73 protein-coding genes, 1 tRNA gene and 1 pseudogene (1 of these 75 cut by a window edge) are annotated in these 51868 nt (G+C 67.5%); 42 read left to right on the top strand and 33 right to left on the bottom strand.

The window, feature by feature from the left end; translation table 11 throughout:
• From M9978_RS08005 to M9978_RS08015, 3 genes and pseudogenes are all read left to right on the top strand, one after another.
• A pseudogene (locus M9978_RS08005) lies at positions 1–128 on the top strand (IS481 family transposase); the annotation flags it as partial.
• Positions 129–187: 59 nt separating this feature from the next.
• Positions 188–607 (top strand): hypothetical protein, encoded by a 420-nt coding sequence (locus M9978_RS08010; protein WP_254292504.1) that lies wholly within the window; start codon positions 188–190, stop codon positions 605–607.
• 65 nt (positions 608–672) lie between these two features.
• Complete coding sequence (locus tag M9978_RS08015) at positions 673–981, top strand: hypothetical protein (protein ID WP_254292505.1); 309 nt, start codon at positions 673–675, stop codon at positions 979–981.
• A gap of 30 nt (positions 982–1011) precedes the next feature.
• On the opposite strand, the gene M9978_RS08020 is transcribed toward M9978_RS08015, so the two are convergent.
• Positions 1012–2226 (bottom strand): phospholipase D-like domain-containing protein, encoded by a 1215-nt coding sequence (locus M9978_RS08020; protein ID WP_254292506.1) that lies wholly within the window; start codon positions 2224–2226, stop codon positions 1012–1014.
• A 250-nt stretch (positions 2227–2476) separates the two neighbouring features.
• On the opposite strand from M9978_RS08020, the gene rpoZ reads away from it, so the two are divergent.
• The 3 genes from rpoZ (at position 2477) to M9978_RS08035 (ending at position 5331) form a co-directional block, all read left to right on the top strand.
• Positions 2477–2821 carry a DNA-directed RNA polymerase subunit omega gene (rpoZ, locus tag M9978_RS08025; RefSeq protein ID WP_254292507.1) on the top strand — a complete coding sequence of 115 codons (345 nt, stop codon included), beginning with the start codon at positions 2477–2479 and terminating at the stop codon, positions 2819–2821.
• Positions 2822–2923: 102 nt separating this feature from the next.
• Positions 2924–4327 (top strand): glycosyl transferase family protein, encoded by a 1404-nt coding sequence (locus M9978_RS08030; protein WP_367305058.1) that lies wholly within the window; start codon positions 2924–2926, stop codon positions 4325–4327.
• A complete protein-coding gene (locus M9978_RS08035; RefSeq protein ID WP_254292508.1) occupies positions 4324–5331 on the top strand; it encodes a hypothetical protein in 1008 nt (335 codons plus the stop codon). Before M9978_RS08030 ends, M9978_RS08035 begins: the two co-directional genes overlap by 4 nt.
• Here the strand turns inward: M9978_RS08035 and M9978_RS08040 are convergent.
• Genes M9978_RS08040 through M9978_RS08050 form a run of 3 tightly spaced genes read right to left on the bottom strand, consistent with a single transcriptional unit; the run spans position 5328 to position 6695 of the window.
• Entirely contained in the window at positions 5328–5726 is a 399-nt protein-coding gene (locus tag M9978_RS08040; RefSeq protein WP_254292509.1) for a GFA family protein, read from the bottom strand. The two genes, M9978_RS08035 and M9978_RS08040, sit on opposite strands and share 4 nt — an antisense overlap.
• On the bottom strand, positions 5723–6487 hold the full coding sequence (gene map, locus M9978_RS08045) for a type I methionyl aminopeptidase (RefSeq protein ID WP_254292510.1): 765 nt from the start codon (positions 6485–6487) through the stop codon (positions 5723–5725). The genes M9978_RS08040 and map overlap by 4 nt, the downstream gene beginning before the upstream one ends.
• Before the next feature lies 1 nt (position 6488).
• Positions 6489–6695: a ParD-like family protein gene (locus tag M9978_RS08050; protein ID WP_254292511.1), complete on the bottom strand. Its 207-nt coding sequence runs from the start codon at positions 6693–6695 to the stop codon at positions 6489–6491.
• Between the two features lie 107 nt (positions 6696–6802).
• Here M9978_RS08050 and M9978_RS08055 point away from each other — a divergent pair, with 107 nt between their 5' ends.
• The 3 genes from M9978_RS08055 (at position 6803) to M9978_RS08065 (ending at position 10403) form a co-directional block, all read left to right on the top strand.
• Positions 6803–7717, top strand: coding sequence for a sulfite exporter TauE/SafE family protein (locus M9978_RS08055; RefSeq protein ID WP_254292512.1), 915 nt, complete (start codon positions 6803–6805; stop codon positions 7715–7717).
• A gap of 137 nt (positions 7718–7854) precedes the next feature.
• The gene (locus tag M9978_RS08060) at positions 7855–8643 is read left to right on the top strand and encodes a TIGR02186 family protein (RefSeq protein ID WP_436977173.1); all 789 of its coding nucleotides are present in this window, start codon (positions 7855–7857) and stop codon (positions 8641–8643) included.
• An 89-nt stretch (positions 8644–8732) separates the two neighbouring features.
• A complete protein-coding gene (locus M9978_RS08065) occupies positions 8733–10403 on the top strand; it encodes an ATP-binding protein (RefSeq protein WP_254292513.1) in 1671 nt (556 codons plus the stop codon).
• Here M9978_RS08065 and M9978_RS08070 read toward each other — a convergent pair.
• Positions 10400–11098 carry a LamG-like jellyroll fold domain-containing protein gene (locus tag M9978_RS08070; RefSeq protein ID WP_254292514.1) on the bottom strand — a complete coding sequence of 233 codons (699 nt, stop codon included), beginning with the start codon at positions 11096–11098 and terminating at the stop codon, positions 10400–10402. The two genes, M9978_RS08065 and M9978_RS08070, sit on opposite strands and share 4 nt — an antisense overlap.
• A 1-nt stretch (position 11099) precedes the next feature.
• Positions 11100–12599, bottom strand: a complete 1500-nt coding sequence (locus M9978_RS08075) for a M23 family metallopeptidase (protein WP_254292515.1) — start codon at positions 12597–12599, stop codon at positions 11100–11102.
• A gap of 232 nt (positions 12600–12831) precedes the next feature.
• Here M9978_RS08075 and M9978_RS08080 point away from each other — a divergent pair, with 232 nt between their 5' ends.
• The 6 genes from M9978_RS08080 to M9978_RS08105 all read left to right on the top strand — a co-directional run bounded on the left by M9978_RS08080 (position 12832) and on the right by M9978_RS08105 (position 18562).
• Complete coding sequence (locus tag M9978_RS08080) at positions 12832–15306, top strand: helicase-related protein (RefSeq protein ID WP_254292516.1); 2475 nt, start codon at positions 12832–12834, stop codon at positions 15304–15306.
• Entirely contained in the window at positions 15299–15595 is a 297-nt protein-coding gene (locus M9978_RS08085; protein ID WP_254292517.1) for an RNA-binding S4 domain-containing protein, read from the top strand. Before M9978_RS08080 ends, M9978_RS08085 begins: the two co-directional genes overlap by 8 nt.
• 102 nt (positions 15596–15697) lie before the next feature.
• Positions 15698–16039 (top strand): ferredoxin FdxA, encoded by a 342-nt coding sequence (gene fdxA / locus M9978_RS08090; protein ID WP_254292518.1) that lies wholly within the window; start codon positions 15698–15700, stop codon positions 16037–16039.
• A 402-nt stretch (positions 16040–16441) separates the two neighbouring features.
• Complete coding sequence (locus M9978_RS08095) at positions 16442–16975, top strand: CarD family transcriptional regulator (protein ID WP_254292746.1); 534 nt, start codon at positions 16442–16444, stop codon at positions 16973–16975.
• A gap of 111 nt (positions 16976–17086) precedes the next feature.
• Positions 17087–17809: a head GIN domain-containing protein gene (locus M9978_RS08100; protein WP_254292519.1), complete on the top strand. Its 723-nt coding sequence runs from the start codon at positions 17087–17089 to the stop codon at positions 17807–17809.
• A 42-nt stretch (positions 17810–17851) separates the two neighbouring features.
• Complete coding sequence (locus tag M9978_RS08105; protein WP_254292520.1) at positions 17852–18562, top strand: GIN domain-containing protein; 711 nt, start codon at positions 17852–17854, stop codon at positions 18560–18562.
• 167 nt (positions 18563–18729) lie between these two features.
• Here M9978_RS08105 and M9978_RS08110 read toward each other — a convergent pair whose 3' ends face one another.
• Positions 18730–19167, bottom strand: a complete 438-nt coding sequence (locus M9978_RS08110; protein ID WP_254292521.1) for an MAPEG family protein — start codon at positions 19165–19167, stop codon at positions 18730–18732.
• Positions 19168–19374: 207 nt separating this feature from the next.
• Between M9978_RS08110 and rpmF the strand changes: the two genes are divergently transcribed.
• From rpmF to M9978_RS08135, 5 genes are all read left to right on the top strand, one after another.
• Complete coding sequence (gene rpmF, locus M9978_RS08115; protein ID WP_254292522.1) at positions 19375–19554, top strand: 50S ribosomal protein L32; 180 nt, start codon at positions 19375–19377, stop codon at positions 19552–19554.
• Between the two features lie 25 nt (positions 19555–19579).
• Positions 19580–20611 carry a phosphate acyltransferase PlsX gene (gene plsX / locus M9978_RS08120; protein ID WP_254292523.1) on the top strand — a complete coding sequence of 344 codons (1032 nt, stop codon included), beginning with the start codon at positions 19580–19582 and terminating at the stop codon, positions 20609–20611.
• A gap of 11 nt (positions 20612–20622) precedes the next feature.
• Positions 20623–21600: a beta-ketoacyl-ACP synthase III gene (locus tag M9978_RS08125; protein ID WP_254292524.1), complete on the top strand. Its 978-nt coding sequence runs from the start codon at positions 20623–20625 to the stop codon at positions 21598–21600.
• Between the two features lie 115 nt (positions 21601–21715).
• Complete coding sequence (locus tag M9978_RS08130) at positions 21716–22015, top strand: integration host factor subunit alpha (protein ID WP_254292525.1); 300 nt, start codon at positions 21716–21718, stop codon at positions 22013–22015.
• 1 nt (position 22016) lies between these two features.
• Complete coding sequence (locus M9978_RS08135; protein ID WP_254292526.1) at positions 22017–22364, top strand: MerR family transcriptional regulator; 348 nt, start codon at positions 22017–22019, stop codon at positions 22362–22364.
• A 25-nt stretch (positions 22365–22389) separates the two neighbouring features.
• Here the strand turns inward: M9978_RS08135 and M9978_RS08140 are convergent, their stop codons facing one another.
• From M9978_RS08140 to M9978_RS08220, 17 genes are all read right to left on the bottom strand, one after another.
• A complete protein-coding gene (locus M9978_RS08140; RefSeq protein ID WP_254292527.1) occupies positions 22390–23541 on the bottom strand; it encodes a glycosyltransferase family 39 protein in 1152 nt (383 codons plus the stop codon).
• A gap of 73 nt (positions 23542–23614) precedes the next feature.
• Positions 23615–23688 (bottom strand) — tRNA-Gln (locus M9978_RS08145).
• A gap of 120 nt (positions 23689–23808) precedes the next feature.
• Positions 23809–24186 carry a hypothetical protein gene (locus M9978_RS08150; protein ID WP_254292528.1) on the bottom strand — a complete coding sequence of 126 codons (378 nt, stop codon included), beginning with the start codon at positions 24184–24186 and terminating at the stop codon, positions 23809–23811.
• A gap of 33 nt (positions 24187–24219) precedes the next feature.
• The gene (locus tag M9978_RS08155) at positions 24220–24477 is read right to left on the bottom strand and encodes a hypothetical protein (protein WP_254292529.1); all 258 of its coding nucleotides are present in this window, start codon (positions 24475–24477) and stop codon (positions 24220–24222) included.
• Between the two features lie 2 nt (positions 24478–24479).
• Complete coding sequence (locus M9978_RS08160) at positions 24480–24665, bottom strand: hypothetical protein (RefSeq protein ID WP_254292530.1); 186 nt, start codon at positions 24663–24665, stop codon at positions 24480–24482.
• A complete protein-coding gene (locus tag M9978_RS08165; RefSeq protein ID WP_254292531.1) occupies positions 24662–25933 on the bottom strand; it encodes a site-specific integrase in 1272 nt (423 codons plus the stop codon). Before M9978_RS08165 ends, M9978_RS08160 begins: the two co-directional genes overlap by 4 nt.
• On the bottom strand, positions 25926–26189 hold the full coding sequence (locus tag M9978_RS08170; protein WP_254292532.1) for a hypothetical protein: 264 nt from the start codon (positions 26187–26189) through the stop codon (positions 25926–25928). The genes M9978_RS08165 and M9978_RS08170 overlap by 8 nt, the downstream gene beginning before the upstream one ends.
• Positions 26190–26243: 54 nt before the next feature.
• Positions 26244–27035, bottom strand: a complete 792-nt coding sequence (locus tag M9978_RS08175) for a hypothetical protein (RefSeq protein ID WP_254292533.1) — start codon at positions 27033–27035, stop codon at positions 26244–26246.
• Complete coding sequence (locus M9978_RS23065; protein ID WP_302053881.1) at positions 27028–27309, bottom strand: phosphopantetheine-binding protein; 282 nt, start codon at positions 27307–27309, stop codon at positions 27028–27030. The genes M9978_RS08175 and M9978_RS23065 overlap by 8 nt, the downstream gene beginning before the upstream one ends.
• A gap of 15 nt (positions 27310–27324) precedes the next feature.
• A complete protein-coding gene (locus M9978_RS08185) occupies positions 27325–27597 on the bottom strand; it encodes a hypothetical protein (protein WP_254292534.1) in 273 nt (90 codons plus the stop codon).
• Positions 27594–27752 carry a hypothetical protein gene (locus tag M9978_RS08190; RefSeq protein ID WP_254292535.1) on the bottom strand — a complete coding sequence of 53 codons (159 nt, stop codon included), beginning with the start codon at positions 27750–27752 and terminating at the stop codon, positions 27594–27596. The genes M9978_RS08185 and M9978_RS08190 overlap by 4 nt, the downstream gene beginning before the upstream one ends.
• Positions 27752–27955, bottom strand: a complete 204-nt coding sequence (locus tag M9978_RS08195; RefSeq protein WP_254292536.1) for a hypothetical protein — start codon at positions 27953–27955, stop codon at positions 27752–27754. Before M9978_RS08195 ends, M9978_RS08190 begins: the two co-directional genes overlap by 1 nt.
• On the bottom strand, positions 27952–28332 hold the full coding sequence (locus M9978_RS08200; protein ID WP_254292537.1) for a hypothetical protein: 381 nt from the start codon (positions 28330–28332) through the stop codon (positions 27952–27954). Before M9978_RS08200 ends, M9978_RS08195 begins: the two co-directional genes overlap by 4 nt.
• Positions 28325–28492, bottom strand: a complete 168-nt coding sequence (locus tag M9978_RS08205) for a hypothetical protein (protein ID WP_254292538.1) — start codon at positions 28490–28492, stop codon at positions 28325–28327. Before M9978_RS08205 ends, M9978_RS08200 begins: the two co-directional genes overlap by 8 nt.
• Complete coding sequence (locus tag M9978_RS08210) at positions 28489–28671, bottom strand: hypothetical protein (RefSeq protein WP_254292539.1); 183 nt, start codon at positions 28669–28671, stop codon at positions 28489–28491. Before M9978_RS08210 ends, M9978_RS08205 begins: the two co-directional genes overlap by 4 nt.
• Complete coding sequence (locus M9978_RS08215) at positions 28668–29078, bottom strand: hypothetical protein (RefSeq protein ID WP_254292540.1); 411 nt, start codon at positions 29076–29078, stop codon at positions 28668–28670. The genes M9978_RS08210 and M9978_RS08215 overlap by 4 nt, the downstream gene beginning before the upstream one ends.
• 128 nt (positions 29079–29206) lie before the next feature.
• A complete protein-coding gene (locus tag M9978_RS08220; RefSeq protein ID WP_254292541.1) occupies positions 29207–29581 on the bottom strand; it encodes a helix-turn-helix domain-containing protein in 375 nt (124 codons plus the stop codon).
• Positions 29582–29737: 156 nt separating this feature from the next.
• Between M9978_RS08220 and M9978_RS08225 the strand changes: the two genes are divergently transcribed.
• The 7 genes from M9978_RS08225 to M9978_RS08255 are packed head-to-tail and all read left to right on the top strand — an operon-like array spanning position 29738 to position 34605.
• The gene (locus tag M9978_RS08225) at positions 29738–30037 is read left to right on the top strand and encodes a helix-turn-helix transcriptional regulator (RefSeq protein ID WP_254292542.1); all 300 of its coding nucleotides are present in this window, start codon (positions 29738–29740) and stop codon (positions 30035–30037) included.
• Entirely contained in the window at positions 30034–30315 is a 282-nt protein-coding gene (locus M9978_RS08230; RefSeq protein WP_254292543.1) for a DUF4326 domain-containing protein, read from the top strand. Before M9978_RS08225 ends, M9978_RS08230 begins: the two co-directional genes overlap by 4 nt.
• A 4-nt stretch (positions 30316–30319) precedes the next feature.
• Positions 30320–31498 (top strand): DUF7146 domain-containing protein, encoded by a 1179-nt coding sequence (locus M9978_RS08235; RefSeq protein WP_254292544.1) that lies wholly within the window; start codon positions 30320–30322, stop codon positions 31496–31498.
• 50 nt (positions 31499–31548) lie between these two features.
• Complete coding sequence (locus M9978_RS08240; protein WP_254292545.1) at positions 31549–31845, top strand: hypothetical protein; 297 nt, start codon at positions 31549–31551, stop codon at positions 31843–31845.
• Positions 31845–33734 (top strand): hypothetical protein, encoded by a 1890-nt coding sequence (locus tag M9978_RS08245; protein WP_254292546.1) that lies wholly within the window; start codon positions 31845–31847, stop codon positions 33732–33734. The genes M9978_RS08240 and M9978_RS08245 overlap by 1 nt, the downstream gene beginning before the upstream one ends.
• Positions 33731–34303 (top strand): MT-A70 family methyltransferase, encoded by a 573-nt coding sequence (locus M9978_RS08250; protein ID WP_254292547.1) that lies wholly within the window; start codon positions 33731–33733, stop codon positions 34301–34303. Before M9978_RS08245 ends, M9978_RS08250 begins: the two co-directional genes overlap by 4 nt.
• A gap of 20 nt (positions 34304–34323) precedes the next feature.
• Positions 34324–34605 (top strand): hypothetical protein, encoded by a 282-nt coding sequence (locus M9978_RS08255; RefSeq protein WP_254292548.1) that lies wholly within the window; start codon positions 34324–34326, stop codon positions 34603–34605.
• Between the two features lie 6 nt (positions 34606–34611).
• On the opposite strand, the gene M9978_RS08260 is transcribed toward M9978_RS08255, so the two are convergent.
• From M9978_RS08260 to M9978_RS08300, 9 genes are all read right to left on the bottom strand, one after another.
• A complete protein-coding gene (locus M9978_RS08260; protein ID WP_254292549.1) occupies positions 34612–35190 on the bottom strand; it encodes a sigma-70 family RNA polymerase sigma factor in 579 nt (192 codons plus the stop codon).
• 35 nt (positions 35191–35225) lie between these two features.
• A complete protein-coding gene (locus M9978_RS08265; protein ID WP_254292550.1) occupies positions 35226–35477 on the bottom strand; it encodes a hypothetical protein in 252 nt (83 codons plus the stop codon).
• A gap of 125 nt (positions 35478–35602) precedes the next feature.
• Positions 35603–36268, bottom strand: a complete 666-nt coding sequence (locus M9978_RS08270; RefSeq protein ID WP_254292551.1) for a hypothetical protein — start codon at positions 36266–36268, stop codon at positions 35603–35605.
• Entirely contained in the window at positions 36265–36492 is a 228-nt protein-coding gene (locus M9978_RS08275; protein WP_254292552.1) for a hypothetical protein, read from the bottom strand. The genes M9978_RS08270 and M9978_RS08275 overlap by 4 nt, the downstream gene beginning before the upstream one ends.
• Positions 36489–36845: a hypothetical protein gene (locus tag M9978_RS08280; RefSeq protein WP_254292553.1), complete on the bottom strand. Its 357-nt coding sequence runs from the start codon at positions 36843–36845 to the stop codon at positions 36489–36491. The genes M9978_RS08275 and M9978_RS08280 overlap by 4 nt, the downstream gene beginning before the upstream one ends.
• A 55-nt stretch (positions 36846–36900) precedes the next feature.
• The gene (locus M9978_RS08285) at positions 36901–37731 is read right to left on the bottom strand and encodes a DUF932 domain-containing protein (protein ID WP_254292554.1); all 831 of its coding nucleotides are present in this window, start codon (positions 37729–37731) and stop codon (positions 36901–36903) included.
• Positions 37732–37816: 85 nt separating this feature from the next.
• Positions 37817–38002: a hypothetical protein gene (locus tag M9978_RS08290; RefSeq protein WP_254292555.1), complete on the bottom strand. Its 186-nt coding sequence runs from the start codon at positions 38000–38002 to the stop codon at positions 37817–37819.
• Positions 38003–38005: 3 nt separating this feature from the next.
• A complete protein-coding gene (locus M9978_RS08295; RefSeq protein ID WP_254292556.1) occupies positions 38006–38185 on the bottom strand; it encodes a hypothetical protein in 180 nt (59 codons plus the stop codon).
• A gap of 580 nt (positions 38186–38765) precedes the next feature.
• Positions 38766–39044, bottom strand: a complete 279-nt coding sequence (locus M9978_RS08300; protein WP_254292557.1) for a hypothetical protein — start codon at positions 39042–39044, stop codon at positions 38766–38768.
• Positions 39045–39444: 400 nt separating this feature from the next.
• Here M9978_RS08300 and M9978_RS08305 point away from each other — a divergent pair, with 400 nt between their 5' ends.
• The 15 genes from M9978_RS08305 to M9978_RS08375 form a co-directional block, all read left to right on the top strand.
• Positions 39445–40182 (top strand): hypothetical protein, encoded by a 738-nt coding sequence (locus M9978_RS08305; RefSeq protein ID WP_254292558.1) that lies wholly within the window; start codon positions 39445–39447, stop codon positions 40180–40182.
• Positions 40179–40445: a hypothetical protein gene (locus M9978_RS08310; RefSeq protein ID WP_254292559.1), complete on the top strand. Its 267-nt coding sequence runs from the start codon at positions 40179–40181 to the stop codon at positions 40443–40445. Before M9978_RS08305 ends, M9978_RS08310 begins: the two co-directional genes overlap by 4 nt.
• Positions 40442–41980 carry a terminase large subunit domain-containing protein gene (locus M9978_RS08315; RefSeq protein WP_254292560.1) on the top strand — a complete coding sequence of 513 codons (1539 nt, stop codon included), beginning with the start codon at positions 40442–40444 and terminating at the stop codon, positions 41978–41980. Before M9978_RS08310 ends, M9978_RS08315 begins: the two co-directional genes overlap by 4 nt.
• The gene (locus tag M9978_RS08320; protein ID WP_254292561.1) at positions 41977–42210 is read left to right on the top strand and encodes a hypothetical protein; all 234 of its coding nucleotides are present in this window, start codon (positions 41977–41979) and stop codon (positions 42208–42210) included. The genes M9978_RS08315 and M9978_RS08320 overlap by 4 nt, the downstream gene beginning before the upstream one ends.
• A 36-nt stretch (positions 42211–42246) precedes the next feature.
• On the top strand, positions 42247–43209 hold the full coding sequence (locus M9978_RS08325; protein WP_254292562.1) for a hypothetical protein: 963 nt from the start codon (positions 42247–42249) through the stop codon (positions 43207–43209).
• 123 nt (positions 43210–43332) lie between these two features.
• Positions 43333–43737 (top strand): Acb2/Tad1 domain-containing protein, encoded by a 405-nt coding sequence (locus M9978_RS08330; protein WP_254292563.1) that lies wholly within the window; start codon positions 43333–43335, stop codon positions 43735–43737.
• Positions 43738–43756: 19 nt separating this feature from the next.
• On the top strand, positions 43757–45427 hold the full coding sequence (locus tag M9978_RS08335; RefSeq protein ID WP_254292564.1) for a portal protein: 1671 nt from the start codon (positions 43757–43759) through the stop codon (positions 45425–45427).
• Positions 45417–45749, top strand: a complete 333-nt coding sequence (locus tag M9978_RS08340) for a hypothetical protein (RefSeq protein ID WP_254292565.1) — start codon at positions 45417–45419, stop codon at positions 45747–45749. Before M9978_RS08335 ends, M9978_RS08340 begins: the two co-directional genes overlap by 11 nt.
• Position 45750: 1 nt before the next feature.
• On the top strand, positions 45751–46632 hold the full coding sequence (locus M9978_RS08345) for a hypothetical protein (protein WP_254292566.1): 882 nt from the start codon (positions 45751–45753) through the stop codon (positions 46630–46632).
• A 230-nt stretch (positions 46633–46862) separates the two neighbouring features.
• Entirely contained in the window at positions 46863–47831 is a 969-nt protein-coding gene (locus M9978_RS08350; RefSeq protein ID WP_254292567.1) for a phage capsid protein, read from the top strand.
• Positions 47832–47881: 50 nt separating this feature from the next.
• Positions 47882–48331: a hypothetical protein gene (locus tag M9978_RS08355; protein ID WP_254292568.1), complete on the top strand. Its 450-nt coding sequence runs from the start codon at positions 47882–47884 to the stop codon at positions 48329–48331.
• Between the two features lie 113 nt (positions 48332–48444).
• Positions 48445–49077 (top strand): phage connector family protein, encoded by a 633-nt coding sequence (locus tag M9978_RS08360; RefSeq protein ID WP_254292569.1) that lies wholly within the window; start codon positions 48445–48447, stop codon positions 49075–49077.
• Positions 49077–51260 carry a phage tail protein gene (locus M9978_RS08365; RefSeq protein ID WP_254292570.1) on the top strand — a complete coding sequence of 728 codons (2184 nt, stop codon included), beginning with the start codon at positions 49077–49079 and terminating at the stop codon, positions 51258–51260. Before M9978_RS08360 ends, M9978_RS08365 begins: the two co-directional genes overlap by 1 nt.
• Positions 51257–51679 carry a hypothetical protein gene (locus tag M9978_RS08370; RefSeq protein WP_254292571.1) on the top strand — a complete coding sequence of 141 codons (423 nt, stop codon included), beginning with the start codon at positions 51257–51259 and terminating at the stop codon, positions 51677–51679. Before M9978_RS08365 ends, M9978_RS08370 begins: the two co-directional genes overlap by 4 nt.
• Positions 51679–51868, top strand: partial view of a hypothetical protein gene (locus M9978_RS08375; RefSeq protein ID WP_254292572.1) — the start only. Its footprint extends 398 nt past the window's final position; the window shows 190 of its 588 coding nt (coding positions 1–190); the start codon lies at positions 51679–51681; its stop codon lies beyond the right edge, outside the window. Before M9978_RS08370 ends, M9978_RS08375 begins: the two co-directional genes overlap by 1 nt.

The following is a 51868-nucleotide window of genomic DNA, read 5'->3' on the forward strand; positions in this document are numbered from 1 at the left end:
ACTTCGCCCGCCGCCTGAAGGCGCTCGGCGGCCTCACACCCTATGAGTACATCTGCAAAATCTGGACTTCAGAGCCAGATCGCTTCATCGTCAACCCGATCCACCAGATGCCGGGACTGAACAGCTAGGCAATCACGACCATTGGCGCGACGCCGCGGCGTTCCGCCGCGAGCTGCCGCGCGCGGGCGTGCGCGTGCTGGCGAACGAGGCTTTGCGAGCCGGGCCGGTGGTGATCGCCGGGGCCGACGATCCCTATACGCGCCGCGCCGATATCGCGGCCCTGGTGCGGTCGGCGGCACGCCACGACGCGCCGGTGGTCACGCTGAGCCACAGCCCGGACATCGTGCCGCAACTGCCCCCGCGTTTCGGGCTGGTGCTGGCCGGACATACGCATTGCGGGCAGATCGCGCTGCCGCTGATCGGGCGGGTCGCGACGATGTCGGATCATGGCGACCGTTATGCATGCGGCGTGATCCGCGAGGGCGGGCGGACGGTGATCGTCGGCGCGGGGCTCGGCACCAGCCTGCTGCCGTTGCGCTATGGCGCCCCGCCCGACTTCTGGGTGATCACGATCGGCCCTCTCGCGCCGGCGCACGGCTTACGCTAACGTCAACCTCGCCCCGTCGGGCCGGCCGCGATTCGCGTGTGCCGTTGGGAGGGATGCTTGTACCGATGAAGACCGTTGTTCTGGCCGCGCTCGCGGCCGTCGCGCTGACGCCTGCCGCCATTGCGCAGACCGCGCCCGCTGCCGCGGCGCCTGCCGCCACTGCCAAGTTCAACCTCGAGACGCCGATTCAGGATATCGTCGCCGACGCAAAGGCCAAGGCCGCGCTCGACACCGCGATTCCGGGCGTGAGCAATCATGAATCCTACGAGATGTTCAAGGGCATGAGTCTCAAGCAGCTGTCGGCCTATGCCGCCGACAAGCTGACCCCCGAAGTGCTGGCCAAGGCCGAGACGGCGCTGGCCGAAGTGAAGTGATGCAGAGCCCCGGGCGGCAGCGTTCGGGACTCACTTCTCCGCGTCGATGTTGAGGCTGCGCGTGATGCGATAGTCGAGCACGCCCACGACGAAATAGACCGCCGCCTGCTTGATGCGGGTCCACAGGCCGGTGCGCTGGCGGTGCAATTCGCGCGTCACCTCGCGCGAGCGTGCGATCTCGCCATCGATATAGGTGCGGACATGCACGGCGAAGGCGCGGTCGTCGATGCGCAGCATGACCTCGAGGTTGAGGAACAGGCTGCGCATGTCGAAATTGGCCGAGCCGATCTGCACGGCGTCGTCGATCACGAACAGCTTGGTGTGCAGCTTGGTCGGCAGATATTCGAAGATGCGAACGCCGCGCCGCAGCAGTCCGCGATAAGTGAAACGCGCCGCCCAGATCGTCAGGTGATTGTCGGTGATCGAGGGCAGCACCACGCGCACCTCGCCACCGCGCCGCGCCGCGCGGCCGAGGCGGCGGAGCATCGCCGGGTTGGGGAAGAAATAGGCGGCGAGGATGTCGATCCGCTTCGCGCGCTTGAGGTCGCGGCGGACGGCGCGCGCCCAGGGTGACAGCCGCCGGGTCGGGCCGCCGAGCAGCCAGCGTAGTTTGCCCTCGGGTTCGCTCCAGTCCGACAGCGCCTTGCGCAGCACGCGGAGCGGCGCGCGCGGGCGTTTCGCCCAGCGCCACAGCGCGTCGAAATAGCCGCCGAGCCGCGCCGCCGCCGGACCTTCCACGAGCAGGCCGAGGTCGCGCCAGGCATCGCTGCCCGGCGCGCCGAAATAATCGTCCTGGATGTTGAACCCGCCGATGATGACGCGGGCGTCGGGCGTTCCGGCATCGGCGAGCGCGAACTTCTGGTGGTTGCGCAACAGATAGCGGCGGCCGAGCCGGGGCACGAAGAAGCAGACATTGCCGCCCGCGCCTTTCAGGCTCGCGAAGAAGTCGTTGTCATAGGCGGGATCGCTGCCCAGACCATCGACGATCAGCGTCACCTGCACGCCGCGTCCCACGGCGGCGGTGAGCGCGTCGCGCACCTGCGCGCCGACCGCATCGTCGGTGTAGATGTAATAGAGCAGCCGCAACGAGCTGCGCGCGCCGCCGATCAGGCCGATCAGCGCGTCGAGGCGGCGCGGGCCGGTATCGAGCAGGGTCAGCCGGTTGCCGTCGATTCCGAACACCGGTTGCGGTGGCGGCTCGGGCGGCAGGCCGCGGGGAATCGAGGTCGGCGCGACTGGCTCCATCGCGTTTCTCGTGGCACGATGCTGTGCATCGAGCCAGGAGTTTCAGCGAAGCTGAAACGCGGCACCGGCCCGCTCCCCCACCCGGCCACCCATTCCAGAATATCCTGCCGATGGGTGCTCGGGTGGGGGAGCGGGCTGGTGCCGCATCCGGCAACGCCGGATCAGCTCGACCAACCCGATTTTCTTGACTCTGCGGGACGTGCGCCCTAATTGCCCCGCTTTCCCGTATCTCTGCTCCAAGGAAGCGTTCATGGCGCGCGTCACCGTTGAAGATTGCGTCGACAAGGTCTCGAACCGGTTCGACCTCGTGCTGCTGGCGGCCCAGCGCGCGCGGCAGATCTCGGGCGGCGCCGAGCTGACGCTCGACCGCGACCGCGACAAGAACCCGGTCGTCGCGTTGCGCGAGATCGCCGAGGAGACGGTGCGTCCCGACAATCTTCAGGAAGCGCTGGTCGGCAGCCTGCAGCGCGTGCAGATCGACGACGAGGAAGCGCCGGATGAAGTCGGCAGCCTGGCCGCATCGGCCGAGGCGCTGCGCCTCACCGCCGCCGCGCCGCCGCGCAACCAGAATCTGGGCGCCGACTACGACGGCTGACTCGGCGTAACCCGCGATATCGCAAGACGCCGGCGCTTCTCATTGAAGTGCCGGCGTTTTTCGTTGCGTTCGCTACGAATGGCTTGATCGCCATGGTCCATTGTGGACTATGTCCCTTCCGGATTGGGGGATGGCGTGCCGGGCAGCGAGTCGATCATGATCGTCATCGACGCGGTTGCGCGCGAGACGATGTTGTTCGCGGCGATCGGGTTCCTGATCGGCGGGATCGACGATGTTCTTGCAGATCTCGCCTATTTCGCCGTGCGGGTGCGCGGCTGGCTCGTGCGGAGACCCAAACCGGCGCTAGATGACGGCGCGGGCGCGATGGCGATCTTCGTGCCCGCCTGGGACGAGGCCGCGGTGATCGCGCCGATGCTGCGTACCGCGCTCGCGCGCTACGACTATCCCGATTTCCGCATCTATGTCGGCGCCTATCCCAATGACCGTGCGACCATCGCCGAGGTGGCCGGGGTCGCGGATGGGGATGCGCGCGTGCGGCTGGTGATCGGCGAGGCGGCCGGACCGACGACCAAGGCCGATTGCCTCAATTCGCTGTGGCGCGCGCTGCTTGCCGACGAGGCCGAAGGCTGGCCGGTGCGCGCGGTGGTGCTGCACGACGCCGAGGATGTCGTGCATCCCGCCGAGTTGCGCGTGTTCGCGGCGTATCTCGACGCGTATGACGCGGTGCAGATTCCGGTGCTGCCGCTCGCCGATTCGCGCTCGCCGCTGGTCGAGGGGCACTATCTCGACGAGTTTGCCGAGGCGCATGGCAAGGCGCTGGTGGTGCGGCAGGCGCTCGGCGCGGCGCTGCCGTTCGCCGGGGTGGGCTGTGCGATCGGGCGCGGCATGCTCGGGCGGATCGCCGGGCTGCGCGGGGGCATGCCGTTCGACGCGACCAGCCTGACCGAGGATTACGAGCTGGGGCTGACGGTCGCGGCGATGGGCGGGCGCAGCTGCTTCGTGCGGCGGCGCGACGCACGCGGCGGGCTGATCGCGGTGCGCGCCTTCTTCCCGGCGACGCTGGGCGCGGCGGTGCGGCAAAAGGCGCGATGGATGATGGGGATTGCGCTTGCCGGGTGGGACCGCACCGGCTGGGCGCATCGGGGCGGGATCGGCGAGCATTGGATGCGGATGCGCGACCGCCGCGCGACGCTGGCAATTCCCGTGCTGGCCATCGCCTATCTCGCGCTGGTCGCCTGGGGGGCGTCGCTGGCAGGGCATGTCGTGACGGGCACGCCGCTGCCGCGGCCCGAAGGCGCGATGCGCTGGGTGCTGGGCGTCAATGCCGGACTGCTCGGCTGGCGGCTGGCGCTGCGCATGGCGTTTACCGGGCGCAGCTACGGCCTTCCGCAGGCGCTGCTGTCGGTGCCGCGCGTCGTGGTGGCCAATCTGGTGGCGCTGCTCGCGGCGCGGCGTGCGCTGGCGCTCTATTGGCGCACGCTGCGCGGCGAGCGGGCGCAATGGGACAAGACGGCGCACCGCTTCCCCGAAGGGCTGGTGCAGTGAACGGCAAGGGCCGCCCGCTGCGCTTCGTCGCGCTGGTGGCGGCCGGCTGGGCCGGCGCGCGCGTGGCGATCCTGTGGCCCGAGGGCGCGACCTTGCCCGAGGCGATCGAGGCGGCGTTCCCGATCCAGCGCGCGGTGGCGGCGGTGTCGCCCCGTGCCGCACCGGTCGAGGTTCCGGGCCGGAGGCAAGTCGCGCGCGCGACGCCAGCGCCGATCGCCGTTCATGTGCAGCTGCCGGACCAGCCGTCCGCCGAGCCGGGGCGAGTCCAACTGGCGATGCTCGGGCTGGTGTCGTTCGGGCAGGAACAGCCGCTGGGTGCGCCGTCGGGTGCGATTCCCTATCTGTTGCCGCGGCCAGTGGCGCTGCCCGAGGCGGCGCAGCCGCCGTCGCGCTGGTCGGCGAGCGGCTGGTTCGTGACGCGGCGCGGCGCGCCCGCCAGCGGCGCGATGCTCGGCGGCGATCAGCTCGGCGTGCGCGTCGTCTATGCCTTGGGTCAGCAGCGGCGGATGCGGCTCTATCTGCGTGCGAGCGCGCCGCTGGCGGTGGCCGGGCGCGAGCTGGCGCTGGGCATCGAATGGCAACCGACGCGGCATCCGGTGCGGGTCGCCGCGGAGCATCGCGTCGGGCTCGACGGCAACCGGGGCGGCCCGGCGGTGGCGGTGGTCGGCGGGGTCGATGCGGTCGAGCTGCCGTTCGACTTCAGGCTTGAAGCCTATGGCCAGGCGGGTGCGGTGTGGCGCGGGCGGCTCGACCCGTTCGCCGATGGCGCGCTGCGCGTGACGCATGAGGTGGCGCGCGCGGGCAAGGCGCGGCTGGATGTCGGCGCGGGCGCATGGGGCGCGGCGCAGCGTGAGGCGGCGCGGCTCGATGTCGGGCCGAGCGCGGTGGCGACGGTGCCGCTGGGCGACAAGGCGGTGAAGCTCGCGGTCGACTGGCGCGAGCGCGTGGCGGGCGATGCGCGGCCGGGATCTGGACCGGCGGTGACGCTGGGGGCGGATTTCTAGTCCAAATGCTCGATGCCGTCGCCCGTTATGGCGACCCAGCCGTGCTTGCGCTCTTCATAGACCGAATAATGCGGCGACGGGAATGATGGGTCGGCGAAGGCACCGACCGCGACGGCGGTGAGGCCCGGCATGGCTTCGCTGGCATAGGCGACGGTCGCGCCGCAGGTCGGGCAGAAGCGGAAGGTCGCGCTTTTGCCGCTGTCGCCGGTGCGCGACCACGTGCTGAACGTGCCCGCCGTTTCGACCTGTGCGTCGGGCCAGCGCGCCTGAAACGCGAACGCGCTGCCGCTGCGCTTCTGGCATTCGAGGCAATGGCACACTGAAACGCGCACGGGCTCGCCGGTGCAGGTGACACGCAGCTGACCGCAGCGGCAGGTGGCGACGCGGTCGGTCATGCGGCGCGTTCGCCGTGGCGCAGGGTGAGGACTTCGACGCCGTCGCCAGTGACCGCGACGGTATGCTCGAATTGCGCGGAGAGCTTACCGTCCTGAGTCACCACGGTCCAGCCATCGGGCTGCGTCGCGACCTTGCGGCTGCCCTGGTTGATCATCGGCTCGATCGTGAAGACCATGCCCTCGCGCAGCTTCATGCCGGTGCCGGGGCGGCCGAAATTGAGCACCGAAGGCTCCTCGTGCATCTCGCGGCCGATGCCATGGCCGCAATAGTCGCGGACGACCGAATAGCCATTCTTCTTCGCGTGCCGCTCGATCGCCGCGCCGATATCGCCGAGATGTGCGCCGGGGCGGACCTGACCGATGCCCTTCCACATCGCCTCCTGCGCGACGCGGACCAGCCGCTTCGCAGCAGGGGCGACCGCGCCGACCAGATAGGTCTTGCTCGAATCCGCGATGAAGCCGTTCTTCTCGAGCGTGATGTCGAGGTTGATGATGTCGCCATCGCGAATCACGTCGAGCGGATCGGGCACGCCATGACAGACGACATGGTTGATCGAACAGTTCAGCACATATTTGAAGCCGTACTGCCCCTTGCTCGCCGGGCGCGCGGCGAGGTCGTCGGTGATGAAGCGGTCGACCAGATCGTTGACCTGCATCGTCGACATGCCGGCGAGATCGAGGCGATCGAGCATCTCGAACACCGATGCCAGCAGCTTGCCCGACACGCGCATCAGCGCGAGTTCGTCCGCGGTCTTGACCATGTCAGGCGGCCGCGGCGTCCGCGACTGGCGGCGGCACTGCGGCGAGTTCGCGCCGCACGATCTCGCTGAACGACAGCGCCGGATTGGCTTCGGCGAGCATGCCGATCTTCATCCAGAATTCGGCCTGCGCGTTGATCGAGCGGCACATGACGGTGCTGGCGCGGCGCGCCTCCTCGTGCAGGTCGTCGTCGATCTTCACGATGCCCATGATCGTCCTCAAGCCGGTTAATATACGATTCGTATATGGATCATATGCTCGTTCGTCAAACGCTGCGCCTTCCGAATGCGCTTCCGACGCGCTAGGCAGAGGAACGCATGGACCTTTACCTTCCCATCGCCAGCCTTTCGGTCAACGCGGTCGTGATCGTGCTGCTGGGACTCGGTGTCGGGTTGCTGTCGGGCATGTTCGGGGTCGGTGGCGGATTCCTGACCACGCCGTTGCTGATCGTCTATGGCATCCCGCCGACCGTCGCCGCCGCCTCCGCCGCGAGCCAGGTGACCGGGGCGAGCGTGTCGGGGGTGTTCGCGCATCTGCGCCGTGACGGGGTCGACCTGCATATGGGCGCGGTGCTGATCGCGGGCGGCGTGCTGGGATCGGGCATGGGCGCGATCCTGTTCAAGCTGCTGCAATCGACCGGGCAGATCGATACGGTGATCGCGGTGCTCTATGTCGTGATGCTCGGCGCGATCGGCTGGCTGATGCTGTCCGAATCCTGGGGCGCGATCCGTGCGGCGCGCGAAGGCACCACGCCGCGCGCCAAGCGGCGGCGGCATCATCCGATGGTCGCGGCACTGCCGCTGCGCTGGCGCTTCTACCGCTCGGGGTTGTACATTTCGCCCTTCGCGCCGCTGCTGCTCGGCTTCGCGACTGGCATATTGACCGTGCTGCTCGGCGTCGGCGGCGGGTTCATCCTGATCCCGGCGATGCTCTATCTGATCGGCATGCCGACTCAGGTGGTGGTCGGCACTTCGCTGTTCCAGATCCTGTTCGTCAGCGCCGCGGCGACGATGGTGCATTCGCTGACGACCAAGGCCGTCGATATCGTGCTGGCCGCGCTGCTGCTGCTGGGGTCGGTGGTCGGCGCGCAGATCGGGGTGCGCTTCGCCCAGCGCGCGCGGCCCGAATATCTGCGGCTGGCGCTGGGCGTGATCGTGCTGCTGGTGGCGATCCGCATCCTGTTGGGGTTGGCGTGGCGGCCGGACGAGATCTTCACGGTGGAACTGGCGTGATGTTTGATTGGGTTTCAGCTGCGCCGAAACGCGGCACCGCCCTCCGCAGCATCCATCGATCTTCGATCGCTGGAGCCTGGCTGCTCCGCCCGTTCCCCCACCCGGCCACCCATAAGATACTACCGTGGGGTGGCCGGGTGGGGGAGCGGGCAGGTGCCGCAACGCGATCGAAGATCGCCCTCATACTCGCCGCCCCGCTGTTGCTCGGGCAGACCAAGCCGGTGCTGGTTCCCGACGTGTCGCAGCGTGAGATCGAGATCGCCTATTCCTTCACCGGCGCCGACCTGCTGCTGTTCGGCGCGATCCTGCATGCCGGGGGCAGCGGGCCGCGCGCCGGCGAGCCGCCCGCCGACATCGTGGTGGTGGTGAAGGGGCCCACCGAATCGGTGCTGGTGCGCGAGAAGCAGAAGATCGCAGGCATCTGGGTCAATGCCGAACGGACGCGCTACCGCTCGGCGCCGAGCTTCTACGCGATCGCCTCGTCGCGGCCGATCCGCCAGATCGTCGATGCCCGCACGCGGGCGATCTACGAGCTGGGACTGGATAGCCTGCAGCTCTCGCCGGCTTCGGGCGCGGTGCCGGCAGTGCAGGCGCGGTTCGATGCCGGGCTGGTCGAATTGAAGAAGCGCGGCGGGCTTTATTACGAGGCGCCGAAGACGGTGGAGATCACCGATGACGTGCTCTACCGGGCGCGCGTCAACATCCCCGCGCGCGTGCCGGTCGGGCGCTTCACCGCCGAGACCTTCCTGATCCGCGACGGGCGCGTGCTGGCGGCGGCGGTGCGCGACATCGACATCCGCAAGTCCGGCTTCGAGCGATGGATCGCGCGCGCGGCGGAACGCTCGTCGTTCCTGTACGGTCTGGCGGCGGTGTTCCTGTCGGTCTTCTTCGGCTGGGCGGCGGGAGCGATCTGGCGGCGGTTCTGAGTCCATAAAAGCCCCTGATCCCAACCTCATCTTAACTTGTCGGAGCGCATAATACGGCCTGTTTTGATGCCGGGGAGCCGTGTGCCCAAATGACCGATGACGTGAGCGGCCAGCGTTTCGACCGTATCCGCCCGCCGTCCGAAGCGGTGGTGCCGGTCGCCACGACTTTCGTGCCCGCGGTGATCGGTACGCTTTCTGCTATCGGCGGCGCGTCGAGCGAGGTGATCTTTGATCCCGCCGCGGTGGAAGCGCTGACGCACAGCGCCGATCCCGCCGTCGCCAGCTCGGGCACGGTCGGCAGCCAGATCAAGATGCGATCGGGCGCGGCCTGGCTGATCGCCAATGTCCGCGCGCTGCGGCTCGACGAGGGCAAGGTCGTCGCGCAAGTCGATTTCCTCGGCGAAGGCGATGAGGAGCGGCTGACCGGCAAGCTCTACAGCTTCCGCCGCGGCGTGACGCGTTATCCCTCGCCGGGCGCGGCGGTGTTCCCGGTCTCGACCGCGGATCTCAGGCAGATCTACGCCGCCGACGATCGCGCGTATATCGAGGTCGGCAACGTCTATCCGACCAAGGACATTCGCGCCGCGCTCTATATCGACGCGATGCTCGGCAAGCATTTCGCACTGCTCGGCTCGACCGGCACCGGCAAGTCGACCAGCGCAGCGCTGATCCTCCACCGCATCTGCGAGCTCGCGCCGCAGGGTCATATCGTGATGATCGACCCGCATGGCGAATATTCCGCGGCGTTCAAGACCAACGGCATGTTGTTCGACGTCAGCAATCTGGCGATGCCGTACTGGCTGATGAATTTCGAGGAGCATTGCGAGGTCTTCCTGACCACCGAAGGCTCGGACCGGCAGGTCGATGCCGACATCCTCGCCAAATGCATCCTGATGGCCAAGCAGAAGAACCGGCTGGCGGCCGAGTTCGGCAAGCTGACCGTCGATGCGCCGATCCCCTATCTGCTGTCCGACCTCACCACGATCATCCAGAACGAGATGGGCAAGATGGACAAGGCGACCGACACGGCGCCTTATCTGCGGCTCAAGTCCAAGGTCGAGGAGATCAAGGGCGATCCGCGCTACGCCTTCATGTTTTCGGGCATGTTGGTGTCGGACACGATGGCGAGCTTCATCAGCCGCATCTTCCGTCTGCCGAGCGAGGGCAAGCCGATCTCGATCATCGACGTGTCGGGCGTGCCGAGCGAGATCACCAGCGTGGTGGTCGCGGTGCTTAGCCGGATGGTGTTCGACTATGCGATCTGGTCGCGCGGCGAGGCGCAGCGGCCGGTGCTGCTGGTGTGCGAGGAAGCGCACCGCTACGTCCCCAACGAGCGCAACGCTGATGGCTCGTCGGTCGGACGCATCCTCAGTCGCATCGCCAAGGAAGGCCGCAAATATGGCGTGTCGCTCGGGCTGATCACGCAGCGGCCGTCGGATCTGGCGGAAGGCGTGCTGTCGCAATGCGGCACGATCATCGCGATGCGCCTCAACAACGACCGCGACCAGGCCTTCGTCCGCGCGGCGATGCCCGAGGGCGCGCGCGGCTTCCTAGATTCGATCCCCGCGCTGCGCAACCGCGAGTGCATCATGGTCGGCGAGGGCGTGGCGACGCCGGTGCGCGTGACGTTCGATTCGCTCGCCGAGGCGAAGCGTCCGGCGTCGAGCGATCCGATGTTCTCCGAACTGTGGCGGCATACCGGCGGCGAGGATGCGATCCTCGAGCGCACGATCAGGAAGTGGCGCTCACAGGGGCGTTAGACGCTCCGCCGGAGCCTTTTCTTCAAGACGAACGTGTTGGCATCGAGCGCTTCGCCGCGGGTGAAGGCGGCTTGCCTGACCGCGCCGCGGAACGGGTTGACGCGGTTCATACGGATGCCGACCGACGCCTTGCCCGGGTGTTGCGGCTTGAACGCCAGCGGCATTTCGGCCTGAAGCGCGCCGTCGACGAACGAGCGATAGGTCGTTCCGTCATAGCTTTGCGCGACATGATACCAGCGGCCGACAGGAAAGGTCTTGTCGGGCACGATCAGCGGCTGGTTATAGCCCTCGCCGCGCATGAAGGCGTCGAGATACCAGCGGTCCTTCACGACGCGGATCTCGAACAACATGCGCGTGCGGCCGGTGCCGGGGGCGACCGGCGGCGTCTCGTCGCTTTCAAGGTGAAACCAGCGCTGCTCGAACGCGCCGCCATCGGGGCGGAACAGCGCCTCGAAGGTAAAGCGCGGGGTGTTGGCGAGCGGGTGATGGTCGAGAAACAGTGCGTCGCCGACGCCGTCGAATTCGACGGCGCGGCCGAGCGGGGTGCGGATCAGCTGCGGCGCGCCTTCGGTCCGGACGCGGTGGCCGCCGATGCGAGTCAGCGAATCGAAGGTCCAGATTTCGGGACGGGCGCGGGCCGCAGCACCCGACGACACAGCCAGTGCGCCGATCAGCAGCGTGCGGCGATCGAGCAAATTACTCGGCTTCGGCGGTGGGCTTGTTGCGCGTGCCGCCGATCGGCACCGCGAGCAATTGCGCGAGCTTGCTCTTGAACGCGCGCAGGTCGCCGCCGCCGAGCTGATCCACGACCGAGAAGCTGACCGAGCGCGGGTTGATCGCGATGCCGTTGCGGTAGAGCTCGTAATGGAGGTGCGGGCCGGTCGAGATGCCGGTCGAGCCGACATAGCCGATCACCTGGCCGCGCGCGACGCGCTGGCCGTTGCTCACCGCGATGCGGCTCATATGGCCATAGCCCGAGCCCATGCCGCCGCTGTGATTGAGCCGCACGAAATTGCCGTAACCGCCATTGCGCCCGGCAAAGGCGACGGTGCCGTCATTGGCGGCGCGGATCGGCGAGCCGTAGCCGGCGGCGATGTCGAGCCCCTTGTGCATGCGCGCGAAGCCCAGCACCGGGTGGCGGCGCAGGCCGAAGGTCGAGCTGATGCGGCCGGCGGCGGGCATCGCCATCTGCCCCTTGCGCTCGCCCATGCCGCGCCCGTCATACCAGGTGGTGCGGCCCTCCTCTTCCCAGCGCACGAGCTGGAGCTTGCCCGCGCCGCCGTTGAGGCCGGCGAACAGGAGATTGCCGAGCTGGACCTCGCCGGTCGCGGCCTTGGCCTGCTCGACGATGATGTCGAATTCGCTGTCGGCGCCGACGCGGCCGATCGGCATGCGCGTCGCGATCGAGCGGATATAGGCTTCGACCGCCTTGGACGGCGCGCCGGCGGCGCGCGCCGAGCGGTAGAGCGAGTCGCCGACGCGGCCACGGATGCGCAGCGGCGTGTGGTCGATGGCGATCGGAATTTCGTTGAGCGCGAGGCTCGCGCCGCTGCGCACGAGTTCGAGGCTCAGGTCGAAACGCGCGCGGAAGGCGAGCTTTTCGAGCGGGCGCGGCTGCGACTTGTCGCTGCGGCGGCCGAGCGTCAGGTCGAGCTGGGTGCCGGAATTGAGATCGGCGAGCGAGACCGCACCGGCGACCAGGTCGGCGGCCTGTGCGGCTTCGGCGCGGCCGACGCCCGAGCGCTGGAGCGCTGCGGCGAGCGCGGTGCCAGAGCCGAGCGTCACGCTGTGCTGCAGGATCGGGCGTTCGGGCGTGTCGGTGAGCGGGGTGACAAGCGCGGTGGCGGCGAGCCTGGTGCCGGTCTTGCTGCCTTGTCCCAGCGGGGCGATCGCCTGTGCCTGCGCGATCGCGGCGTCGTTGCCGGTCAGTGCGGGCGGGACGGCGCCATAGATCGGGCGCTCGAAGCCGGGCGAGAGCAGCACGACGGCTGCGAGCAATGTCGCGCAGGTCGCGGTGCCGCGCCACCAGTCGCCGGTGCCGATGCGCGAGCCGAGATCGGGCGCCAGTTCGAAATCAGGATAACGTTCGTGGAAACGGGCGAGCAGGCCGGATGCGGGCGCGGGCAGGGCGCGGCCGAACGACAGCGCTGCCGCGCCGCCGGCCTGCTCAATTCCCTGATCGCTGCGCAGAAACAAGGTGCGCCGCCCCCCATCATCGATCTACCGATGCCGACCCCCGGCACAGGTCCAAGCGTTGTGGACCATACTCCCTAAAGTCAAATTAAGCAGCCAAAATGAGGGCCTCGGCTGCGGTGAGCCGTGCGCAGGGGAAGGCGAGGCGTTTGCCGGGGGCAAGCGCGCCTTTTCAATGCGCTATCGCTGCAATGGCTTGCGCGGAGCATCAGTCGCGACGATCTTGGCAGGCACGATGAGCCTGTTTTCGAACAGTCCGGTCACCGCGGTGCTCGGCCCTACCAATACCGGCAAGACGCACCTCGCGATCGAGCGGTTGTGCGGTCATTCGAGCGGGATGATCGGTTTCCCGCTGCGGCTGCTGGCGCGCGAGGTCTATGACCGGGTGGTCGCGATCAAGGGGCCGAAGGAAGTGGCGCTGGTCACCGGCGAGGAGCGGATCGTGCCGCCGGGCGCGCGCTGGTTCCTGTGTACGGTGGAATCGATGCCGACCGATCGAGAGCTGGGATTCGTCGCGATCGACGAGGCGCAGTTGGGTGCCGATCCCGAGCGCGGGCATGTCTTCACCGACCGCATTCTGCGCGCACGCGGGCGCGACGAGACGATGATCCTGGGATCGGATTCGCTCCGGCCGGTGCTGCGCAAACTGGTGCCCGAGGCGGAGATCATCACGCGGCCGCGTTTCTCGACGCTGAGTTATGCCGGCGCCAAGAAGCTGTCGCGGCTGCCCAAAAGATCGGCGATCGTCGCGTTCAGCGCCGAGGAAGTCTATGCCGTGGCCGAAGCGCTGCGGCGGCTGCGCGGCGGGGCGGCGGTGGTGATGGGCGCGTTGTCCCCGCGCACGCGCAACGCGCAGGTGGCGATGTTCCAGGCTGGCGAGGTCGATTATCTGGTCGCGACCGATGCGATCGGCATGGGACTCAATCTGGATGTCAGTCATGTCGCCTTCGCCTCGCTCAACAAGTTCGACGGCAAGCGTCAGCGGCGGCTGACCGTCGCGGAGATGGCGCAAATCGCCGGACGCGCGGGAAGGCACCAGCGCGACGGGACGTTCGGCGCGCTGAGCGAGGAAGGGCCGGGCGCGTTCACGCCCGAGGAGATCGCGGCGGTCGAGGGGCATTCGGTGCCGCGGCTCGAATATCTCTACTGGCGCGAAGGCGAGCCGGATTTTGCCAGCATCGAGGCGCTGATCGCGAGCCTGGAGCGCAAGCCCGACTCGCCGGGGCTGCGCGCCGCGCCCGAGGCGGTGGACCTCGCTGTGCTCAAGCGGCTGGCGGGTGAGGACTGGGTGCGCGAACGGGTGCGCTCGCCGCGTGCGGTGGCGCGGCTATGGGCGGCGTGCGGCCTGCCCGATTTCCGCAAGCTCGGCAGCGATCCGCATGCGCGCTTCGTGGCGCGGGTGTTCCGGCATCTGAGCGAGGGGACCGGGCATATTCCGCATGTCTGGTTCGCCGACGAATTGGCGCGGCTCGACCGGGTGGATGGCGATGTCGAGACGATCGCCGGGCGGATCGCGGCGGCACGCAGCTGGGCCTATATCGCGCAGCGCAGCGACTGGCTGGCCGAGCCGGCGCATTGGGCCGACCGCACGCGCGCGCTCGAGGAGAAATTGTCCGATGCGCTGCATGCCAGTCTGACGCAACGTTTCGTCGACAAGCGCACTACGGTGCTGTTGCGCCAGATCGGCGCGGACGCCTCGAACCTGCCTGTGGTGATCGGGCCGGAGGGCGAAGTCAGCGTCGAGGAGCATGTGCTGGGTCACCTGCGCGGCTTCCATTTCGCGGTCGATGCCGATGCGCGGGTGGCGGACAAGCGCATGCTGCTGGCGGCGGCGGAGAAGGGACTGGCGCGCGAGTTGCGCCAGCGCGGCGAGGCGCTGATCGCGGCGGAGGATGACGCGTTTTCGCTGGCAGAAGGTGCGGTGACGTGGCGCGGCGCAGTGGTGGCGCGGCTCGATCCGACCGGCAATCCGGTGCGGCCGCGGGTTCGCACCGACCGCTCGCTCGACGTGCTCGACGTGAAGACGCGCGCCGCGGTGCAGGCGCGGATCGAGCGTTGGTTCGCCGAGCGTATCGCCGCCGACCTGCCCGCGCTGACCGCGCTCGACGCGCTGAGCAAGGAAGCAAGCGCAGGCGCGCGGGTGCGGGCGCTGGCCGGGGCGCTGGTCGAGGCCGGCGGGCTGCTGCCGCGCCGCGCGGCGGGCGCGCTGGTCGAGAAGCTCGAGCCTGACGAGCGCAAGACGCTGCGCAAGGCGGGGCTGGTGATCGGCACGCTCGACCTGTTCGCGCCGGCGCTGCTCAAGCCGCGCGCGGCGGCGGCGCGGCGGGGCTTGCTGGGGCTGACGGAGGCACCGGCCGAGGGGGCGACGGTGCTGCCGCGCGGCGCGCCTGGCGCTGCGCTGGAACATGGCTTCCGCCCGCTCGGGCAACAGGCGGTACGCGTCGATCTGGCCGAGCGCATCGCGCAGGCGGCGCATGACCAGCGCAAGGGGCGCATGCCGTTCAGCCCCGATCCGGCGCTCGCGACGTCGATGGGACTGACCGCCGACACGATCGCGCGGCTGATGGCGCAACTCGGCTTTCAGAGCGTTCGCGCGCCGAAAGGCGAGCCGCCGCGCTGGGTGTGGAAGGGGCTGACCCCGCTCGCCAAGCCCAGGGCCGCGCCAAGAGACAACGCTTTCGCCAAGCTCGCGGAGCTGGTCGATGAGTGAGGCGATGCGGCTCGACCGGTTTCTGTGGTTCGCGCGGCTGGTGAAGACGCGCAACGCCGCGCAGGATCTGGCCGAGGCGGGCATGCTGCGGCTCGACGGACGGCGGATCGAGCGCTCGTCGGCGCAGGTGCGCGTGGGGTCGGTGATCGCCTTTCCGCTGCGCGGCAAGGTGCGCGTGCTGCGGGTGGAGGCGCTGCCGCGGCGGCGCGGTCCGGCGCCCGAGGCGGCGGAGATGTATCAGGAGCTTACGCCCGGCGTAGCGCAACCCGCGCAACCCGGCGAAGACTAAGAACGTCTCGCAGAAAGCGCGTCTTGATTGACGCGCTCAAATGCCGGGCATAGCAGGAGCGGTGATACTGCCCGCATGGGCGCTTGAGGGGCCTGAACTGCCATGACCTATGTCGTCACCGATGCCTGCATCCGCTGCAAGTATATGGACTGCGTCGAGGTCTGTCCGGTCGACTGCTTCTACGAGGGCGAGAACATGCTAGTCATCAACCCCAACGAGTGCATCGACTGCGGCGTGTGCGAGCCCGAATGCCCGGCCGAGGCGATCCTGCCCGATACCGAGAGCGGGCTGGAGCAGTGGCTCGAACTCAACACCAACTTCTCCGCGCAATGGCCGAACGTCACGCGCAAGGCCGACCAGACCCCCGCCGATGCCGACGAGCACAAGGGCGAAGAGGGCAAGTTCGAGAAGTATTTCTCGCCCGAGGGCGGCGCGGGGGATTGATGGGAAGGGCGAACTTCGCTCCGCACTTGTGACTGTCACCCGGCCTCGTGCCGGGGTCCACGTCGAAGCGCGTGCTGACTTCAGGCATCGTGCGCACCGCTTGCCGCGCGGTGGACCCCGGCACGAGGCCGGGGTGACGGAAAGCGGCAGAACGGGCGTTCGGCGACAAAACCGAATCACGCCAATCGCTTCCCGCAATGCACCATTCTCCACCGCCGGGATTCCGGGGTGGTAATTTTATTGCATCTGTGTTAAATACGCCGCCGGACGCGAGGAATCGCGTTTCGGTACTGGAGACCGTTGTTGATTTGCCCCGCGCGACGTCCATTGCCCCGGTAACCGCACCGGGCGGGCGGCGCAATATGCAAGGGGCGTGAATTCTTGAAGAAAGGCTTCCCGCACATGGCTGCCAAGGCGCTGTCCTTCGATGTCGGCGATTATGTCGTTTACCCCAAGCACGGCGTAGGCCGTGTGATCGAGCTCCAGAAATCTGAAATCGCGGGCATGCAGCTCGAGCTGTACGTGCTCCGCTTCGAAAAAGAGAAAATGACCCTGCGCGTTCCGACCAACAAGGCGGAAAGCGTGGGCATGCGCAAGCTGTCGAGCGACAAGACGCTCAGGGAAGCGCTCGACACGCTCAAGGGCAAGCCCAAGGTCAAGCGCACCATGTGGTCGCGCCGCGCGCAGGAATATGAGGCGAAGATCAACTCGGGCGACCTGGTGTCGATCGCCGAGGTGGTGCGCGACCTGTTCCGCGCCGACGACCAGCCCGAGCAGAGCTATTCCGAGCGGCAGATCTTCGAAGCGGCGGCCTCGCGCCTCGCGCGCGAACTCGCCGCGATGGAGCAGATCGACGAGAAGGCGGCGCTCGAGAAACTGCTGGAAATCCTGCGGGCGTCCGCAGCGATCTACAACAAGGACAAGGCGCCGGCCTGAACGCCGGACGCCGTGGACGAATGAAGGGCGGTCCCGCAGGGCCGCCCTTTTTCGTTTGCGCGGCGTGAATGCCAAGTGTATTAGTCAATCAACACACGTGGGAGAGTCGCCATGAAGACCGTATTTGCCGCCCTCTTCGCCGCGCCGCTCGCTGCCTGCGGCATGGCCAATGGCATGAGCGGCGAGGTGGTTCAGCCGAGCGGTAGCGGCGGCACGCGGACGTTCGACGTGGCCGGGTTCACCGGGGTCGCGCTGCTCGGCGCGGACGATGTCGAGGTGCGGCACGGCGCGAGCTTTGCGGTCAGTGCGCAGGGCGACAGCGCGCTGCTCGACAAGCTCGAGATCCGCAAGGACGGCGACACGCTCAAGATCGGCCGCAAGGACGGCGACTGGAATTGGGGCGGCGACACGGGCGCGAAGATCACGGTCACCTTGCCCCGGCTCACCGCCGCGAGTCTCGCCGGGTCGGGTGACATGACCGTCGACCGCGCCGAGGGTGATTTCCGCGGCGCGGTGGCGGGGTCGGGCGACCTCAAGATCGCGCAACTGGGCGGCGGCAAGGCCGGACTGTCGATCGCCGGGTCGGGCGATATCGGCGTGGCGGCGGGACAGGCGGCGGAGATCAGCGCCAGGATCGCCGGATCGGGCAATATCGACGCGGCTGGCGTCAAGGCCGAGCGCGGCAACGTCTCGATCGCGGGCTCGGGCAGCGTGCGCGCGCAGTTCACCGGCGAGGCCAAGGTCTCGATCGTCGGATCGGGCGATGTCGAGGTGACCGGCGGCGCCAAGTGCCAGGTCAGCCAGATGGGATCGGGAACCGCGCGCTGTAGCTGACGGCGCTTGTATGCCGCACCGGATCGGTGCGATGCGTGCGGCATGCAGTTTCGCCTTATCCTCATCCCGCTCGCGCTGATCGCGGCCGGCGCGGCCCCGGCACCCGCCGAACGCCGCTTCATGCTGACCGATTTCGATCGCGTGCGGCTGAGCGGACCGTTCATCGTGGAGGTCAAGACCGGCGGGCCGCCCGGGGCGACCGTCAGCGGCGACGGGCGCGCGGCGGAGCGGGTCAATCTGCGCGTCGATGGCGGCATGCTGGTCATCGCGGCGAGCACGCAGGGGTGGGACGGCTGGCGCGACGACCGCGAGAGCCAGCTGGTCATTCGAGTCTCGGGCCGCCAGCTACGCGGCGCGCGCGTCAATGGCGGCGGCAAGCTCACCATCGACCGGGTGAGCGGGCAGCGCGTCGAGCTGGGGCTCGCCGGGTCGGGCCAGCTCGACATCGGATCGGTCACCGCCGATCAGATGATCGCGTCGCTGACCGGTACTGGGGTGATCAACCTCAAGGGCGGCAAGGTGCGCACCGCGCGCTTCATCTCGCAGGGCGCGGGCGCGATCGACGCGGCGGGCACGAGCATCGCCGACCTCAACGTCCAGTCGCAAAGCGCCGGTGACAGCCGCTTCACCGCCAGCCTGACCGCGGCGGTGGCCGCGCTCGGCACCGGCGCGGTGCGGGTCGAGGGCAACGCGGTGTGCCGCCTGTCGGGGCCGGGACCGATGAGCTGCGCCGGAAAGACCGCCGAGCGTTAGTTTGATTCAGCTGCGCTGAATGGCCGCACCACCCTCCGCTGCCTGTCCACCGATGCTTCGCATCGTCGGAGCCTTTGGCTGCTCCGCCCGCTCCCCCACCCGGCCACCCATTCCAGAATATCCTGTCGATGGGTGGCCGGGTGGGGGAGCGGGCTGGCGCGGCAACCTCAATTGGAAACGTCGACCACCTCGATCGTCTCGACCGCGCCATAGCTGAAATAGGGAATCGTCGCGGCGACGCCGGCAAGGCCGATCAGGATCAGGAAGGTCAGCGCGATGCCGATCGAGCGGCCGGGCTTCCACACGCCGTCCATGCCGAACGGATGGAGGATGCGGGCGACCACGAACAGCCCGGCCGTCGCCCACAGCCACCATTGCGTGCCCACCGCCAGCTCGATCAGGCCGATCAGGATCAGTACGAACGGCGCATATTCGGCGAAATTGAGCTGCGCGCGCATCCGCGCGGTGAGCCGCTCGTTGCCGCCGTCGCCGATCGATATCTTTTCGGACATGCGCACCTTGCCGACGCGAATCGCCAGCCAGAAGTTGATCAGCGCGCAGGCGGCGGCAGTGGCAAGCGCCACGGGCAGGATGATCGCGTCCATCGGTCTAGGCTCCCCCGGGAAAGCGCCATGTTAGGCACGACGGTCCTCGCCTTGCAACTTGGCCGAAAATCGGTATAGGCGCTCGCTCGCTTCGCGGCAGCCTGTCTGGCGTCCGGCGAGTGCCGGAACCCCGGCGCTTGCCCGTTCGTCATAGCGGGCGTATCGCGAATCCGTATTTGATGACAAGAATCCAGAAGGTTTGCCGAAATGGCCGTCCCCAAGAGAAAAGTATCGCCCAGCCGCCGTGGCATGCGCCGGTCGCACGACGCCCTCACGGTCGCCGCGTTCCAGGAATGCCCGAACTGCGGCGAGCTGAAGCGCCCGCACGTGCTGTGCGGTGGCTGCGGCCATTATAACGGCCGCGAGATCGTCTCGGTCGAGGGCTGAGCCCCAAACGCAGGAATTTGACCGCATGACCTCCAGCGCGCGAATCGCCGTCGATGCGATGGGCGGCGACGAGGGGTTGGCGGTCATGCTGGCCGGGGTCGCGCGCGCGCGGCGCCGGTTTGACGGGATGCGATTCCTGCTGGTGGGCGACGAGGCCGCGATTCGCGAAGGCCTCAAGAACCACCCGAATCTGACCGCGGCGTCGGAAATCGTCCACGCGCCCGATGTGATCTCCGCCAGCGACAAGCCGAGCCAGGCGATCCGCCGCGCCAAGACCACCTCGATGGGCATCGCGATCGACCTGGTGAAGAAGGGCGAGGCCGCCGCCGCAGTATCGTCGGGCAATACCGGCGCGCTGATGGCGATGTCGAAGCTCGCGCTGCGCACCATGCCCGGGATCGACCGCCCTGCGCTCGCCGCGCGCATGCCCACGCTGGGCGACAATGACGTGGTCATGCTCGATCTCGGCGCGAACACGGAAGTCGATAGCCGCAACCTCATCCAGTTCGCCGTGATGGGCGCCGCCTATGCGCGCACTGTGCTCGACCTGCCGTCGCCGCGCGTCGCGCTGCTCAACATCGGCACCGAGGAGATGAAGGGCACCGAGAGCATTCGCGACGCCGCCGCCAAGCTGCGCGCCGCCAAGCATCTGCCGCTGACCTTCACCGGTTTTATCGAGGGCAACAGCCTGTCGCGCGGCGATGTCGACGTGATCGTGTGCGACGGCTTTTCGGGCAATATCGCGCTCAAGACGATCGAGGGCACCGCGCGCTTCGTCGCCGACCTGCTCAAACGCGCTTTCTCCAGCTCGACTCGCTCGAAGATCGGTTTCCTGATCTCGCGCCCGGCGACCGAGCTGCTCAAGCACCATCTCGATCCTAACATCCACAATGGCGCGGTGTTTCTCGGCCTCAACGGCATCGTCGTGAAGAGCCATGGCAGCGCCACCGAGATCGGCGTCGAGACCGCGATCGGCGTCGCGGCGAAGATGGTGCGCGACGACCTGACGCGCCGCATTTCCGAAGATCTGGGTAATTTCGAGGCCCAAGCCGCATGAACGGAGCCGGCATGACTTTGGTTCGGCGTGCGGTGATCACCGGGACCGGATCGGCGCTGCCGCCGAACCGCGTGTCGAACGCACAACTCGCCGAACGAGTCGACACGTCCGACGAATGGATTGTCGAGCGCACCGGCATCCGCTTCCGCCATATCGCCGGGCCCGACGAGACCACCGCGACGCTCGCCACCGATGCGGCAAGGGCGGCGCTGGCCGCGGCCGGGACCGCGGCGGCGGACATCGACCTGATCGTGCTCGCCACCGCGACGCCAGACCAGACCTTCCCCGCCAGCGCGACCAAGGTGCAGGCGGCGCTGGGCATCGACGATTGCGTCGCGTTCGACGTCGCGGCGGTGTGTTCGGGCTTCCTCTATGCCGTGCAAGTGGCGGAGAGCATGATCCGCGCCGGCAGCGCCAACCGCGCGCTGGTGATCGGCGCGGAGACGTTCAGCCGCATCCTCGACTGGGAGGACCGCGCGACCTGCGTGCTGTTCGGCGACGGCGCGGGCGCGATCGTGCTCGAGGCGCAGGACACCGCGGCGGACGGCGGGCGCGGCGTGCTCGCGACCAAGCTGCACGCCGATGGGCGGCACAACCAGTTGCTCTATGTCGATGGCGGGCCGTCGACCACCGGCACGGTCGGCAAGCTGCGCATGAAGGGCAAGGAAGTGTTCCGCCACGCGGTGACCAATCTTGCCGCGGTAATGAACGAGAGCCTCGCCGCGGTGGGACTGCAGTCCGGCGACGTCGACTGGGTGGTGCCGCACCAGGCCAATGCCCGCATCCTCGACGCCACTGCGAAGAAGCTCGGCCTCGCGCCGGAGAAGGTCATCGTCACGGTCGACCAGCACGCCAACACGTCTGCGGCGTCGGTCCCGCTGGCGCTCGATACGGCAGTCCGCGACGGGCGGATCAAACAGGGCGACCTGCTCGTTCTGGAGGCGATGGGCGGCGGTTTTACGTGGGGGGCGGCGGTCGTCCGGTTCTGAGAATCGTTCGATAAAGTCGCTTTGACCCGTTCGATATCGTCACACGCGCGTAACGAGAGTTGCGTGGCGTTTCCAGTCTGTTAGGGTGCGTTACGGCCAAAGGGAGAGTTTTCGCATGGCGACCGCGGCGACGTTGACCAGAGCTGATCTTGCCGATGCCCTGCATCGCGAGGTGGGTTTGTCACGCGCGGACGCGTCACGGCTCGTCGAGCAGATCCTGCACCATATGTGCGAGTCGCTGGCCAAGGGCGAAAACGTCAAGATTTCGGGGTTCGGCAGCTTCATCCTGCGCGACAAGGGTGAGCGGATCGGCCGCAATCCCAAGACCGGTGTCGAAGTGCCGATCGCGCCGCGCCGTGTGCTGACGTTCCGCGCCAGCCAGATGCTGCGCGACCGGATCGTCAACGGGGGATGATATGGCAGCCGGTCCGGACAAGGGGGCTTTGGAGAAGAAACCAGGCGCCTTCCGGACGATCGGCGAACTTGCGCAGGAAATAGGCCGCCCGCAGCATATCCTGCGCTATTGGGAAACGCGTTTTCCCCAGCTCAAGCCACTCCAGCGCGCCGGCGGCCGGCGCTATTATCGCCCCGACGACGTTGCCCTGGTGCGGCGGATCGACGCGCTGCTGGCGAAGGACGGCTATACGATCCGCGGCGTGCAGCGGCTGCTGGCGGCCGAAGCGCCCGCGAGCGGCAGCGAGAAGGCGTCGCTCAAGCAGGTGCGCGATGCACTGGCGAAGGCGCTGAAGGACGATCAGGGCTGACCAGCCGCGCTGGTCGCAGCCCCGTTCAATCACGTTCGCGCGTGGGCGGTCGCGCGAGAACCTGAACCAGCGCCAGGATCGCCGCCAGCGACAGCGGCGTCGCCAGCACCGGAAGCAGCTTGAGGTCGCTCATCGCGCCGAGGATCGCCAGCGCCGATGCCGTCTGGACCATCACGGTGACGGCGATCCAGCGCCGTGTCGGCCGCGCGACCGCGAGTATGATTGAGAGCAGGTCGGCGAGCAGCAGGAAGCGCTCGTGCATCTTGGGCAGCAGGAACGGCAGCAGCAGCGCCGACAGCAGCGCCGCCGCGAGCATCGTCTCGAAATCGATCTGCCGCCGCCGCGCGACCGCCCGGATGATCGCCGCCGCCGCCAGCGCCGCGGCGAGATAGCCGAAGGCGAATGCCGCGATCGGCCGGGGCGAAACGACCAGCGCGACGATCGCCCACGGCCCCGGGGCCGTGCTGATCGTGTTGAAATAGTCGGCCTGGCGCAGATAGATGGTCGACAGATGCGCGAACGGCCAGCCCGCCGCCCAGGCCGGCGCCAGCGCGACCGCGAAGATCATCGCGGGCAGCAGCCAGGCCGCGGGCGATGCGCGGCGCGCGAGCAGGCGGCCGATGACATAGGGCGCGATGAACGCCGCCTGCGCCTTGAACGCGAAGCCCAGCCCGGCCCATGCCGCCATCGCGAACGGCGAATCGTCCATGTCGGCATCGATCGCCATCAGCACGGCGGCGACCCAGAAGCCGTCGCACTGGCCATAGACGATGCCGTTGGCGAGGATCGTCGGGAGAATCGGCACCAGCAACGCGGCCTCGATCCCACCAGGAAAACGCCGCGCGACCCGCCACAGCGCGACAGCGGCGCACAGGACCGACAGGATCGACAGCGTCTTGACCACCGCGAGATTCGATCCCGTGAGCGCGGCGCCGCCGGCGAGCAGATAGAGATAGGGCGGGTTGTAGTTGCTGAAGGGGATGGCGAACGCGCCGAGAGTACCGTGCGCGCGGATGTGATCGAGCCAGCGGTAGAGATAGGCTTCGAGGTCGGGCGGCTGCACGCGCCAGCACAGCCAGTAGATCGCCAGCGTCGGCACGAACACCAGCGCCGCCAGCTTCGCCGGAGAGACAGGTTTGGACTGCGTGCCGGTGATGTCGCTTCCCCCCGCACGCATGGTGCGCGCGATCGCAGGCGGTTTCAATGCCGCCCGGGCGCCATCGAAGGGCTGCTCAAACCGAGAGGGAGATTGGATGCCCCGTGAGGATTCGAACCTCAATTAACGGAGTCAGAGTCCGTGGTCTTACCATTAGACGACAGGGCATCATCTGCGCAGGGGCAGGCGGGCGAATTAGGAGGGGAAACGGGCCGGGTCAAGGGCCTAAGCGCCGGGCCGTGCGACAAGATTTATGTCGCACGTGCGACATAAGTAAACAGGGGCTGTTTACTTTTTGCGGCCGGGCGGCGGCCAGTGGCCGTCGCGGCGGGCGCGATCGATAAGGGCGCGGGCGATCCTGTCCGAGCCGTAATCGCGCTTCTTGCTGGCGCTGCGCATGGCGTGGAAGAAGCCTGCGACCAGCTCGGTCGCGTCGCGGTCGCTGATTGGCGGGCGCGAGGCGGGCAGGATCAGGCAGTCGCGCGCGCCGCACTGGCGGCAGGGAAAGCGCGGCGTGGCGTCGGCGATCGCCAGCGACAGGCCGCGCGATTCGAAGTGCTGCCAGATGATCGAGCCGATGACGGCGGCGCGCTGGCAGCGGTAGCACCACAGGCGCAGGTCGTGGCCGGCGTCGTCAATCTCTTTCAGTGTGCGATAGCGCGGCATCGTTCCCGGTGTGTTCCATCGCGAGCGAGTCGGTCAACCGCGTTCGCGATGAACGATGTCGAGCCGCCATGCGGAGCCGTCTTGCGCGACGATGCGCGGTTCATCGCTGGGCGCGAAGGTCAGCGAGATTGGCACGCCGCGCCACCGTCGCGCATTCTCTGGCACGTTCACGACATCGCGCCCGATCTCGGCGCGGAAGGCGGTTTCGAGTTCGGGTGACAGCCAGATGCGCGTGGGCGTAAGGGCGCGGCGCTGCAGCTGTGCCAATGCTCGATCCACGGCCTGATGCACGCTCACGCCTCCGGCAGCGTGTCGGGAAACTCGATATCGCTGACGGACCCGATCACCATGTCAATGGTCTGCGGCGGCTTGTCTGGATGCACGGCAATGAGTGTGGTGGGCCCCGTCCGCATGATTGTCGTGCCTGCGGGGATGGTGGCAATGTGGACCGCGTCGCGGCGCTTGGGCGGTTCGCTCACGCTTGTTTCTCCTGCAATTGCTGGCGCTGCCAGTGGGCGACGGCGGTGGCGACGCAGGCGATCGCTGCGGCGGTGTCGCCGGGCATGTAGGTGTCGAGGATGGTCTTGCGCCCGATGACGGCGTGGCCGCTCAATTCGGTGATCCAGGCGAGGCGGGCACCGGCATCCTTGGCGAAGCTCATACCGGTGCGGCGCAGGTCGCGATACTGGACGGTCCAGATGCGCGCCGCCAGCTCGTCCTGACCGCGAATGAGGGCGACGGCGGCGGCGGCGTCGCGCGCCTCGCGGAAGCGGCGCTGGAACATCCAGCTGGGCATGGCCTCGTCGGGCCGTTCGGGGTGCGGAAAGACATAGCCGTGGTTGGTCGCGCGCATCGCGTCCTCGACGGTGGCGTGGAGCATGGGCGGCAGCGGCGCATCGATCCATGTGCGGGTCTTGCGCTGGCAGAGGCGGAAGCCCATCACGCGCCCCTTGGGATCGACGAGCCGCGCGAGGTGGCGTTGCTCGACTTCCTCCAGCGAGCCCATTTCGCGCCACGCCATGCGGCCAAGGTCGAGGATGTCGCGCTGGCGCTGGAACATCCAGAAGGCAAGGTCGATGCCGAGCACGACATCGGGCATGTCCAGTTCCGCCGCGGCTTCGGCAATGGCGTCGCGGATCCTCGCCGGCATCATCGTGGTGCGGCTGGGCGGGGTCGGAATCTTCACGCTGTCGCCGGGGTTGAGCGCGATCACGCCTTCATCGACAGCCCAATTGAGCAGCAGGCGGAGCACGCGCAGCACCTGTGCCGCCTTCGACACGCTCTGCTTGAGCAGCTCGCTCTTCAAATCCTTGATCATCGCCTTGTCGATGTCGCGGACGGGCAAGTCGCCACCCAAGGCCCAATGCTCGATCTGGCGCAGGCGGCTGCTGTAGTCGGCGCGCGTGGCGACGGAGAGGCCGCCCTGATCGGGCAGCAGCGTCCAGCCGTCGCTTTGCTTGTAGTCGCGGATCAGTTCGCGCACGCGGATGACGCGCGGCAGCTTGCGCACGGGCGGGGCCTCGCTGCCCTCGGCGGCCGCATCGGCCTCGGCCGCGCCGCGCCGCCATGTCTCGACCTGATCGTTGAGGCGGTCGGCCTCGGCGATGGCGACGCGCTTGTTGGCGCCGAGCTTGACGTTGACGAAACCGGCAGCGCGAAGCGTCTTGCTGGGCTTCCAGTGCCACGCCGTGCTGCCATCGGCGAGCGGCTGGGAGAAGAGGCGCGGGATCTGGCGCTGCTTAGGCATGGTTGACCTCGGGGGCTGGTTCCTGCGCGGGGCGGGCGGCGTCGAAGAGGCGTGCGGCGAGGCGGTCCTTGCCGTGCTGGTCGGCCCAGCGCGCGCATTTTTCGAGCAGGGGAGGCGGGGCGGGCTTGACCGTGCGCAGCCGCTTGACCGATCGCCGGTCCATGTCCAGCAGCTCGGCGGCGACGGCATCCTTGTCGAGCCAGTTCACGAACGCGCGGAAGGCCGCGATCCGTTCTTCATCCTTGGGGGTGGGCATGTCGGCCTCCTTTTGCCGAGGTTGTGGGATGCTGCGCCGGGTGGCGCGGCGGGGTCAAGGGGTGGCTTCCCCACCTCCTGCGACCTGTTCGCTTTCCGGCGTTTTGCTGACAGGTTGGGGAGGGGTGGCAAATTCCAGCATAGCGCGGATAATAGGCGTCAAGATTCCATCGTCGGACACGCCGAAATGCCGCGCCAGCACTTCCCGCGCACTTTCCTCGCTCGGTGCTTGGGGCTGTGTATCGAGGGCGGCGAGCTTTCCTTCCGCATCAATGGCACGGTCCATCTGGCTTTCGGCGGTTTTGTAAGCGTCTCTCGCTTCATCCTGCCAAGTCGTTCGCCACATGGGCACGTTGCAATTTGGACAGCTGTCAGGCTCTTCATTGGCGAAAGCACCAACGGGCGTGAGCGTGGTCTTGGTCAGCCGGAAATCGCATTTGGCGCATCTCAGGACGCCGGGGCAGTAGATCAGGCTTCGCATGCGCTTAAACTCGCGTGCCAATGCCTCTGCTGTGTCGGCATCCATCATCACGCCATCGGCGGCATCTTCCCACCGAGCAATGAATTCGCCGATCATGACGTCGCCCACCTCCCCACCATCATCGCGGGTGGGGCTGTGGCTTTCGAGGGCGGCGAGGATGGCGTCGATTTCGCTGTCTGGCACGTTGCGTAGATCGTCAGCAAGATGGCTCGCCATCGAGAATGCGCCTTTCTGGTGGTCGGGGAATAGCTCGCGGCACAGGCGAAGGTTGATATGACGATCAGCGACGCGCGCGAAATGCTCGCGCAACTTCGCCACAGCCTCGCGCCGCGCGATCAGGTTGGGGGTCACGTCTTGATCACCCATCGACCTTCTCCGGGTGCTGCTGGCGCACCATCGTATCGACCTCGTGCACGATCGTGGGGATCGTGGTCATCCGCTCGGCGATGTCGTCGGTGATCTCGATCTTGAACTCGTCCTCAAGCGCCATGACGAACTCGACCTGATCGAGACTGTCCAGCTCGACGCGGCGGTTGGTGGTGGCGGGTTCAAAGGTGACGGTCTGTTGCTCGAAGCGGTCGAGCAGGTCTTGTCCGAAATGCTCCTGAAAGACGGCGCGGACGCGCGCGACAGTGTCCATGTGGTTCCCCTTGGGTTAGCGCTCGCCGAGCAGGCGGGCGGTGTTTTCGTAAGCGGTGCGCGAATCGATGGACGGCCCGCGCTGGGCGATGTTGGCGGCGAGCGCTTCGCCCGCCTTGCGCTTCCAGACGCGCCAATCCTTGGTGCGCCGTTCCTTGTGCGCCAGGATCAGCGGCACGCGGATGTAGGGCGGGAGCGCGGCAAAGCAGCGCTGACACAGCCGCTGCCACCGCTTGCGATCCATGCCGCAGCCGGGCGTGTCGCAAAGGTGGCGGCGGCGGGCGGTCATGCCTCGGCCCGCCGGCGGCGCAGGTCGCGGAGGTGATCGAGGCGGTCGAACTCGGCAAGCTCGTCGGCATCGAGGCGGCGCCAGTGCGGGCGGCGCGCGTCGAGTTCACGCCAGCGCCGCATCTGTTCGGCGGGGAAGTGTTCGAGCGTCCGCATCAGACGGCGCTCATGAAGTCGCGCGCGGGCGGCTCGAAGAAGGGGGTGGCGAGCCGGTGGGCTTGGCTGGGCAGCCCGAACGCATCGCAGAGCGCGTCAACGAGATCGGGCAACTCGTCGCGGGCGATCGCCACGAACTGCGCGCCATCGTCGCCGATCAGCAGCACGTCGCGCTCGCGCGGGCGGTAGACGGCGGTGGTCATGCGAGCGGCCACTGGTCGGCCATGCCGGGGATCGGGCGCAGGATCAGGCCGCCGCGGGACAGGTGGTCATGCGAGCCGGGACCGATATCGTCGAGCGTGTCGGGGCGATACCATTCATACGTCGGCGTTAGGTGCGACGCTACGCGATAGGCTTTGCTGTAAGCCTCGCCCCCGCAGCTGCGGCACCGCACGATAAATGGCGTCACGCCCGGTGCGCGATCAATCGTGATCACATAAGCACCGCAGCCGCCCGGCTTTCCGTTGGAAGTGCGTTCGCAGACATAAGCGTTGGTCTTGCCGGTGTTCTTGAAGCCCTTGCCGCCCGGGCCGTTGTAAGCCTCCGCGACGGCCCTCCATGCGGCCAGAATGTCAGTCATTGAGATTGCTCTCCGGGTGGGCGCTGTCGCGCTCGTAGGTTTCGAGGGGGTCGGCGGCGCACTGGCGCGCCAGATGCGGCGTGTTGGCGATCGCCTCGATCCAGCTGCCGGCGTCGCTGTCGGTGTCGATGAACACCGTGCCGTGCGGGTCGCGGTTCACGGTAGCGGCGGCAGCGGTTCGGTTGCGGCGAGGAACGCCTGCAGCAGCAGCCAGCCCGTCACCATGCCTGCGATGAGTGCGCCGCTGCGCGAAGGAGTGGCCGGACGCGCTTGTGCGGGGGGAGCGGCGCGCCCGGCCCGGCCGCGCTTGGGAGCGGCCGATGGGGTGGAGCGGATCATGCGACTGCTGCCACGGCACCGAAGCCGCTGGCGGCGCGGGCGCGCATTTCGTCGCGGATCGGGCGGGCGACGGGCTGGGCGGGGGCGGCGGGGCCGCGACCGTCGAGCCAGGCGTCGATCTCGCCCGCGTCCCAGCGGCTGCGCGCATAGATGCTGCGCGGGCCGTGGATGGGCCGTCCGCGTTCGAGCCGCGGGGTGATCGGCAGCGGCATGCCGTCATGCCGTGCAAGCGCCCGCAGCTTGTCGATGACGGTGCGCGGCTTGTCGGTCAGCTTGAGCGCGCGGGCGATGTCGCCGATGGCGTATTCACCGCGCTTGCCGCCCGTGCGCTCCAGTGGATCGGACACCACGCGCACCGGTGCGGCGCGGCGGCGAAGCACGATTGGCAGCGGCATGACGTCACCCATCTGTTTACTCCCTTTGGCTGTTGTCCACAGGAGAAGTAAACTGACAGTAGACTTTTGACAAGCGGGGGCATGAAAAAAGGCAACGGTCCGTAGACTGCTGCCTTATTCAGATCGGTGAAGGCGTGCCGTCAGCCCTCGTTGGCGCGCTCGTCGGCTTGCGGCTCCGGGGGCTGCGCGCCCCATTCGCGCAACTGGCGGGTGTGTTCGCGCACGGCGGCGCGGAGCTTGGCCGGCAGCGCGTAATAGTCGGCGAGAAAGTCGCGTTCGCCGAGCGGCACGGTGTTGGGCGTCTGTTCGGGCAAATAGGTGTCCGCAACGTCGATCGCCAGCTCGCGGGCGACGGCGAGCCGGTAGGCGTCGTTGAGCGGGCGGATGCCCGTTTCGAGGTGGCCGACCATCTGCTTGCTCACGCCGATGCGGTCGCCGAGCTGTTCCTGCGACAATCCGCGCTGCTTGCGCCAATAGCGGATGCGGTTCGGTAGGGTTTCGATTGCCTTCGCCATAGGCGTATGAAGGTAGTAGACATTCGGCACCGCGCTTATCCCCTTATTCGTAGACTTTTTTCATTCCCCGACTGGACATGAAGTCTACAGCCAGTTTACTTTCGCGCAATGGACAACCTTGGGGCCGTCAAGCTGCGCCGCTGGCGCTCTCGCACTATGGGTAGCTGTCCCGACACGGGACGGGCGCGGGTGCTGTCGCAGGCCGAAGCGGGCGCGCGCGTCGGCGTGAGCAAGCAGATGATCGGGCATCTTGAGGGGGCGATTCGCAAGCCAAGTCTGACACTTGCGGCCCGGCTTTCGGAAATGGGCGTGTGCCCGCCCGAAGACTGGAACCGCAAGCCGAGCTGCATCGCGTGCGGGATCGCGCTGGGCAAGGCGTCGGACTATTGCGACAAGGACGGGTGCGAGTGGCGCGAGGCCGCGCCCGCGCCGGTCAATGCGAAGGTGGCGGCGTGACACCGCGCCGCGTTCAGCTGTCGCGCGCCAAGGGCTGGCGGATGCCTGCCGACACGGTGAAGGTCGATCGCTCGACCAAATGGGGCAACCCCTATGGTGATCGCGATACGGAACGTTCGTGGCGGTCTGCCGCCGTCGAAGCCTTCCGTCTAGAAAATCATCGCCGCGATCCATCCGATTTTAGCGAACTGCGCGGCAAGAACCTCGCCTGCTGGTGCCCGCTCGACCAGCCTTGTCATGCCGACGTGCTGCTTCAACTCGCCAACGCGACCGGCTGAAACCATGGCCGGGGGGCAACTTGATCCGCGCGAGCTGCAGGACCGTGCGGCGAGGGTGCGCGAGCGCGTGCCGATCAGCAGCGTGATCAGCCGCGACGTGAAGCTGCGCGACGCCGGATCGCGCGAAAAGACGGGCCTGTGCCCGTTCCATGCCGAAAAGCGCGACGGCGCGTTCATGGTCAACGACGACAAGGGCATCTTCCAGTGCTTCGCGTGCGGCAAGGGCGGCGACGTGTTCGACTATCTCAAGCTGCGGCTGGGGCTCTCGTTCATGGACGCGCTCAAGGAACTGGCGGAGGGAGCCGGAATCGATTTCAGCAGTGCCGCGGCGAAGCCCGAGTTGGACGGCGCGGCCGAGCGGCGCAAGCGGCAGTCGCGCGCCGACGCGGCGAAGCGGCGCGCCGATGCGAGAGACATGTGGCTGACCGCGCATCCGGGGCTGGGCTCGCCGGCGCAGCTGTATCTTGAGGAACGCGGGATCGACTTCGCCGGGCTGGGGCATTTCCCCGGCTCGATCCGGTTCCGGCCCGATTGCTACAATGGCGAGGTCAAGGCGCATCTGCCCGCGATGGTGACATCGATCGTCAGCCTGTCGGGCGACTTCATGGCGGTGCATCGCACATGGCTGACGCAGCAGCGCGGCAGCTGGATCAAGGCCCCGCTGGACAAGGCCAAAATGGTGCTCGGCGATTTCTACACCGGGTCGATGTCGATCTGGAAAGGCGGGCAGCGCAAGTCGCTGCAGGATGTCGCGCCGGGGACGCGGATCGCGATCAGCGAAGGGATCGAGGATGGGTTGAGCGCGGCGATGAACGCGCCCGACCTGTATGTGCGCGCGGCAGTGAGCCTCGACAACAGCGGCAATGTGGCGCTGCCGCCGCAGGCCGGCGACGTGATCCTGATCTGCCAGCGCGACAAGGAAGATCGCGAGCGGCGAGCGGCGCGGTGCCGAGTGCTGGCAATGGAAAGCTGGGGCGAGGCGGCAGAGGACTATCTGCGCCAGGCCGCGCATCACGAACACTGCGCGCGCCACATCGAGGGCGCGCTCGAACGCTCGATCGCCAAGCATCAGCGCGGCGCGGCGAGCGACGGCAGCGGGCGCGCGGTCCGGCTGGCGTGGCCCAGCGAGGGCTACAAGGATTTCAACGACGAGCTGCGCGGCGTGCGCATGGAGGGGGCGTAATGGCAGGCATAAGCCTTGAGCCGCGCGGGGCGCATGAGACGCCCACGGGCTTGACCCGCTATGCGATCTGGCACTGGCGCGACGCAGATGGCCTCAGCATGATCCCGTGCGGCGTGATCTCGGCGCTGGCAAAGACGCGCTACGCCAAGGCCGGGAAGTGCAGTGACCAGCGCCCATTCCTCAAGACGCATAGCCGTGCACTGCGCATGGTGGCACGGCTGCACGATCTGGTCGATGACGAGAACCGGCTGACAGAGCGCGGCGCGGTTGTCCGCTCGACCTTCCTGCGCCGTGACGGCGTGCTGGCCGGATGGGAAACCGCGCATGGTGAAACGATCCCGTACTGATGCCGGATAACGTCACCCCGATCAGCGAGGCATTGCGCAACGCGACCGCCGCGCCGGACTTTACCGGCACGGGCCACGAAGGCGGCGGCGACGAGCCGTTCACGCTGCTGCCGCCGGGCTGCCCGATCACGATCCTGGGCAAGGACGGGCTGACCGTCCATCTGATCGACCACAATTACCAGCTGATGGCGATGAAGCCGCGCGAGATGGGCAAGGGTGAGCTGACGCTGATCTGCGGCGACGACGACTGGCTGATGCAGCACTATCCGTCGTTCAACAAGGCGGACCCGCCGCAGATCGTCGGCTTCAATCAGGCGCATGTGCAGACCGCATTCGTCAAGGCGGCGGCGATGCAGGGCATCTTCTCGCCGCTGGGCAAGGTGTTCGGTCGCGGGGCGCATCGCCGCATCCTTGACGACGCGCTGGTGCTGCACCTTGGCAAGCGCGTGCTGCTGGTCGGCGCGGCCGACACCAAGGGCCGCAAGTCGATGACGATCACGGAGCGCAAGCCCGGCGTGATCGAGGACAAGATTTATCCCGGCCTGCCCGCGCTGTCGGCGCCGGCGGCCGAGCCGAGCAAGCGCGCCGAGGCCGAGCGGCTGCAGACGCTGTTCGGCAAGTGGTTCTTCTTCGAGCCGGAGATCGCCCCGCTGCTGTTGCTGGGCTGGGTCGGGCAGGCGCTGATCTGCGGCGCGTTCGGGTGGCGCGCGCATGTGTGGCTGACGGGCGAGACGGCGGCGGGCAAATCGACGCTGCAGAAGGTTATCCGCGCCTGCCTCGACGATTGGGGCATGTTCACCGGCGACGCGACCGAGGCCGCCGTGCGGCATGTGCTGGGCGACGACACGCTGCCGGTGATGATCGACGAGGCCGAGGGCGACGACAAGCCCGAGAAGCAGAAGGCAATGATCAACCTCGCGCGCAAAAGCTCGAGCGGCGACAAGATGCACCGCGGTTCATCCGACCAGACCAAGGGCGGGCAGGAATTCACGGTGCATAGCTCGTTCCTGTTCAGCTCGATCCTGCACGCGCCGCTCGACCCGCAGGACCGCAACCGCTTCGCCATCCTCGCGATGCGCCAGATCCCCGAAGGGGCCGACGAGCCGATGCTCGACCTGAAATATTGGGGCGAGGCGGGGCGGCGGATGCAGCGGCGAATGCTGGAACAATGGCCGCGCTTCGACAGGACGCTCGCGACCTACAAGAACGAGATCAGGGCGCTCGGCTTTCAGGGGCGGTGGCGCGAGACGTTCGGCATCCTGTTGGCCTGCGCCGACATGCTGCTGCACGATCACGCGCCCGAGGACGCGCCGGTGCATGACGACGAGCTGTTCGGGCGGCACACGCGGCTGGCGCGGATGTGCGTGCCGCTGATGGAGCGCGGGCGGCAGGAAGCCGAGGACACGACGACGCGCTGCATCACGCATCTGGTGTCGAGCCTGTTGCCGCCGCTGGCGGGGCGGCATCCCGAGACGGTGGGCAAATGGATCGAGCGCGCGGCGAAGCCCGACCAGATCGGCGCGTTCGACCATGATGCGCGCAACAAGCTGTTGAGCCATGGCTTGGCGTTGGTGAACGTGCACCAGAGCCCCAAGACCAAGAAGTGGGGCGCGGACCGCAACGCCACGCCGTCGCAGCAGCTGTATGTGCTGATCGCGAGCAAGAGCAACACCCAGCTGCGCAAGCTGTTCGAGGGCAGCAAGTGGTTCGACGGCGGTTGGTCGCAGGCGCTGCAGCATGCGGTGTGGAAGGGCGAGGACGGCACGCTGCCCGAGCCGGTCGAGACGCGCACGGGCATCCGATTCCGCTTTGGCCCGGCGAACAACGACTATGCGATCGCGGTGCCGATCGAGGCGCTGATTGGGCCGGTGACAGGGCGGACGGAGTGACGCCTTGGCCGTTCGGCGATCTGCCGCTGTTCGGCTATCGCGTGATCTATGCCGATCCGGCGTGGAACTTCGATGGCGGCGGCGACCGCAATGCGCGCGAGCATTATTCGTGCATGTCGATCGACGACATCAAGGCGCTGCCGGTGGGCCAGCTGGCGAGCAAGGATTGCGCGCTGTTCCTGTGGGTGACGGACCCGTTCCTTGAAGCGGCGTTCGACGTGATGCGGGCATGGGGCTTTCGCTACAAGTCAGTCGCATTCCATTGGGCCAAGCGGACCAAGCTGGATTCGGGCTGGCACATGGGGACCGGCTACGGCACCCGCGCCAATGTCGAGACGTGCCTGCTGGGCGTCAACGGCGAGATCGGGCTGCCCAAGCACCGCGACGTCCGCCGCCTGATCGTCGAGCCGCTGCGCGAGCATAGCCGCAAGCCCGACCGCGTGCCCGGTGACATCGAGCGGCTGTACGATGGCCCCTATGTCGAGCTGTTCGCGCGCACGACTCGGCCAGGCTGGGACAGCTGGGGCAACCAGACCGGCAAGTTCGAGACGGTTGCCGCCGCGCCCTGACCCGTGGCAGGGTGGCGGGCATGGAAGAGGGCGGCGCTTTCTCGATCGACTTCATGATGCTGGTGTGCGCGGCGATCGGCGTCGGTCGCGCGTTCGAGCTGGGAAAGGTGAGTGATGCGCCGGGCCATGCGGTGCTGCGGCTGGTGCTGCTCGCTATGGTTGCCCTGATCGCGCTGGGTGGCGCGACGCACTGGCGCCATGTGCTGTATGGCACGCTGATGCCGCTGGGTGCCTACTACCTCGCGCGCTCGATCGCCGAGCCGATCGCGGCGTGGCGGGCGCGGACCAAGGTAGATTCCTGATCGTCGTTACCAGACGGTCGCGCCCATTTCCTCAAGCCATGACGATGATCGCTCGTCGGCGATGGTGTCCAGCAGGGTGAAGCCGTCATCCTCGCCCAGCTGCTGATCGAGTGAGCGCGGCCCCCATTTGCTGGCGAACTGCTCTAGGACGCGGTTGCCATAGCGCCGCGCCTGTTGCTCGATCTCGTCCAGCGTAATCGTGCCATCCAGCAGAGCCAGCGAGATTTCTGCCACCGCGTCATCGACGTTCTCGCGGCCGATCTTCGCGCCGACCGCGCGGCGGATTCGGCGATACACGTCTGCCATCGTCGGGCGCGGGTTATAGCACTGCTGGTTGCCACGCGAAAAGTTGGCGGGCAGGCCGTGGTCGCGCCGCCAACGCAAGATTTTCGAGGGAGGCAACCCCTCGGTTTTGCCGAGTTCGACATCGCTCCACCCCAGCTGATAGTAGAGCATCCGCCGCGCGTATCCCTGCGGTCCCAGCTTCGCCGCTAAGTCGTTGACCGGCAGGCCGTGATATCGCCGCCAGTGTCCGACCGTCAGGCGGTTCGCGCCCGTTGCGCGCGCAATCTCCGCGTCGCTCAATCCCTGATCGTAGAGCGCGCGGCGCTGCTCAAGGCTCACTGGTCGTAGCCCAACCGGTTGCGCAGGGCGACATATTCGATCGCGCGCATGCGGCCGGCGGCGCGATCGTCGGCGTCCCATTGGCGCATCAGCTGCTCGGCGGCGCGGCGCGCGTCGCGGCCGGTGTCCTTGTCGCCGCGCGTGCCGCCGCGTGTGCTGTGCGAGGCGATCGCCAGCGGGGCGAGGCGTGCGCCGCGCACGGTGTCGCGGTTGTGCCATGCGCGCTTGTGCGCGGGGCTGCAGAACATTTGCCGGGGATGGGCGCGCTCGATCGGCTGCAGGCACTCAGGGCAGGCATTCCCCGGCGCACGGGCGGCGATTGCGCCTGTGGGCGTCTGTGCGGGTGCGTCTAAGACGGACGGCGCGGGGGCGGTCATGCCGCTGCCGCCCGCGCCTGGATGACCGGTCCCCACTGATCGGCCATGGCGGCGGCGATGCCGGTGAAGAAGCGGCTGCGCTCGCGCGCGCGGATTTCGCCGTGCCTGCCCCAGCCCGAATGACGGTGGACGCGGGCGGCGCGCCCGTTGACGATCTTGGTCGGGGTGAGCGGCGGGAGATCGCGCAGCCAGAGGCAGGTGCGCTTTGTCTCGCCATGGCCGAACTGCCACGGCTGAACCGATTGCGCCGGATCGACATAGCCGCGAATGCGCGCCTTGCCGTGGCGGTGCATGATCGGGTTTTCGACCGCGATGTGCGCAATGGGTGCGTTCCATAGCGTGCTGAAAAGGTCGGCGGCTTCGTCCAGCTCGGCCCACATCGCTTCCAGCGTGCGGCCCGGCGGCGGGGCGGTGAGCCAGCGCACGCCGCTGTTGCAAAGCCGTGTGCAGGGCGGATGCGCGACGATCAGCAAATCCCAGCCATCGGCCAGGATGTCGCGCACGTCGCCCTGAATGTGGCGGTTGCTGCGACGCTCGTCGGGCAGGATGTCGCAGGACCATGCGTCATAGCCGCGCGCCAGGAACGCATCGCGCACGGTGCCGCTGAACTCGCACGCGACGAGCACTTGGGGCGCGCGGAACAGGTCTAGGTGCTGGGTCACAGTGCAAGCGCCGCCTGAACGGGCTGCAAGTGCTTCTCCAGTCCGCGCACGTCATCCAGCGGCCAGAATCCATGCGTTTCGAGCGGCGTTCGTCCGCCGTTCGCATAGTCACGACAGCGACCGCCCACGCCGCGATGGTCGATGCACCATGCACGGCCGGGCTGCCATGATCCGTCCTGCCAAAAATAGGCGCGAACGCCCTTCTCACCGAAATCGCGGGTCATGGCTTGGCCTTCCGCGCGAATTCCATCAGGCGATGATGGACGTGGTGGGCGAGCGCGAGCGCGCGGGGATAGTCGGCCTCGGCGATGGCTTCCTCGACGCTGATCTCCTGCGCGTAGCGGGCGGGCCATGGGTCGGCCGGCGCGGGCGGCGGTGCGGGCGGCTGGGTGATGATCAGCGTGGGTTCGACGGTGATCTCGACACGATCCGATGCCCCGACCCGGTGTTCGTTGAGGAACGCCAGAAAGCCGCGCTGGCTGGTGTCGAGGTCGAGCGCGGCCCATTCGGCGGCGGCTGCCTTGCTGGCGGGGCGGGCGGTGGCCCAGCGGCCATCGGCGGTGTGATAGAATTTCATGCAGGATTCCTCCAAGCATCGTGCGGGCCGGGTTGCCCCGACCCGCTGATCACGGTCAGGCCGCGAGGCGGCGCATTTCCTCGGCGAGCACCCACAGGGCGCGGTTGAGCTTCACATTCTGGTCGATGCCCTGAACGGGGCGCGTCGTGTGGCGCTGACCGTTGGCGTTGCGGCCCTGCAGCCCGCCGCGGATCGCGTTTTCCTGCACGCGGTTGAAGGTCCGCCACAGGTCGTTGCCGCGATCCTCGATGCGGCGCGCGGTCAGCAGCTGATCGGCGCGGATCGGGGCGGCGTCGGCGTCGTCATAGCGCAGCGTGAGGGCGGCGGCGGCAAGCGCGCGGTCGGCACCGGCGGGCAGCTGCACCGCCTTCATGCTCTCGCGCGCTTCGTCGGCGCGCTCGAAGCTGTCCAGCACGGTGAACGCTCCTTGGATGACCTGTCCGATCACATCACCCTTGTGCGGGGTGCGCACGTCGCCCAACGTCTCGCCGCAGACCATGCCATTCGCGCAGACGAAGCGGAACATGCCCGCCAGCATCTGATAGGCGCTCGATCCGTCATGGCTGTTGAGCAGGATGATTTCGTTGGCTTCTGCGCCTGCGATCTGCCCGGCGTAGCGCATGCGGATCATGTGCTTGGTGTATTCGCGACGGTCGAGGCGGCGGGTGCGCGTCTGGCAGACCATGAACGGCTCGAAGCCTTCGCGGCGCAGGCCGGTCAGCACGTCGATGGTGGGGATGTAGGTGTAGCGCGCGCTGCGGCTGTGGTGCGGATCGGCGGCGAAGATCGAGGGCGCGACGGCGCGGATTTGATCGTCGGTCAGCGGGGTAGCGCTGCGGAGCATCGGTGCGCCGCGTCCGAAGCGGCTGGACAGTGCTTGATACATGGGTTTCGGCCTCCTTTTGCCGTGGTGATGCGCGTGGCGGCATCTTGAGCGAGTCGAGGGTTTCCCCGACCCGCTGGGGATGGCGTCAGAGCTTGCGGGGGCGGCTGTTGGCGCGGTCGTAATCGGCCTCGCTGTCCAGCTGGCGCTGTCCGTCCTCGTAGCCTTCGACGTAGCTGTCATGATGACGATTGCCGCGCTCATAGGGCGGATCGCTGACCTGCCCGTCGAGTGCGTCGGCGTGGCCGCGATCGTACCAAGTGGGCTTTGCCATGGCTCAAGCCTCCGCCAGCTGGGCGTCGTCGATCTTCTCGATCGTCTCGGCCTGCCAACCGTTGATGCGGACGCGCTCGCCGTCCTCGGCACAGATCGCGTCGAACGTGCCGTCGAGGTCAGCGTCGTCGGCGACGTAGACATCGAAGTCGGTCATCCCATCCGAAATGAAATAGCGGGTCATTGGTTCGGCCTCCTTTTGCCGTGGTGCCGTGTAGCGGCGAAAAGTAAACTAGCAGTAGGCTTTTGAGGGTGTCAAGCGGGTTTGTTTCGTTGCAGGTCAATGACTTCGCCATGCAGCGCCGCGCAGCGGCGCGGTGCGCATGGCGTCCTCATTCGCATCTCTGATCAGCAGCTTAATCCTTCCCCGGCCCGGACCCGGACCCACTGATTACAAGCATGAGCGCCGCGCGCTGCATGCCTCGAACGCGGGTCAGGGGGCGTTCCGTATGTTCTGTGTTGCGGTGTGGCTGTTCCAAGCAAAAGCCGATGAGTATCAATGCGTTACCGCGATGTTCCGTTGTTCCGTTGCTTTCGACCGGCTCCACAGGTGCGCGCGGTTGGGTGCGCCTCACGCATGCGCGCGAGTATGTGGAACATGCGGAACATCGCGCTAACACATTGATATCATGCCCTTATAATGTTCTTCGTGATGTTCCTTAGATAGAACATCTAGAACAGGGTTCGAGCCGCTTGCGCTCAAAGTAAACTGTGCGTAGCTTTCCGGCGCTATGGGGAAGGGGCGTCTCGCCGGTTCGAATATTCTAGGGGGCGGATATCCCGCGCCCGCGCTCGATCCGTGTCGCCGACGGGTGTTGGTCGCGTGTGCGGGCGCGATCTCCCCGGATTTTTCGCGGCGCGCGCGCGGCGAGCTGGTCGGCGAGGCCGTCCAGCCGGGCGCGATCGGCCTGGCCGATGCGATCCGCGCGAATGGCGGATTTCCGCCGTTCCTTGCTCGGCGCGCGGCGCATGTCGCACGGCTTGATGTCGCATGGTCGATGCAAGCGCTTGATCTGGCGTCGGTTTTCGATGGCAGTCCACAAATTGCCAGTTTTCGGACTGACGCCCAGCGCGGCGCGAGGCGGGGGGTGGTCGCGGCGCTGGGCGGGCGCGAGGCCGGGGGGTGCGACCCCCTCGCCGGCCCGCGCGCCCGGCACCTCCCCCGTCGCGCAGGCGTGCGGCCGGATCAGGCGATCCTCGCCGACCGCTTCGCGGCTTGCCTTCCTTGTCGGCCTGACCCGGTGGGTGGGTCGCGAACGTCCACCTGCCCAATCGGGGTCGGGGGTCCGGGCGGATCGCGCGCGACTAATCCCCTTGGCGCGAAGCCGAGGGGGTCACTCGTGCGAACGGGTCGGGGTGCAAAGCGCCTCTGCGTGCCGGGGGGACTGCGGAAGCCTGTGACGCTAGGCGGGGGGCGGAATCGTGTCAACTGAACCCGGCGCAATGACCGAAGCCTTCGCAGACGCCTGTGGCGAACGCGTGATGGGCGGCGCCAGTGCCGAGCAACTGGACATGATGCGCGATCTGGAAGGCCGGCTGCCCACCGACACCTTCCGGCGCATGCGGATCGAGCAGCGCGGACGCGGACGGCCCAAGGGCGCGCGCAACCGTGAGAATACCGATCTCGCCAAGCTGATCTGCCAGGAGGGCGGCGATCCGCAGCTTTTCCTAGCTCGCGTCTATTCCACGCCGCTCGACATCCTGTGCGAGCAGCTGCTGATCGCGGAAGGCGCGCCGCAGCGCGAAGATCGCCTGATCGAGATGTGCGATGCGCTGACCGACATGCTCAAGCTCGCCGGTCGCGAGCAATGGGGCAAGGACCAGATGCAGGTGCTGGTGCAGGTCGCCGATCGGGTCGAGCGCGCCGCGTCGTCGATGAAATCCAAGCCCGGCGACATTGCGATGAAAGCGCTGGCGCTCCAGGTCACCGCAGCCAAGGAAGTCTCGCCCTACGTCCACAAGAAAAAGCCGGTGGACGTGGCGGTGCAGCACACGCGTAACGTCATCTTCATGCCCGCGCCGCAGGCCGCCGTCGCCGATCCGGTCGATGCCGTCATGCGCCGCACGGTCGAGGCGATGAACAGTGGCGAAGTCACTGCCGCGCAGATCCTCGACATGCGGTTCGACAGTGACAGCGGCGCGTTCGTCGAGCGCGCCGACGATGCGCAGGACGGCGAATGACCGTTCCTCAAAAAGTGAACAGCATGGGCGTTCGCGCGGCGCAGATGATGGGCCTGCGTCGAGCGGCGGAGATGGTCGGCCTCGACTATCTCGCGAACGGGATCGGCATCACGAAGCGCAACCTGCGGCAGAAGTTCGATGCAGAGCGGGGGCTCGATGCCGCCACGCTGAACCTCGCCGCCGATACGCTGGACGCGCGGGCGCATGCGCTGATGCTGCATGCGGAAAAGCTGCGCTGTTCCGCAAAAGGTGAACAGTCGTGAGCGGCGAAGCCTCGCTGATGGGGTTCGTCGGGCCGCGCGCGGAGGGGTTCGTCAACGACTGGCGCTTCATCACCGGGATCATGGGGCCGTATGGCTCGGCCAAGACGACGAGCTGCATCCGCAAGATCGTGGCGTCGGCGCTGATGCAGAATCCCGGCCCCGATGGGGTGCGGCGGGTGCGCTGGTGCGTGGTGCGCGACACCTATGCCCAGCTTGAGACGAACGTGCTCAAGAGCTGGTTCACGTGGTTCCCGCAGACCAAGGCCAACTGGAACGGCAACCGCAACGAGTTTTTCGAAGAGTTCGATGTGATGCTGCCCGATGGCAAGGCAGCGCGCGTGTCGATCGAGGTCATCTTTCGCGCGATGGGCGACCGCAAGGCCGAGGACGTGCTCAAAGGGCTTGAGCTGACCGGGCTGTGGCTCAACGAAACCGACACGCTCGACATGAACGTGTTCCTGTTCGGCTGGCCGCGCACGGGCCGCTTTCCGTCCGCGAAGAATGGAGGGTGCCAGTGGCGCGGGGTGATCTGCGATTTCAACGCGCCCGACATCGACAACTGGACCTATGATTTTCTCGTCCTCGAAAATGACGGGTTGAGCGACGAGCAGCGCGAGCATCTGCGCGGTGTGCTGGGGCCGCGCTTCGGCATCGGCTTCCACGAGCAACCCGGCGGCCTCGAACCCGACGCAGAGAATATCCACAATCTGCCGCCGGGCTATTACGAGGGTCTGGCGATGGCGTTCGCCAGCAAGCCGAACCATCTGCGCCGGTTCGTGCACAACAAGTTTGGGGCCGTGTCCGACGGGCAGCCGGTGTTCCCCGAGTTCAACCCCGATATCCATGTCGCGAAGGAGCGGATTCGGCTCGACCCCCGCTATCCGCTGCAAAGCTGCCTCGATGGCGGACGCACCCCCGCGCTGATCCCGTTCCAGTTCATCGAAAACCAGATGCGGCTGCTCGACGAGATCGTGATCTGGAACCCCGGCAAGAGCGACGAGCTGCAGCGTCTCGGGCCAAAGGCGTTCGCCGAGCTGTGCTGGGAGCATTTCGCGCAGCACTATCCGACCGCGCAGCTAGGCACGATGTTCTACGATCCGGCGATCGACTTCGGCCAGGACGACGAGGAAGAGGACTGGCTGCGCTTCTTCCGCAAGCTGTTCAAGGGCGCGAAGTTCCGCCCCGGCGGGCGCGATGGCAACCGGATCGAGCCGCGGCTTGAAAGCGTGCGCGGGCGGCTGACCAATGCGCCCGGCGGGCGGCCGGGCCTGATCGTCAGCCCCAACTGCCACACGGTCATTCGCGGCTTCACCAGCGGCTATGTCTATGAGCGGATCAAGCTGTCGAATGGCTCGGGCCGGTTCCGCGAGAAGCCGATCAAGAATGATTTCAGCCACCCGATGGACGCCGTTCAATACGGCTCGCTGGGCTGCGAGACGGTGGCCGACATCCTCAACGATCTGACGGGACGTGCCCGTGCGCAGCAGGCGCGCGGCAAGGTGAAGCATGGTGGCTATGCGGGGGCGGGACGATGACGGCTGTGGTTCCTTGGTTGGTGGGTGGCGTGGTCGGCGGGCTGTTGTCCGGCAAGAAAAAGACGCCCGAACAGCCCGCGCCGGTGCTCGCGCCGCGCCGCAACGAGGCGCGTGAGGCGGCGGACGCGCGCGACCGCGTGTCGAAGCGGCGCGGGGTGGCGGCGAACCTGATCCTTGGCGCGGGCGGCGCCGAAAGCACGACTGGCAGCAAGGGCACGCTGGGCAGCTGAACCGGGGGCTGTGCCCCTTTGATGATGGAGGTTTGAATGGGTGGAACAACGAAGGTGGCGGCAACGGCGGGCGACGGGAAGTCTGGCGAGGCGCTACCGCCGCCCGTAGCCGTCGATCTGCGCGAACTGGCGGCGGCTGTGCTAGCGGATTCGATGTTCATCGGACTTGTGCGCGACGGTCTGCGCGAGATCCTCGACGAACCGGTGGCGCGGCTCGAAGCGCAGCTCAAGATGTTCACTGACGCGATCGGCAGCGATCCCGAAACGATCGCCAAGGCGCTGTCCACCGATGCCATTGCGGTGGAGGTTCTGCCGAACCTGCTGGCGCACGAAGATTTCGTCGCGGGCGTCGGCAATCTGATCACGGCGCGGCTCGCGACCGATGATTTCGCCGGGCAGCTCGTCGTGCCGATCAGCGAATATCTCGACAAGCAACTGCCCGAGCTGGTCGCGGCGGCGATGCCGGATACGCCGGAGAAGGCGGCGGCGCGGCGGGTCGAGGAAGCGCAGGCGGCGCAGGATCGGCAGCAGCGTGCCGACCGGCGCGCGGCGCGCGAGCGCGAGCGGGAAGCTGAAAAGGTCGCCGAGGAACGCGCGGGCCGCAAGGCCGAGGCGCGCGACCGCCGCACGGCGCTGACCACCTTGCCCGAGGATGAAACCGAGTTGGCGCTGTACCGCGTCGCGGTCGATCTGGCGACGGTCGCGCGCGGCAGCCTGCTGCTCGACGATGGCACGGTGCTGTCGATCGATTTCGCGCGCGACGTGGCGGCGAGCGAGCTGCGCCCCGTGGAGGGCAGCAACGGGCTGCTGCTCAAGGCGGCGGCGATCGACATCGGGCAGGGCATGCCGGAGCCGTTCCGCATCGAAGCGGCGCTGCTGGTGCTGGAATGCGGCGAGGGCCATCGCGTGCTGCGGTGCCCGATGCAGTCGCCGCTGACCGTGGGCGGCGGCGCGGTCGCGCAGCTGGGGGCCGAGAGCCTGCTGTTCCGCCCGATCTGATCGAAATGGTGTGCGGAGTTAGGCCTTTCGCCGCGCGCCAGGGGGAGGGCGGGGGACAGCGGCCCTCCCCCAGAAGCATCCGTGCCGCGCGGTTCTGCGGCGACACAACAGGAAGCAGGTAACATGCGAAAGCTGACAGACCATATCGTCAACCCGGCCAATGATCAGCTTGTGATCACGGCGCGCGACGAACCCGGTGCGGGTGGCGCGCAGCACCTGTACATGATCGAGGGCTTCGACACTTCGACCAACCCGTCATGTCCGTTTGTCGAGCGCCACGGTGCGCCGGCCCAGCATGCGACCGTGCTTTTCCAGAACGGGCCGATCAACGAAGTCGGCGTCAATGGCGTGACGCAGGAAGCCCTGCTGGCGATCGTAGCGGACCGGCTGCGCTCGTTTCAGGCCGGGCCATATGCGTGCCGCGAAAACGCGCTCGCGCTGACCAAGATCGAGGAAGCGCAGCATTGGCTGCAGCAGCGCACCTTGGAGCGCATGCGTCGCGGCGTCGAGGGCACGCACGCCAAGTAATTGTCACGGGGGAAGGCATATGTTCGACGCCAAGGAAGCACTTGCAGCGCAGGGCCGAATGGAGCTGGGACGCTCCAATTTCGACCAGCAATGGCAGGAGGCGGCGGAGCTTTGCCTTCCCCGACAGGCCGATTTTCCGATTGGCGGGCAGCGCCAGCAGGGCGAGAACCGCAGCAACCAGATTTTCGACGAGCATGCGCAGCAGGCGGTCGATGACGGGGTGAGCGTGTTCGAGGGCTGGGTGAAGCCCAAGGGCCAAATCTGGCAGCTGCTGACGCCGCCCGACGACGAGCTGCTGCGCTATCAGCATGTCGCGGCGTGGTATGAGCGGATTTCGCATCGGCTGCACAAGCTGCGCGCGAGCGCCTTGAGCGGCTATGATCAGCAGAGCAACGAGTCCGTCTATTCGCTGATGGCGTTCGGCAACCAGGCCATGGAGGTCGAGCCGCGCCGCGATCCGGTGTCGAAGGCGATCGTCGGCCTGCGCTATCGCAGCGAGCATATCGGACGCGTGTATATCGAAACGGACTGGCAGGGGCTGCCGTCGCGGCGCCATGTCAAGTTCACGCTGACCGGGCCGCAGGCGCTGGAGCGGTTCGGACGCGCCGCGCTGGAGCGCGCGCCGCTGGTGCTCAAGGCGGCGCTGGCCAATGACGATCAGCAGCGCAGCAAGCCGTTCGAGTTTCTGCGCGTGCTCAAGCCGAACACCGCGATCGACAGCAACCGGCTGGACTGGCGCGGCAAGGTGTGGGTCAACGGGTTCCTGTCGATCGAGGACCGCAGCTTCGTCGAGGAAGGCGGCTATCGCTCGCCGCCGCTGATCTATTCGCGGTTCCGGCAGTCGCCGACGGAAGATTACGGGCGCGGGCCGGGCACGGACGTGTTGCCAGCGATCAAGGCTGCGCAGGCGGTGATGATCGACGTGATGGCCGCCGCCGAGCTGGGGCTGCGTCCGCCGCTGGGCGCGCCCGATGACGCGACCGACATGCTGATCAACTATATCGCGGCCGAGATCACCTATGGCGCGGTCGATCGGCGCGGCAATCAGCTGGTAAAGCCGCTGTTCGAGGTCGGCGAAATGCAGGGCGCGCTGGCGGTGATGGAGATCATCCATCGCGTCATCGACCGCGCATGCTTCCGCCACCTGCTGATGGTCAATCAGGACATGAAGAGCCATGTGACCGACAGCCAGATCTACGAGCGGTTGCAGGAAAAGGGCGTGCTGCTGTCGCCGATGGGCCGGCAGGAAACCGAGTGGTTCACGCCGATGCTGGACCGCGAAATCGACATCATGGACATGATGGGCGAGTTCGACGACATGCCCGGCGAAGTGATCGAGGCCGGCGGGCTGTTCGGCACCGAATATGACAACCCGCTCAACCGCGCGCTGAAAGCGGCGCAGGCAGGCGGCTATTTCCGCGCGCTCGACAAGGTTGTGGCTGTTGCGCAGTATGACCGCACCGCGCTCGACGCGTTCCTCGAAGAATATCCGATCGCCAAGGCGGTGCTGGGCATCGGCAAGATCGAGGGCATCCCGGCAAGCTGGCGCGCGACCGCCGCCGAGAAGCGCGCCGCAGCGGCGGCACGCGAGCAGCAGCAGCAGCTGCAGCAGATCCAGCAGCTGGGCGAATCGCTCGAGCCGGTGACGCGCGTCGCGGGCGAATTGTCGGGCGCGCTCGATGCCGCATGACGCGCCGATCGCGAAGCTGTTGGGTCAGAACAGCGAGGGTCAGAAATGGTCGATCAAGCAGGAGATCGCCAAGCTGGTCAGCACAAGCCGGGACGCGCGCGAGTGTTTTTGCGGCGAGGATGGCGAGCTGACGCCCGCTGCCGAGCGCATCTTCGCGAAGCTGGCCAAGGCGGCCGAGCTCAACAAGATCGGGTTCGAGCCGGACGCGCGGCGATCTGACTACCAGAAGGGGATGCAGGACTGCGTTCGCCTGCTGGCCGGGATGGTCAAGCTCGACACGCAACGGCTCGAAGAGCTGCAACGCAGAGTGGGAGACAGGTAACATGAACGATGTGACGGGCGGCGCCGGGGGCGCTGCGGGCGGGGATGGCGGCGCGGGCGCCGGTGGCGCAGGCGCGGCGGCGATCGCCGGTGCGGGTGGCGGCGAAGGCACTGGCGGTCAGGCCAGCGGCGGTGCCGCGCCCAGCTGGCGCGATGACTTGCCCGAGACGATCCGCGGCGATGCGAGCCTCGCCAACTTCGCCGATATCGGCGCGCTGGCGCAAGGCTATATCGAGACGAAGCGTACCGCTTCGGAGCGGATCGACGGTTACAAGACCGACGAGGGCTTGAAGAAGTTCGGCGAAATCGTGCGGCCCGCTACGGCGGCGGACTATGAGATCAGCGTGCCGGATGGCTTTCCGACCAAAAAGGCGGATGCGTTCCGCGACTTCGCGTTCGGCATAGGCATGCCGCCGCAGTGGGCGAAAGCCATCGTGGACTTCAACAACGAGCAGGATGCTGACGACCTGAGAGCCGCCGAGGAAGCGAGCCAGGCCGACGTAGACCAGCTGCGCAATACGATGGGCGCGGACAAGTTTGACACCAGCCTGCAGGCGGTTCGGCAAATGCTCGAAAAAAGCGGCGTCGAGCTCGCGGCCGAGGATATGGCGCACCTCGACACCAAGATCGGCAGCAGCAACCTGCTCAAGTGGATGTTCGACATGGCGGCACGCGTCGGCGATCCGGGGCCGGTGGAAGGCGCGGGCGGCGCGAGCGGCGGCGGGCAGGCGATGACGCCCGAAGCCGCGTCGTCGCGGTGGGACGTGGCGGTGAAGGATGCCAACTGGCGCAAGCAGGCGCAGATCAAGGGCACGCCCGAATTCGCCGAATCCGAGCGGCTGCAGAACCTGATCGCGCAGGGACGCGCGCGCAAAACCTCTTGACAAAGTAAACGTTCCGTAGCTTTTTCACGGGGCCGGTTCGGGGGGATCGGCCCCATTTTCCCCCGAGAATGCCGCTCCGACTTCCCGCGCCGCCGACGCGGACCCGAGTGCTACGCCGCTAAAAGATGCGGCCGACGACGCGGGGCGTTCCCGCGAGAGCGGACCCGGCCAATTGGCCCGCCTTCCCGCTCGAAAAGCAACATATCGTTGATTTTTGAGCGGAGGTTTCGATGCCTGAATGGCAAGACACGATGGCGACGACTGCTTTCGAGAAGGCAGTCGATTTTCAGCTGAACGAACTCGGCGTCGAGTTCGAGGGTATGTGCGATTTCAAGGGCGGCATGACGGACGAAAAGGTCCAGATCACCGACCGGTTCAGCGACCTGCCCTATGACGAAGTCGAGGACCGGCTGGGCAAGACCGACCTGCCCGAGTCCGAAGTCGAGCGGCGCTATATCCACATGCCGAACCGGCTGCGCACCGGCACGTATCTCGATCCCGACGATCAGATGGCGACGCAGATTCCGCTGGCAAGTCCGCTGGCGATCGGCGTTGCGCGGGGGATTAAGATCGCGCGCAAGGATCGCTTCCTGCTCGGCTTCCACGGCAACGCCTATACCGGCAAGACCGGCACCACGGCAGTGCCGTTCAAGTCGGCCAACGTGTTCGCCGCGGACTATGGCGAGACGGCGACGCAGTATAAGGGGCTCACGCTCAAGAAGCTGCGCGCGCTGCGCAAGAAGGCACGGCAGCTGCTGATCGATCCCAGGGATCCGAGCAACAAGCTGCACATGGGCATCACGGCGGAAGAGATCGAGGACCTGCTCGAAATCGACCAGTATATCAGCCGCGATTACAACCCGGACAGCCAGACCCGCAAGCCGATGTCGGAAGGCGCCAAGCAGGCGCTGCAGGACGGCGAGCCGACCGACTTCCTGGGCATCCACTTCGTGCCGATGGAATTCACCAATGCCCGCGCGTTCCCGAAGTCGGCGGCGCTGGGCCTCAACGGCAGTGGTCATCGCCGCTGCCCGGTGTGGATTCCCAAGGGCATGTCGGGCCGCCAGTGGCAGGGCATCGAGACGCACCGCGACCAGCGGCCGGACATGAACCATGCCTGGCAGTTCACCGCCTACACGAAGCTCGCTTACTCGCGGAACAACGAGGATCTGGCGTTCATCGTCGAGTGTGCGGACTGACCCCTACCGGCGGGGCAGCGGCCCCGCCGGCAACCTAAGAAGGTAGCAAGATGGCTGATGGTTACGGCAACAACCGCACCGGTGCGAGCGATGGCACGCTGCCGGTCCCCGTCAAGATCCCCGGCGCCGTCAATGGCGGGCGGGTCGCGTCGTTTTACGAGAAGTTCGACCTGTCGAAGGCGAACGTCCAGAAGGTGGCCACCAACCGCAATCTCGTCGGCGAGGTTCCGGTGGGCCACCGCCTGCTCTCGATCAAGGTCCGCTCGTCGGTATCGCTCACCACTTCGCAGCTCAAGTTCGGCGATGGCAGCGACGACGACAAGTTCGGCGTGGCCGCCGCCTATGGCACGACTGCGGAAGTCGAGAAGGAATATCTGCTCGTCGCGCAGCAGGGCGAGCCGCTCACGGCCGATACGAAGATCTGGATGACGCACACCACGGCGGACCTGCCCGGTGCCGGCCTCGTCACGGTCGAGGTGCGGACCTCGGCACGCGGCTGACCGAACGGCGCGGGGTTTACCTGTTGCCCCGCGCCTAGCGCCGCCCGCCACGCCTCTTTCCGGGGGGATCGAGAAACGGCGGGCGGCGCTTCCATTTTGGGGGAGTGCCGCCTGTGGCCGATACGCCAGCACCAAGCCTGCCGGGCAAGCGCGTCGTGATGAACAAGACGCTGCTGTTGCTGGGATCGTCCAAGCGGGTGAGCAATACCGACGATTCGACCGACGCCGACACCGAGAGCCTCAACATCCTGTGGGGCATCGCGCGGCGCGCGGCGCTCGCGCTGCATCCGTGGAACTTCGCGCTGACGCGCAAGAAGATCGACCGCGAAGATGCCGCGGTCAGCGAGGTCGGCCCGGCCTATTCGTACAAGCTGCCGCTGGAATGGGTGTGCTGGTTTCCGTGGAGCCGGGACAGCGAATATTATTTCGAGGCGGTCGAGGAAGGCGGCTTCCTGCTGTGCGACAGCGCGGGGCCGCTGGTGGTGCGCGGCGCGCTCGACGTGGACGTGCCGGCGAAATGGTCGCCGCTGTTCGTCGATGTGATGGCCTATACGCTGGCGGTCGAGTTCTGCCACGGCAAGACGCAGCTGGTCGGCCTGCGTGACCGGCTGACCCATGAGCGCGCCGAGAAGCTCGACGAAGCCTATCGCGTCGATGGCCGCGCGACACCGAACCGCCCGCGCCCGTCGCATCATAACAGCGGCTGGGCCGGTGCGCGCTATCGGTCGCTCGGGGTGCGGCGCTGATGGCGTTCGTCACGCCCGCGCAGTCGAGTTTCAACGGCGGCGAGCAGTCGCCGCGGATCCTGTCGCGCATCGACCAGAGCGTGCGGTCGATCGCGGTCAAGTCGATGTCGGGCTGGCTGCCGCTGCTGTCGGGGGTGGCGGAGGCGTGCCCCGGCACGATCTTCGTCGCCAAGGCGAAGGGGCCGTGCCGGCTGATCCCGTTCGAGTTCCAGCGGACGCAGGGCTATCAGATCGAGCTGGGCCATCTCTACGCGCGCTTCTACACCAATGACGCGCAGATCATGGACGGCGACGATCCGGTCGAGATCGTGACGCCATGGACGCTCGCGCAGGCGCGTGAGCTTTACTATCACCAGTCGCTGGACGTGCTGTATTGCGCGCATCGCGAGGTGCCGCTGCATGTGATCAAGCGCATCGGCGCGGACGAATTCGTGTGCGAGCCCTATGCGCTGCAAAACGGGCCGCTCGACCTGCGCAATGCCGATCGCGCGGTGACGGTCAGCGCGAGCGCGACCACGGGCACGGTGACGGTCACCGCCAGCTCGGCGCTGTTCGCGGCGGGCGATGTCGGCGGGATCATGGAAATCGAAAGCCCGGCGTTCGGGACGATCCCGGCGTGGGAAGCGGGCATGTCCACCGCGGGCGGCGCGTTCTGCCAGAGCAACGGCAACGTCTATGAAAATACCGGCGGCGCGACGCGCACGGGCACGGTGGCCCCGATCCATGTCGAGGGCACCGAATATGACGGGATGGGCGGCACGGACGTGAACAGCAAGGGGCCGTATGGCGCGGCCTGGACGTTCGTGCACAGCATGTTCGGGCTGGTCGAGTTCACCGGCTATGTCAGCGCCACCGAAATGGAGGCGACGGTGCTGCAGACGCTGCCCTCGACCGCCGCCAGCTGGCGGTGGAGCTTCGGCGCGTTCAGCGACCGGCGCGGGCATCCCGGCGTCGTCGGCGTGTGGCAGGAACGGCTGATCCTGTGCAAGGATCATGTCGCCTATGGCAGCGTGGCCGGTGCGCTCGACGATTTCGCGCCGCGCAACGAGCTGGGCGATATCAGCCGCGATCAGGCGTTCCGCTATCCGCTGCCGAGCGGCGAGACGATCATGTGGGTGCTCGACGATCTGCAACTGGTCGCCGGCACGGACAAGGCCGAGCATGTGATCTTCGCGGCGAGCGCCGGGCAGGGCGCGGGGCCGGGCAATCTCGACCGCAGCGTGCCCGCCGACAATGGTTCGCGCGCGGCGCGGCCGGTGAAGATCGGCGGGCGCGCGATCCATATCGATGCGTCGTGCGAGAAGGCGATCCAGCTGGCCTATGACAGCAATCGGCTGTTGCGGGCGGAGTCGCCCGACCTGACGCGATTCGCCGAGCATATCGGCGAGGGCGATTACGAGCTGGTCGAGATGGCGTGGCTCAAGCTGCCGCAGCGGCATCTGTGGTTCCGCTGCGAGAACGGCACGCTGGCGGTGATGGGCTATGAGCCCGACGAACAGTTCATCGGCTGGGCGCCGCGCACGCTGGGCGGGGGCATGTTGGCCAGCAGCATCAGCACGAACACCGATCCGACCGGCAAGCATGCGCAGCTGTGGATGTCGGCGGAAGCGGACGAGGAAGTGTGGGTGCTGCGGATGCCGCGCGTGCGGCGCGTGCGCGACAGCGGCGAACAGGTGATGACCGACGCGGCTGTGCGGCGGACGGGGGCGGCGAGCGCTCTGGTGAGCGCACCGCATCTGGCGGGGCGCACGGTCGATATCTGCGCCGATGGCCGCCCGCTGCTGAATGCGGTTCTGGATGGCGATGGCGAGTATATGATGCCGTTCGAGGCCGAGGATGTGATCGTCGGGCTGACGGTGCCCAACGAGCTCGAGTTCGTGCCGCCGGTCGGCGGGAGCGACAATGGCCCGGCGCTGGGCAAGCAAAAGCGCGCGCACCGGATCGACCTGCACGTGCTCAACAGCGACGAACTGGAGGTCGAGTGCCAGGGCAGCATCGATCGCATCAACCTGTTGCGGCAGGAACGCGCGTTCGACGTGTCGATGCCGCTGTTCTCGGGGCGGCAGCGGATCGAGCCGGCGGGCGACTATGACGGCGACATGGCGATCAAGGTGCGACGCATCTATCCGCGCCCCTCGACGCTGGCGATCGTGATGCCGTTCTATGAGAGCGCCCAGGCATGATCGTTATCAGCGAGTTCGCCGCCGCCGACGCCGATGCGATCGACCTGCAGCCGATGCAGGCGGCGGATCGGATGGCAGGCGCGATCTATGAGAACGGGCCGGGCTGGACGGTGCGCGACGGCGACGGGCGCATCCTCGCCTGTCTCGGCTTCCTGCTGGCGGGGCCGTCCTATCGCATCGCGTGGGCGATGCTGGCGCTCGGCAAGCGCAACGCGCTCGTGCCGATCTCGCGCACGATCCGGCGGCTGCTCGACGGCGCGGGGTGGAACCGGGTGGAGATGCTGACGCACGCGGATTTCGCCGAGGCGGCGCGCTGGGCCGAGCTGCTGGGGTTCGAGCTGGAAGGCGTGAAGCGCAAGGCGCTGCCGGATGGCGGCGATCTGCTGGTGTGGGCGCGTATCGCAAAAGGGGAAGAGTGATGGCGGCCGGGGCACCTTTGATCGCGGCGCAGGCGGCGATGCAGCTGATCGGCGGGATCGAGGAACGCGGGCAGCTGCGCGGCGAAGCGCGGGCGCTCGACGAGAATGCGCGCGTGACCGAGACGCAGGGCGCGTATGACGCGGTGGATGCGCTGCGCGCGGCACGGATGCAGCAGGGCGAGGACATCA

It is taken from the genome of Sphingomonas tagetis (genome assembly GCF_024211275.1).
In the GTDB taxonomy this organism is placed as follows: Bacteria; Pseudomonadota; Alphaproteobacteria; order Sphingomonadales; family Sphingomonadaceae; genus Sphingomonas; species Sphingomonas tagetis.

Excerpts from the sequence above, each read along its gene's own strand:
- M9978_RS08175 (WP_254292533.1), bottom strand. The coding sequence starts at position 27,035 with ATGGGTGATCAAGACGTGACCCCCAACCTGATCGCGCGGCGCGAGGCT.
- M9978_RS08150 (WP_254292528.1), bottom strand. The coding sequence starts at position 24,186 with ATGCCGCGCTATCGCACACTGAAAGAGATTGACGACGCCGGCCACGAC.
- M9978_RS08125 (WP_254292524.1), top strand. The coding sequence starts at position 20,623 with ATGACTTTGGTTCGGCGTGCGGTGATCACCGGGACCGGATCGGCGCTG.
- M9978_RS08330 (WP_254292563.1), top strand. The coding sequence starts at position 43,333 with ATGCGAAAGCTGACAGACCATATCGTCAACCCGGCCAATGATCAGCTT.
- M9978_RS08220 (WP_254292541.1), bottom strand. The coding sequence starts at position 29,581 with ATGGCGAAGGCAATCGAAACCCTACCGAACCGCATCCGCTATTGGCGC.
- M9978_RS08285 (WP_254292554.1), bottom strand. The coding sequence starts at position 37,731 with ATGTATCAAGCACTGTCCAGCCGCTTCGGACGCGGCGCACCGATGCTC.
- M9978_RS08140 (WP_254292527.1), bottom strand. The coding sequence starts at position 23,541 with ATGCGTGCGGGGGGAAGCGACATCACCGGCACGCAGTCCAAACCTGTC.
- M9978_RS08325 (WP_254292562.1), top strand. The coding sequence starts at position 42,247 with ATGGGTGGAACAACGAAGGTGGCGGCAACGGCGGGCGACGGGAAGTCT.
- M9978_RS08265 (WP_254292550.1), bottom strand. The coding sequence starts at position 35,477 with ATGTTCTGCAGCCCCGCGCACAAGCGCGCATGGCACAACCGCGACACC.
- M9978_RS08195 (WP_254292536.1), bottom strand. The coding sequence starts at position 27,955 with ATGACCACCGCCGTCTACCGCCCGCGCGAGCGCGACGTGCTGCTGATC.
- M9978_RS08335 (WP_254292564.1), top strand. The coding sequence starts at position 43,757 with ATGTTCGACGCCAAGGAAGCACTTGCAGCGCAGGGCCGAATGGAGCTG.
- M9978_RS08190 (WP_254292535.1), bottom strand. The coding sequence starts at position 27,752 with ATGCGGACGCTCGAACACTTCCCCGCCGAACAGATGCGGCGCTGGCGT.
- M9978_RS08085 (WP_254292517.1), top strand. The coding sequence starts at position 15,299 with ATGAGTGAGGCGATGCGGCTCGACCGGTTTCTGTGGTTCGCGCGGCTG.
- M9978_RS08040 (WP_254292509.1), bottom strand. The coding sequence starts at position 5,726 with ATGACCGACCGCGTCGCCACCTGCCGCTGCGGTCAGCTGCGTGTCACC.
- M9978_RS08100 (WP_254292519.1), top strand. The coding sequence starts at position 17,087 with ATGAAGACCGTATTTGCCGCCCTCTTCGCCGCGCCGCTCGCTGCCTGC.
- M9978_RS08210 (WP_254292539.1), bottom strand. The coding sequence starts at position 28,671 with ATGATCCGCTCCACCCCATCGGCCGCTCCCAAGCGCGGCCGGGCCGGG.
- M9978_RS08275 (WP_254292552.1), bottom strand. The coding sequence starts at position 36,492 with ATGACCCGCGATTTCGGTGAGAAGGGCGTTCGCGCCTATTTTTGGCAG.
- M9978_RS08280 (WP_254292553.1), bottom strand. The coding sequence starts at position 36,845 with ATGAAATTCTATCACACCGCCGATGGCCGCTGGGCCACCGCCCGCCCC.
- M9978_RS08245 (WP_254292546.1), top strand. The coding sequence starts at position 31,845 with ATGCCGGATAACGTCACCCCGATCAGCGAGGCATTGCGCAACGCGACC.
- M9978_RS23065 (WP_302053881.1), bottom strand. The coding sequence starts at position 27,309 with ATGGACACTGTCGCGCGCGTCCGCGCCGTCTTTCAGGAGCATTTCGGA.
- M9978_RS08050 (WP_254292511.1), bottom strand. The coding sequence starts at position 6,695 with ATGGGCATCGTGAAGATCGACGACGACCTGCACGAGGAGGCGCGCCGC.
- M9978_RS08020 (WP_254292506.1), bottom strand. The coding sequence starts at position 2,226 with ATGGAGCCAGTCGCGCCGACCTCGATTCCCCGCGGCCTGCCGCCCGAG.
- M9978_RS08355 (WP_254292568.1), top strand. The coding sequence starts at position 47,882 with ATGGCTGATGGTTACGGCAACAACCGCACCGGTGCGAGCGATGGCACG.
- M9978_RS08310 (WP_254292559.1), top strand. The coding sequence starts at position 40,179 with ATGACCGTTCCTCAAAAAGTGAACAGCATGGGCGTTCGCGCGGCGCAG.
- M9978_RS08170 (WP_254292532.1), bottom strand. The coding sequence starts at position 26,189 with ATGCCCACCCCCAAGGATGAAGAACGGATCGCGGCCTTCCGCGCGTTC.
- M9978_RS08015 (WP_254292505.1), top strand. The coding sequence starts at position 673 with ATGAAGACCGTTGTTCTGGCCGCGCTCGCGGCCGTCGCGCTGACGCCT.
- M9978_RS08235 (WP_254292544.1), top strand. The coding sequence starts at position 30,320 with ATGGCCGGGGGGCAACTTGATCCGCGCGAGCTGCAGGACCGTGCGGCG.
- M9978_RS08095 (WP_254292746.1), top strand. The coding sequence starts at position 16,442 with ATGGCTGCCAAGGCGCTGTCCTTCGATGTCGGCGATTATGTCGTTTAC.
- M9978_RS08105 (WP_254292520.1), top strand. The coding sequence starts at position 17,852 with ATGCAGTTTCGCCTTATCCTCATCCCGCTCGCGCTGATCGCGGCCGGC.
- M9978_RS08200 (WP_254292537.1), bottom strand. The coding sequence starts at position 28,332 with ATGACTGACATTCTGGCCGCATGGAGGGCCGTCGCGGAGGCTTACAAC.
- M9978_RS08080 (WP_254292516.1), top strand. The coding sequence starts at position 12,832 with ATGAGCCTGTTTTCGAACAGTCCGGTCACCGCGGTGCTCGGCCCTACC.
- M9978_RS08255 (WP_254292548.1), top strand. The coding sequence starts at position 34,324 with ATGGAAGAGGGCGGCGCTTTCTCGATCGACTTCATGATGCTGGTGTGC.
- M9978_RS08305 (WP_254292558.1), top strand. The coding sequence starts at position 39,445 with ATGACCGAAGCCTTCGCAGACGCCTGTGGCGAACGCGTGATGGGCGGC.
- M9978_RS08055 (WP_254292512.1), top strand. The coding sequence starts at position 6,803 with ATGGACCTTTACCTTCCCATCGCCAGCCTTTCGGTCAACGCGGTCGTG.
- M9978_RS08345 (WP_254292566.1), top strand. The coding sequence starts at position 45,751 with ATGAACGATGTGACGGGCGGCGCCGGGGGCGCTGCGGGCGGGGATGGC.
- M9978_RS08130 (WP_254292525.1), top strand. The coding sequence starts at position 21,716 with ATGGCGACCGCGGCGACGTTGACCAGAGCTGATCTTGCCGATGCCCTG.
- M9978_RS08295 (WP_254292556.1), bottom strand. The coding sequence starts at position 38,185 with ATGACCCGCTATTTCATTTCGGATGGGATGACCGACTTCGATGTCTAC.
- fdxA (WP_254292518.1), top strand. The coding sequence starts at position 15,698 with ATGACCTATGTCGTCACCGATGCCTGCATCCGCTGCAAGTATATGGAC.
- M9978_RS08320 (WP_254292561.1), top strand. The coding sequence starts at position 41,977 with ATGACGGCTGTGGTTCCTTGGTTGGTGGGTGGCGTGGTCGGCGGGCTG.
- M9978_RS08110 (WP_254292521.1), bottom strand. The coding sequence starts at position 19,167 with ATGGACGCGATCATCCTGCCCGTGGCGCTTGCCACTGCCGCCGCCTGC.
- plsX (WP_254292523.1), top strand. The coding sequence starts at position 19,580 with ATGACCTCCAGCGCGCGAATCGCCGTCGATGCGATGGGCGGCGACGAG.
- rpmF (WP_254292522.1), top strand. The coding sequence starts at position 19,375 with ATGGCCGTCCCCAAGAGAAAAGTATCGCCCAGCCGCCGTGGCATGCGC.
- M9978_RS08365 (WP_254292570.1), top strand. The coding sequence starts at position 49,077 with ATGGCGTTCGTCACGCCCGCGCAGTCGAGTTTCAACGGCGGCGAGCAG.
- M9978_RS08135 (WP_254292526.1), top strand. The coding sequence starts at position 22,017 with ATGGCAGCCGGTCCGGACAAGGGGGCTTTGGAGAAGAAACCAGGCGCC.
- M9978_RS08065 (WP_254292513.1), top strand. The coding sequence starts at position 8,733 with ATGACCGATGACGTGAGCGGCCAGCGTTTCGACCGTATCCGCCCGCCG.
- M9978_RS08185 (WP_254292534.1), bottom strand. The coding sequence starts at position 27,597 with ATGACCGCCCGCCGCCGCCACCTTTGCGACACGCCCGGCTGCGGCATG.
- M9978_RS08340 (WP_254292565.1), top strand. The coding sequence starts at position 45,417 with ATGCCGCATGACGCGCCGATCGCGAAGCTGTTGGGTCAGAACAGCGAG.
- M9978_RS08290 (WP_254292555.1), bottom strand. The coding sequence starts at position 38,002 with ATGGCAAAGCCCACTTGGTACGATCGCGGCCACGCCGACGCACTCGAC.
- M9978_RS08350 (WP_254292567.1), top strand. The coding sequence starts at position 46,863 with ATGCCTGAATGGCAAGACACGATGGCGACGACTGCTTTCGAGAAGGCA.
- rpoZ (WP_254292507.1), top strand. The coding sequence starts at position 2,477 with ATGGCGCGCGTCACCGTTGAAGATTGCGTCGACAAGGTCTCGAACCGG.
- M9978_RS08215 (WP_254292540.1), bottom strand. The coding sequence starts at position 29,078 with ATGGGTGACGTCATGCCGCTGCCAATCGTGCTTCGCCGCCGCGCCGCA.
- M9978_RS08225 (WP_254292542.1), top strand. The coding sequence starts at position 29,738 with ATGGGTAGCTGTCCCGACACGGGACGGGCGCGGGTGCTGTCGCAGGCC.
- M9978_RS08370 (WP_254292571.1), top strand. The coding sequence starts at position 51,257 with ATGATCGTTATCAGCGAGTTCGCCGCCGCCGACGCCGATGCGATCGAC.
- M9978_RS08165 (WP_254292531.1), bottom strand. The coding sequence starts at position 25,933 with ATGCCTAAGCAGCGCCAGATCCCGCGCCTCTTCTCCCAGCCGCTCGCC.
- map (WP_254292510.1), bottom strand. The coding sequence starts at position 6,487 with ATGGTCAAGACCGCGGACGAACTCGCGCTGATGCGCGTGTCGGGCAAG.